Source organism: Sphingomonas sp. QA11 (genome assembly GCF_028473665.1).
GTDB lineage: Bacteria > Pseudomonadota > Alphaproteobacteria > Sphingomonadales > Sphingomonadaceae > Sphingomonas > Sphingomonas phytovorans.
Map to the genome: position 1 here is coordinate 1,077,247 of NZ_CP098774.1, position 55,525 is coordinate 1,132,771.

General features: G+C 64.8%; 57 protein-coding genes and 1 riboswitch (2 of these 58 running past the window's edge). Of the genes, 30 read left to right on the top strand and 27 right to left on the bottom strand.

The features are described 5' to 3' along the window. Both NDN01_RS05090 and NDN01_RS05095 read left to right on the top strand, forming a co-directional pair. Positions 1–648, top strand: partial view of an NAD(P)/FAD-dependent oxidoreductase gene (locus NDN01_RS05090; protein ID WP_272626283.1) — the 3' portion only. Its footprint begins 447 nt before the window's first position; only the last 648 of its 1,095 coding nucleotides appear in the window; its start codon lies beyond the left edge, outside the window; the stop codon is at positions 646–648. Positions 649–696: 48 nt separating this feature from the next. Continuing rightward, positions 697–867, top strand: coding sequence for a YegP family protein (locus NDN01_RS05095; RefSeq protein ID WP_272626284.1), 171 nt, complete (start codon positions 697–699; stop codon positions 865–867). Between the two features lie 1,492 nt (positions 868–2,359). On the opposite strand, the gene rnhA is transcribed toward NDN01_RS05095, so the two are convergent. From rnhA to ispH, 3 genes are read right to left on the bottom strand one after another with little or no spacing between them, the layout of a single operon-like run. Beyond that, entirely contained in the window at positions 2,360–2,809 is a 450-nt protein-coding gene (gene rnhA, locus NDN01_RS05100) for a ribonuclease HI (protein ID WP_272626285.1), read from the bottom strand. Next, on the bottom strand, positions 2,806–3,765 hold the full coding sequence (gene thrB / locus NDN01_RS05105; protein ID WP_272626286.1) for a homoserine kinase: 960 nt from the start codon (positions 3,763–3,765) through the stop codon (positions 2,806–2,808). The genes rnhA and thrB overlap by 4 nt, the downstream gene beginning before the upstream one ends. A gap of 5 nt (positions 3,766–3,770) precedes the next feature. After that, positions 3,771–4,727, bottom strand: coding sequence for a 4-hydroxy-3-methylbut-2-enyl diphosphate reductase (ispH, locus tag NDN01_RS05110; protein WP_272626287.1), 957 nt, complete (start codon positions 4,725–4,727; stop codon positions 3,771–3,773). Positions 4,728–4,883: 156 nt separating this feature from the next. On the opposite strand from ispH, the gene NDN01_RS05115 reads away from it, so the two are divergent. From NDN01_RS05115 to NDN01_RS05145, 7 genes are all read left to right on the top strand, one after another. Further along, positions 4,884–5,489, top strand: a complete 606-nt coding sequence (locus NDN01_RS05115) for a hypothetical protein (protein ID WP_272628033.1) — start codon at positions 4,884–4,886, stop codon at positions 5,487–5,489. Further along, positions 5,486–6,148: an MOSC domain-containing protein gene (locus NDN01_RS05120; RefSeq protein ID WP_272626288.1), complete on the top strand. Its 663-nt coding sequence runs from the start codon at positions 5,486–5,488 to the stop codon at positions 6,146–6,148. The genes NDN01_RS05115 and NDN01_RS05120 overlap by 4 nt, the downstream gene beginning before the upstream one ends. A gap of 79 nt (positions 6,149–6,227) precedes the next feature. Next, positions 6,228–6,359: riboswitch (glycine riboswitch) on the top strand. A 171-nt stretch (positions 6,360–6,530) separates the two neighbouring features. Next, a complete protein-coding gene (gcvT, locus tag NDN01_RS05125) occupies positions 6,531–7,658 on the top strand; it encodes a glycine cleavage system aminomethyltransferase GcvT (protein WP_272626289.1) in 1,128 nt (375 codons plus the stop codon). A 275-nt stretch (positions 7,659–7,933) separates the two neighbouring features. Further along, complete coding sequence (gene gcvH, locus NDN01_RS05130) at positions 7,934–8,305, top strand: glycine cleavage system protein GcvH (RefSeq protein WP_272626290.1); 372 nt, start codon at positions 7,934–7,936, stop codon at positions 8,303–8,305. 132 nt (positions 8,306–8,437) lie between these two features. Then, positions 8,438–9,796 (top strand): aminomethyl-transferring glycine dehydrogenase subunit GcvPA, encoded by a 1,359-nt coding sequence (gene gcvPA, locus NDN01_RS05135; protein ID WP_272626291.1) that lies wholly within the window; start codon positions 8,438–8,440, stop codon positions 9,794–9,796. Beyond that, positions 9,793–11,376 carry an aminomethyl-transferring glycine dehydrogenase subunit GcvPB gene (gene gcvPB / locus NDN01_RS05140; RefSeq protein WP_272626292.1) on the top strand — a complete coding sequence of 528 codons (1,584 nt, stop codon included), beginning with the start codon at positions 9,793–9,795 and terminating at the stop codon, positions 11,374–11,376. Before gcvPA ends, gcvPB begins: the two co-directional genes overlap by 4 nt. Before the next feature lie 166 nt (positions 11,377–11,542). Beyond that, positions 11,543–12,058: a CcdC protein domain-containing protein gene (locus tag NDN01_RS05145; RefSeq protein ID WP_272626293.1), complete on the top strand. Its 516-nt coding sequence runs from the start codon at positions 11,543–11,545 to the stop codon at positions 12,056–12,058. Here NDN01_RS05145 and NDN01_RS05150 read toward each other — a convergent pair. Further along, on the bottom strand, positions 12,055–12,522 hold the full coding sequence (locus tag NDN01_RS05150; RefSeq protein WP_272626294.1) for a methyltransferase family protein: 468 nt from the start codon (positions 12,520–12,522) through the stop codon (positions 12,055–12,057). The two genes, NDN01_RS05145 and NDN01_RS05150, sit on opposite strands and share 4 nt — an antisense overlap. 55 nt (positions 12,523–12,577) lie before the next feature. Then, positions 12,578–13,474, bottom strand: a complete 897-nt coding sequence (locus NDN01_RS05155; RefSeq protein ID WP_272626295.1) for a DMT family transporter — start codon at positions 13,472–13,474, stop codon at positions 12,578–12,580. Positions 13,475–13,847: 373 nt separating this feature from the next. On the opposite strand from NDN01_RS05155, the gene NDN01_RS05160 reads away from it, so the two are divergent. The 3 genes from NDN01_RS05160 to proS all read left to right on the top strand — a co-directional run bounded on the left by NDN01_RS05160 (position 13,848) and on the right by proS (position 16,614). After that, positions 13,848–14,498 (top strand): PAS domain-containing protein, encoded by a 651-nt coding sequence (locus NDN01_RS05160; protein WP_272626296.1) that lies wholly within the window; start codon positions 13,848–13,850, stop codon positions 14,496–14,498. Between the two features lie 116 nt (positions 14,499–14,614). After that, entirely contained in the window at positions 14,615–14,992 is a 378-nt protein-coding gene (locus tag NDN01_RS05165; protein WP_272626297.1) for a hypothetical protein, read from the top strand. A gap of 86 nt (positions 14,993–15,078) precedes the next feature. Then, positions 15,079–16,614, top strand: a complete 1,536-nt coding sequence (proS, locus tag NDN01_RS05170) for a proline--tRNA ligase (protein WP_272626298.1) — start codon at positions 15,079–15,081, stop codon at positions 16,612–16,614. 135 nt (positions 16,615–16,749) lie between these two features. Here proS and hmgA read toward each other — a convergent pair whose 3' ends face one another. From hmgA to NDN01_RS05195, 5 genes are all read right to left on the bottom strand, one after another. Further along, a complete protein-coding gene (gene hmgA, locus NDN01_RS05175; RefSeq protein WP_272626299.1) occupies positions 16,750–18,033 on the bottom strand; it encodes a homogentisate 1,2-dioxygenase in 1,284 nt (427 codons plus the stop codon). A 175-nt stretch (positions 18,034–18,208) separates the two neighbouring features. Next, positions 18,209–19,282, bottom strand: a complete 1,074-nt coding sequence (gene hppD / locus NDN01_RS05180) for a 4-hydroxyphenylpyruvate dioxygenase (protein WP_272626300.1) — start codon at positions 19,280–19,282, stop codon at positions 18,209–18,211. Between the two features lie 90 nt (positions 19,283–19,372). Continuing rightward, entirely contained in the window at positions 19,373–19,753 is a 381-nt protein-coding gene (locus tag NDN01_RS05185) for a DUF427 domain-containing protein (RefSeq protein ID WP_272626301.1), read from the bottom strand. 51 nt (positions 19,754–19,804) lie between these two features. Beyond that, complete coding sequence (locus NDN01_RS05190; RefSeq protein WP_272626302.1) at positions 19,805–20,554, bottom strand: SDR family NAD(P)-dependent oxidoreductase; 750 nt, start codon at positions 20,552–20,554, stop codon at positions 19,805–19,807. A 259-nt stretch (positions 20,555–20,813) separates the two neighbouring features. Then, complete coding sequence (locus NDN01_RS05195) at positions 20,814–21,392, bottom strand: TetR/AcrR family transcriptional regulator (RefSeq protein WP_272626303.1); 579 nt, start codon at positions 21,390–21,392, stop codon at positions 20,814–20,816. An 82-nt stretch (positions 21,393–21,474) separates the two neighbouring features. On the opposite strand from NDN01_RS05195, the gene NDN01_RS05200 reads away from it, so the two are divergent. Together NDN01_RS05200 and NDN01_RS05205 are read left to right on the top strand one after the other, a co-directional pair. Next, positions 21,475–21,927, top strand: a complete 453-nt coding sequence (locus NDN01_RS05200; RefSeq protein WP_272626304.1) for a MarR family winged helix-turn-helix transcriptional regulator — start codon at positions 21,475–21,477, stop codon at positions 21,925–21,927. A gap of 70 nt (positions 21,928–21,997) precedes the next feature. Next, positions 21,998–24,085 (top strand): malate synthase G, encoded by a 2,088-nt coding sequence (locus tag NDN01_RS05205; RefSeq protein WP_272626305.1) that lies wholly within the window; start codon positions 21,998–22,000, stop codon positions 24,083–24,085. Between the two features lie 86 nt (positions 24,086–24,171). Here NDN01_RS05205 and NDN01_RS05210 read toward each other — a convergent pair whose 3' ends face one another. After that, positions 24,172–25,026, bottom strand: coding sequence for an AAA family ATPase (locus tag NDN01_RS05210; protein WP_272626306.1), 855 nt, complete (start codon positions 25,024–25,026; stop codon positions 24,172–24,174). 118 nt (positions 25,027–25,144) lie between these two features. Continuing rightward, a complete protein-coding gene (locus NDN01_RS05215; RefSeq protein WP_272626307.1) occupies positions 25,145–25,810 on the bottom strand; it encodes a DUF6975 family protein in 666 nt (221 codons plus the stop codon). Between the two features lie 531 nt (positions 25,811–26,341). Between NDN01_RS05215 and NDN01_RS05220 the strand changes: the two genes are divergently transcribed. Next, positions 26,342–27,094 (top strand): polysaccharide lyase family 7 protein, encoded by a 753-nt coding sequence (locus NDN01_RS05220; protein WP_272626308.1) that lies wholly within the window; start codon positions 26,342–26,344, stop codon positions 27,092–27,094. A 51-nt stretch (positions 27,095–27,145) separates the two neighbouring features. Here the strand turns inward: NDN01_RS05220 and rpoD are convergent, their stop codons facing one another. From rpoD to NDN01_RS05240, 4 genes are all read right to left on the bottom strand, one after another. Further along, positions 27,146–29,173, bottom strand: a complete 2,028-nt coding sequence (gene rpoD / locus NDN01_RS05225) for an RNA polymerase sigma factor RpoD (RefSeq protein ID WP_272626309.1) — start codon at positions 29,171–29,173, stop codon at positions 27,146–27,148. After that, entirely contained in the window at positions 29,173–31,047 is a 1,875-nt protein-coding gene (gene dnaG, locus NDN01_RS05230; RefSeq protein WP_272626310.1) for a DNA primase, read from the bottom strand. The genes rpoD and dnaG overlap by 1 nt, the downstream gene beginning before the upstream one ends. Then, positions 31,044–31,451, bottom strand: a complete 408-nt coding sequence (locus tag NDN01_RS05235; RefSeq protein WP_272626311.1) for an endonuclease domain-containing protein — start codon at positions 31,449–31,451, stop codon at positions 31,044–31,046. The genes dnaG and NDN01_RS05235 overlap by 4 nt, the downstream gene beginning before the upstream one ends. A 76-nt stretch (positions 31,452–31,527) precedes the next feature. After that, positions 31,528–31,980 carry a GatB/YqeY domain-containing protein gene (locus tag NDN01_RS05240; protein ID WP_272626312.1) on the bottom strand — a complete coding sequence of 151 codons (453 nt, stop codon included), beginning with the start codon at positions 31,978–31,980 and terminating at the stop codon, positions 31,528–31,530. Positions 31,981–32,108: 128 nt separating this feature from the next. Between NDN01_RS05240 and carA the strand changes: the two genes are divergently transcribed. From carA to NDN01_RS05265, 5 genes are all read left to right on the top strand, one after another. After that, a complete protein-coding gene (carA, locus tag NDN01_RS05245) occupies positions 32,109–33,389 on the top strand; it encodes a glutamine-hydrolyzing carbamoyl-phosphate synthase small subunit (protein WP_272626313.1) in 1,281 nt (426 codons plus the stop codon). Continuing rightward, positions 33,386–33,748 carry a ribonuclease E inhibitor RraB gene (locus tag NDN01_RS05250; protein WP_272626314.1) on the top strand — a complete coding sequence of 121 codons (363 nt, stop codon included), beginning with the start codon at positions 33,386–33,388 and terminating at the stop codon, positions 33,746–33,748. The genes carA and NDN01_RS05250 overlap by 4 nt, the downstream gene beginning before the upstream one ends. Further along, complete coding sequence (carB, locus tag NDN01_RS05255; RefSeq protein WP_272626315.1) at positions 33,748–37,083, top strand: carbamoyl-phosphate synthase large subunit; 3,336 nt, start codon at positions 33,748–33,750, stop codon at positions 37,081–37,083. Before NDN01_RS05250 ends, carB begins: the two co-directional genes overlap by 1 nt. A gap of 77 nt (positions 37,084–37,160) precedes the next feature. After that, entirely contained in the window at positions 37,161–37,637 is a 477-nt protein-coding gene (gene greA, locus NDN01_RS05260) for a transcription elongation factor GreA (RefSeq protein WP_272626316.1), read from the top strand. 104 nt (positions 37,638–37,741) lie between these two features. Further along, positions 37,742–38,272 carry a rhomboid family intramembrane serine protease gene (locus NDN01_RS05265; RefSeq protein WP_272626317.1) on the top strand — a complete coding sequence of 177 codons (531 nt, stop codon included), beginning with the start codon at positions 37,742–37,744 and terminating at the stop codon, positions 38,270–38,272. 190 nt (positions 38,273–38,462) lie between these two features. Here NDN01_RS05265 and NDN01_RS05270 read toward each other — a convergent pair whose 3' ends face one another. From NDN01_RS05270 to NDN01_RS05290, 5 genes are all read right to left on the bottom strand, one after another. After that, positions 38,463–38,693: a DUF4170 domain-containing protein gene (locus NDN01_RS05270; RefSeq protein ID WP_272626318.1), complete on the bottom strand. Its 231-nt coding sequence runs from the start codon at positions 38,691–38,693 to the stop codon at positions 38,463–38,465. Between the two features lie 82 nt (positions 38,694–38,775). Next, the gene (locus NDN01_RS05275) at positions 38,776–39,195 is read right to left on the bottom strand and encodes a hypothetical protein (RefSeq protein WP_272626319.1); all 420 of its coding nucleotides are present in this window, start codon (positions 39,193–39,195) and stop codon (positions 38,776–38,778) included. After that, a complete protein-coding gene (locus NDN01_RS05280) occupies positions 39,192–39,569 on the bottom strand; it encodes a DUF3618 domain-containing protein (RefSeq protein ID WP_272626320.1) in 378 nt (125 codons plus the stop codon). Before NDN01_RS05280 ends, NDN01_RS05275 begins: the two co-directional genes overlap by 4 nt. Beyond that, positions 39,566–39,925 carry a phage holin family protein gene (locus tag NDN01_RS05285; protein WP_272626321.1) on the bottom strand — a complete coding sequence of 120 codons (360 nt, stop codon included), beginning with the start codon at positions 39,923–39,925 and terminating at the stop codon, positions 39,566–39,568. The genes NDN01_RS05280 and NDN01_RS05285 overlap by 4 nt, the downstream gene beginning before the upstream one ends. A 22-nt stretch (positions 39,926–39,947) precedes the next feature. Next, positions 39,948–40,544 (bottom strand): hypothetical protein, encoded by a 597-nt coding sequence (locus NDN01_RS05290; protein WP_272626322.1) that lies wholly within the window; start codon positions 40,542–40,544, stop codon positions 39,948–39,950. A 143-nt stretch (positions 40,545–40,687) separates the two neighbouring features. Between NDN01_RS05290 and eno the strand changes: the two genes are divergently transcribed. From eno to NDN01_RS05305, 3 genes are all read left to right on the top strand, one after another. Next, positions 40,688–41,965 carry a phosphopyruvate hydratase gene (gene eno / locus NDN01_RS05295; protein ID WP_272626323.1) on the top strand — a complete coding sequence of 426 codons (1,278 nt, stop codon included), beginning with the start codon at positions 40,688–40,690 and terminating at the stop codon, positions 41,963–41,965. A 52-nt stretch (positions 41,966–42,017) separates the two neighbouring features. Then, the gene (locus NDN01_RS05300; RefSeq protein WP_272626324.1) at positions 42,018–42,332 is read left to right on the top strand and encodes an FtsB family cell division protein; all 315 of its coding nucleotides are present in this window, start codon (positions 42,018–42,020) and stop codon (positions 42,330–42,332) included. A 93-nt stretch (positions 42,333–42,425) separates the two neighbouring features. Then, entirely contained in the window at positions 42,426–44,156 is a 1,731-nt protein-coding gene (locus NDN01_RS05305) for a DUF885 domain-containing protein (protein WP_272626325.1), read from the top strand. A gap of 45 nt (positions 44,157–44,201) precedes the next feature. Here the strand turns inward: NDN01_RS05305 and NDN01_RS05310 are convergent, their stop codons facing one another. Further along, a complete protein-coding gene (locus NDN01_RS05310; RefSeq protein WP_272628035.1) occupies positions 44,202–45,551 on the bottom strand; it encodes an MFS transporter in 1,350 nt (449 codons plus the stop codon). 245 nt (positions 45,552–45,796) lie between these two features. Continuing rightward, positions 45,797–46,294 (bottom strand): pyridoxamine 5'-phosphate oxidase family protein, encoded by a 498-nt coding sequence (locus tag NDN01_RS05315; protein ID WP_272626326.1) that lies wholly within the window; start codon positions 46,292–46,294, stop codon positions 45,797–45,799. A 124-nt stretch (positions 46,295–46,418) separates the two neighbouring features. Here NDN01_RS05315 and NDN01_RS05320 point away from each other — a divergent pair, with 124 nt between their 5' ends. Continuing rightward, positions 46,419–46,757, top strand: coding sequence for a hypothetical protein (locus NDN01_RS05320; RefSeq protein ID WP_272626327.1), 339 nt, complete (start codon positions 46,419–46,421; stop codon positions 46,755–46,757). Between the two features lie 63 nt (positions 46,758–46,820). On the opposite strand, the gene NDN01_RS05325 is transcribed toward NDN01_RS05320, so the two are convergent. Both NDN01_RS05325 and NDN01_RS05330 read right to left on the bottom strand, forming a co-directional pair. Next, on the bottom strand, positions 46,821–48,032 hold the full coding sequence (locus NDN01_RS05325) for an alginate export family protein (RefSeq protein ID WP_272626328.1): 1,212 nt from the start codon (positions 48,030–48,032) through the stop codon (positions 46,821–46,823). A gap of 60 nt (positions 48,033–48,092) precedes the next feature. After that, complete coding sequence (locus NDN01_RS05330) at positions 48,093–49,469, bottom strand: cation:proton antiporter (protein WP_272626329.1); 1,377 nt, start codon at positions 49,467–49,469, stop codon at positions 48,093–48,095. A 226-nt stretch (positions 49,470–49,695) separates the two neighbouring features. Between NDN01_RS05330 and NDN01_RS05335 the strand changes: the two genes are divergently transcribed. The 6 genes from NDN01_RS05335 (at position 49,696) to NDN01_RS05360 (ending at position 54,537) form a co-directional block, all read left to right on the top strand. Next, positions 49,696–49,944: a type II toxin-antitoxin system Phd/YefM family antitoxin gene (locus tag NDN01_RS05335; protein ID WP_272626330.1), complete on the top strand. Its 249-nt coding sequence runs from the start codon at positions 49,696–49,698 to the stop codon at positions 49,942–49,944. After that, a complete protein-coding gene (locus NDN01_RS05340; RefSeq protein ID WP_272626331.1) occupies positions 49,944–50,441 on the top strand; it encodes a PIN domain-containing protein in 498 nt (165 codons plus the stop codon). Before NDN01_RS05335 ends, NDN01_RS05340 begins: the two co-directional genes overlap by 1 nt. A 17-nt stretch (positions 50,442–50,458) precedes the next feature. Then, positions 50,459–51,997: a tryptophan halogenase family protein gene (locus tag NDN01_RS05345; protein WP_336298348.1), complete on the top strand. Its 1,539-nt coding sequence runs from the start codon at positions 50,459–50,461 to the stop codon at positions 51,995–51,997. Positions 51,998–52,198: 201 nt separating this feature from the next. Further along, positions 52,199–52,780 carry a YfiR family protein gene (locus NDN01_RS05350; RefSeq protein ID WP_272626332.1) on the top strand — a complete coding sequence of 194 codons (582 nt, stop codon included), beginning with the start codon at positions 52,199–52,201 and terminating at the stop codon, positions 52,778–52,780. Then, the gene (locus NDN01_RS05355) at positions 52,780–54,003 is read left to right on the top strand and encodes a diguanylate cyclase domain-containing protein (RefSeq protein ID WP_272628039.1); all 1,224 of its coding nucleotides are present in this window, start codon (positions 52,780–52,782) and stop codon (positions 54,001–54,003) included. Before NDN01_RS05350 ends, NDN01_RS05355 begins: the two co-directional genes overlap by 1 nt. Positions 54,004–54,045: 42 nt before the next feature. Next, positions 54,046–54,537: an OmpA family protein gene (locus NDN01_RS05360; RefSeq protein ID WP_272626333.1), complete on the top strand. Its 492-nt coding sequence runs from the start codon at positions 54,046–54,048 to the stop codon at positions 54,535–54,537. Positions 54,538–54,597: 60 nt separating this feature from the next. Here the strand turns inward: NDN01_RS05360 and NDN01_RS05365 are convergent, their stop codons facing one another. Further along, on the bottom strand, positions 54,598–55,014 hold the full coding sequence (locus tag NDN01_RS05365) for a cupin domain-containing protein (protein WP_272626334.1): 417 nt from the start codon (positions 55,012–55,014) through the stop codon (positions 54,598–54,600). After that, positions 55,011–55,525: the 3' portion of an alpha/beta fold hydrolase gene (locus NDN01_RS05370; protein ID WP_272626335.1), read on the bottom strand. It continues 307 nt past the right edge of the window; 515 of the gene's 822 nt are visible here — the last part of the coding sequence; its start codon lies beyond the right edge, outside the window — the gene reads right to left on this strand; its stop codon occupies positions 55,011–55,013. Before NDN01_RS05370 ends, NDN01_RS05365 begins: the two co-directional genes overlap by 4 nt.

The following is a 55,525-nucleotide window of genomic DNA, read 5'->3' on the forward strand; positions in this document are numbered from 1 at the left end:
GCTGGAGCCGAGCTGATCGTTGACGCATCGCTTCGTGCCGCGACACGTATGGAGGGGCAGTGGCGGATCGAGACGAGCGCCGGCAACTTCTGCGCGACCGCCCTGGTCAACGCCGCGGGGGCATGGGCCGATACCGTCGCGCGGATCGCAGGGGCCGTGCCGATCGGCATCCAGCCCTATCGCCGTACCATGACCCAGTTGCGTACCGCCCCTGCCGCACCGGAGGGTTTGCCTCATGTCGGAGACATATCGGGGCAGTTCTATTTCAAGCCGGAGGCGGGCGGTCGCCTATGGCTCAGCCCGCATGACGAGACGCCGGTCGACCCGTGCGACGTCCAGCCCGAGGAACTCGACGTCGCCATCGCGATCGACCGGTTCGAGCGGGTCGTCGACTGGAAGGTCGAGGCGGTCGAGCGTCGCTGGGCAGGCCTCAGAAGCTTCGCGCCCGACCGGCTGCCAGTCTACGGGTTCGATCCCCGGCTGCCTGGTTTCTTCTGGTGCGCGGGGCAGGGGGGATTCGGCATCCAGACCGCACCAGCCGGGGCGGCACTGGCGGCGGCGCTGTTGCTGGGCCGGAGCCCCGATCCGATCGTGGCCGCGATCGATCCGGCGCAATATGCGCCCGATCGCTTTCGAACGCTGGCGTAACGGTTCGGGCGAGGCTAACCTGCATCAATCCACTCCGGGAGAGATGAGATGGCCCATAAATTCGTGATCGAGCAGAACAAGGCCGGCGAGTATGTCGCCAAGTTCAAGTACAACAGCGAAATCATGTTCTGGACCGAAGGCTATACGACCAAGGCCAGCGCGCAGAACGCGATCGATTCGATCAAGAAGAACGGCCCCCCGGCGCCCGTCGAGGATTGATTGTCCGGCGTAGGTCGTAGCACCCGCGCTCCATTCCGTATCCGTGACAGGGCCGCTGGTTCAGGCGGCTTGGGCGGCGCTTATCCTTCGGCGGATAGCAATGTCCGCCTTGGATGTTGCCCTCGTCGCTTCATGAGCATTCGACATCTGGCGTGGCAGATAGGCTACGTTTTGGTGCGTGGCGTTATTGCGACGTGCGACAGGATTCAAAGACGCTTTTGCATGGTGTTGCCGAGATCTTCCAAGAGGGAAGGGGGCAAAGCGGGTGCGTGATGTTGGATGATTTTGCCGCCGCCGCTGCGGGAGTCGCGTAGCGCAAGGTGCAGCGTCGCCAATTTTCCATTTGGGCTATCCTCAAGATTGAGTAGATCATTGATGCTCTTGCTGTTGTTATTTAATTTGGTTTAAATAATTTGAAGGATGAAATTCAATTGCGGTGAAACATTATTATAGAATTTGTATAAATGCATTTCACGTCCTGTGGCGGAGCTGATTTTGCACGATTTTAGAAATATTGATCTATATCAAGGTGGTGTTAATAGTGTCTAGAAATTTGCGATAATTCACCAAGTCAACTCATTTGAAATCTGTGAAGTGTATTGTGTCGGGAAGAATCCCGATATGTGACATATAGATTATGGTTAACGCGTTTTAATCATATGCCTTGTTCGGTAGCGTAATGCTGCGATTCAATATCCGGAATCGAAGCTGCGCGGGGAACGTATTCCATGTCAGTAAAAATGGCTCTGGCGAAGCTCTGTGCGTGTGCTTGCGGGGGCGCAATTGTTGGCGGTGGCGCGGTTCACGTAGCTGAACGGCCGAACGTCAGCCGAGTTCAAGTGACCAAGCATTTGAAATACAAGAAGCGCGCCGTGGCGATTCGCCGCGTGCGGCGTCAGGTCACGACAACCACGGTAAGATGCGCACCGGCAGAGGTGGCGGTCACGACGCAGGGCGTGCCGGTGCCGTACCCTCCGATGACCAATGCCGACGGATATGCTGGCGGCGGAGGTAACGTGCTCGCGTTTAGCGGCGGTTACTTCCAGGCGGTGAGCTATGGAACGCCCGGCATGACCTATCCGGGCACTCCGGGGACGCCCGGTACTCCGGGGACACCCGGTACCCCGGGAACACCCGGTACCCCGGGAACACCCGGTACCCCGGGAACACCTGGCACTCCGGGAACACCCGGCACCCCGGGAACGCCCGGTACTCCGGGAACACCCGGTACTCCGGGGACACCAACCCCAATCCCCGGACCGCCGATGACCTTGCTGTTCGGCATGAGCGTGGCCGCCTTGATATGGCGCGCGAAATGGAAGGGGCGGCGGCAAGGTGGGCTGGCGTGAACGTGTCGTCCAACTCTCAGCACCATCGCAATTAAGATGAAACTTGGCTCAACCCGAGGGAAGATTGAGCATTGCCTTGATTCAGCGAGTGACGGCGGGCGTGAGGATCTTCGTACGGGTTCCGCCCCCTCGGCAGCGTCTCCCTAACCCCGCCCTGCCGCCACCGCGGCATCGCTGGCCAGCCTGTCCGCGCGTTCATTGTCGGGGTGGCCGGCATGGCCCTTCACCCAGAGCCATTCGATGCGATGCGGCTTCGCGGCGGCGAGCAGGGCCTGCCACAGATCGGCGTTCTTGACCGGCTGCTTCGCGGCGGTTTTCCAGCCGTTCTTCTGCCAGCCTTTGATCCATTTGGTCAGGCCGTCCATCACGTAGCGGCTGTCGGTCGACAGGACGACATGGCAGGGGCGCTTCAGCGCGTTCAGCCCCTCGATCGCCGCCGTCAATTCCATGCGATTGTTGGTGGTCAGCTTCTCGCCGCCGGCCAGTTCGCGTTCGCTGGTGCCCGAACGGATGATCGCGCCCCAGCCGCCCGGCCCCGGATTGCCCTTGCAGGCGCCGTCAGTGGCGATCTCGACTTTGGTCAGTTCGGTCATGCGATGTCCAGCGGGGTGGTGCGCGCGTCATAGGCGTTGAGGCGGCGCAGATAGGCGAGGGGGTCCTTGCGCGTCACGAGCGCATCGGCGGGGGTGTTGAGCCAGTCCCAGGCGCGTGACAGCAGGAAGCGGATGCAGGCGCCCCTGGCGAGGGGGATCAGGGCTGCGCGCTCATACTGGTCGAGCGCGACGGATCGCGTGTAGCCTTCGATCAGCGCTCGTCCCACGGCCCAGTCGGCGGTCGTTCCGGTCGCATCGAAGGACCATGCGGTGTGCATCACCGCGAGGTCATAGGCGCGGATGTCGGTGCAGGCGAAATAGAAGTCGATCAGGCCGCTCACCGAGTCGCCGCGCATCAGCACATTGTCGGGGAACAGATCGGCGTGGATCGTACCGGTCGGCAGATGATCGGGCCAGGCGGAGAGAATATCGTCCAGCGCGAAGCCGACCTCGTCGTACAGCCCCGGCGCGATGCCATCGAGATCGCGGCCGCAGCGGTCGAACAACGGGCGCCAGCTCTCCACGCCCATCGAGTTCGGCCGGATGAGGGGGAAGCCGGCCAGTGCCTCGTGCATCTGCCCCATCGCGGCGCCGGCGGCGAACGCCTGGGCATTGGTCGGGTGCGAGACCGAGACGCCGGTGAGGAACTCGATCAGGCAGGCGGGCCTGCCTTCGAGTTTCTGGATCACCACGCCGTCGCGGTCGGGCAGGGCGCGCGGCACCGGCAGGCCGTGCGCGCCCAGATGATCGATCATCGAGAAGAAGAAGGGCAGGTCGTCGAGATGCACGCGCTTCTCGTAGAGCGTCAGGATGAAGCGGCCCCGAGTCGTGTCGACGAGATAGTTGCTGTTCTCGACGCCCTCGGCGATGCCCTTGGCGGACACCAGTTCGCCATGGTCGAAGCGCGACAGGAAGGCGGCCAGCGCCTCCGCCGAAACCTGGGTATAGACGGCCATGGAGTTTAAGCTGCGACTTCGAGGCCGCGGGGCAGCTTGAAGGAGATCGTCTCGCGGGTCGTCTCGACCTCATATTCGCTGATCTCGAATCGTTCGGCGAGTCTGGTGACGAGCTCGCGCACCAGGACTTCGGGTGCCGAGGCGCCGGCGGTGATGCCAAGCGTGCGGACGCCCTCGAGGAAGTCGAAATTCAGGTCGCTCGCGCGCTGGACGAGTTGCGCCGGCGTGCCTTCGCGCACCGCGACCTCGACCAGCCGGACCGAGTTGGAGGAATTGGGCGCGCCGATCACCAGCATCGCGTCACAGGCGGCGGCGATCTTCTTCACGGCGCCCTGGCGATTCGACGTGGCGTAGCAGATGTCCTCGCCGCGCGGCGCCTCGATCCCCGGAAAGCGGCGCTGCAACGCCTCGACGATATCGGCGGTGTCGTCGACGGAGAGGGTGGTCTGGGTAAGGAAGGCAAGGTTCGCGACGTCGAGCGGCTGGATCTTTTCCACATCCTCGATCGTCTCGACCAGCGACATGCTGCCCTCCGGCACCTGGCCGAAGGTGCCGATCACCTCGGGGTGCCCCCCATGTCCGATGAACAGGATATGCCGGCCCGCGGCGACGAGCCGCTCGGCCTGGCGATGGACCTTGGAGACGAGCGGGCAGGTGGCGTCGAGATAGGTGAGGCCGCGTTCGGCCGCCTTGTCCGGCACCGCCTTGGGCACGCCATGCGCCGAAAAGACCACCGGTACGCCGTCCGGCACCTCGTCCAGTTCCTCAACGAACACCGCACCCTTGATGCGCAGCGCGTCGACGACGAACCGGTTGTGGACGATCTCGTGCCGGACATAGACCGGGGCGCCATATTTCTCGATCGCCAATTCGACGATCTGGATCGCGCGGTCGACACCAGCGCAAAAGCCGCGGGGGGCAGCGATCAGCAGTTCAAGCGGCGGTTTCTGGGCATCGGTCATTACAACATGGCTCTACGCGATTGCTTGCGTGCGCGAAAGCCGGTTCCTATGGTGCGTGTCGTTCCGGGGCCGGGCGCGATGGCGCGAGGCCCCTTCCTGTGTGATAAGGTGCGTGTGCCCGTGACAGCCCGGAAATTAGCCGTTCCTGCCATCCTGATGCTGCTTGCGGGGGGATGCGCCACGACCGGCGACATCGACGAGACCGGCGGCATCTCTGCGATCCGTTCCGCGTGCCCGACGGTGGGCGTTCCCGCCGCGACCGGTGACATCACGCTGTTCGATCCGGCCGGCAGCACCGCATCCTCGGCGATCGACCTGACGGCGGTGATGACCAATGTCCGCTCCACCTGCGCCGACGCGACCGACGACATCGTGACCACGGTCACCTTCGACATCCAGGCCCGCCGCACCCGCACCGACGCGGCGCGCGACGTGAGCCTGCCCTATTTCATCACCGTGGTGCGCGGCGGCAGCGCCGTCATCGCCAAGCGCGTCGGCCATGTCTCGGTGCACTTCAACGCCGGGCAGGACCGCGCCGTAGCGAGCGGCCAGGCGTCAAGCACCATCGCGCGCGCCGCCGCGACGCTGTCGGACGAGGTCCGCAAGAAGCTGACCGAGAAGCGCAAGGCGGGCGGCAACGACGCCGCGGTCGATCCGCTGAGTCGCCCGGAAATCCGCCAGGCGGTGGTGCGCGCGACCTTCGAGGCGCTGGTCGGTTTCCAGCTGACCGACGACCAGCTGAAGTACAACGCGACGCGGTGACGGCGGTCCCGGTCTTTGCCCTGCTTGCAGGCAGGGCCCGGTACCTTGCGCGCGGCGAGGCAAGCGCGATCGCGAAATCCCCGGTCGCCGGGCCGGTGAAGATCGGTTTCCTGGGACTGGAAGGCGACGAGCAGGCCGATCTGAGCGTGCATGGTGGCCCCGACAAGGCGCTGCATCATTATCCGCACGATCATTACAGGCACTGGCATCATGCGCGCCGGGGCGAGGCGCGGGAGGATGAGCCTATACTGGCCGCCCCTGGCGCCTTTGGCGAGAATATCGCGACCCTGGGCCTCACTGAAGACCAGGTCTGCATCGGCGACCGTTTTCGTCTGGGGCGTGCGCTGATCGAGATCAGTCAGGGCCGCCAGCCTTGCTGGAAGCAGGGCGAGCGGCTGCAATGGCCGGCGCTGCCCGCGCTGATGGTGAAGGAACGCCGGAGCGGCTGGTATTACCGCGTGATCGAGGAAGGCACGGCCGAGCCGGGCGAGACCCTGGCGATGGTGGCGCGGCCCTTGCCCGACTGGACCGTCCGCCGCGTGTTCGGCCTGCTGATCGCGGGCGACCACCGCAAGGATCCAAGGGCGCTGGCCGAGTTGGCCGATATGGAATTGCTCTATGCCGGCTGGCGTCGCCGTGCCGTCAAATTGATGGCCTGAGCGAATAGCGTCGCCAAGCCCGATTGACTCGCATGCTGCGCCGCGTCACACCGGGCGCGTCGATGGGGGGCAACTTCCATGGGCACGCGCGGGAGAGACCCCGGACGTGGGACCTTGTCAAAGCAACTGCTTGGCGGGACATCCCTGATCCGGGGCGCCGAAGGAGCAACCGCCCCGGAATCTCTCAGGCACACCGGACCGCGCGGGCTATCGACACTCTGGAAAGCGGCTGGCGCGACGTTCGCCCGGCCCACCGAAGGGGTAAGCCATCCTGTTCAGGCAGGGGGGTGAAAGCTCTCAGGTTCCCGTGACAGAGGGGGCGGCGAAACCCGGCGCGTCATGCGCTGCGTAACGCCGTGACACCTTATGACGGAGACCGGCATTGAGCGACACCGAAGACCCCGAAATCGAGATTCAGACGCTGCCGCTCGACGCGTGGCACCGCGCGCGCGACGGCCGCATGGTCGAATTCGCCGGCTATCACATGCCAGTCCAGTATGAAGGCATCATGGCCGAGCATCTGTGGACCCGCGAGTCCGCCGGCCTGTTCGACGTCAGCCATATGGGTCAGTTGCTGTTCACCGGCGAGGGCGCCGACGCCGCGCTGGAGGCGCTGCTACCCGGCGACATCAAGGGCCTCGGCACCGCGAGGATGCGCTATTCGCTGCTGCTGGCGGAGAATGGCGGCATTCTCGACGACCTGATGGTCACCCGGCGCGAGGACGGCATCTACATGGTCGTCAACGGCGCGACCAAATATGACGACATCTCCTATCTCCTCGATCACCTGCCCGAGGACATCACGATCAACATCATGGACGACCAAGCGCTGCTCGCGCTGCAGGGGCCGAAGGCGGTCGACGTGCTGTCGCGGCTGGTGCCCGGCGTCGGGGCCCTGGTATTCATGACCGCCGGCGCGTTCGAGTGGAACGGCACGCCGCTTTGGATCAGCCGTTCGGGCTATACCGGCGAGGACGGGTTCGAGATTTCGGTGCCGGCCGAGGCGGCGGAAGCGCTCGCCGACGCGCTGACCGCCGAGGCCGAAGTGAAGCCGATCGGGCTGGGCGCGCGGGATTCGCTTCGGCTCGAGGCTGGCCTGCCGCTCTACGGCCATGATCTCGATCCAGAAACGACGCCGGTAATGGCCGATCTCGGCTTCGCCCTGTCGAAGCGCCGCCGCGAGGAAGGCAATTTCATGGGCGCCGGGCGCATCCTGCTCGAACGCGAGCAGGGCCCGGTCGTCAAGCGTGTTGGCCTGGTCGTCGAAGGGCGCCAGCCGGTCCGCGAGGGCGCGGCGGTGGTCGATGCGGACGGTTCAGACGTCGGCAAGGTCACCAGCGGCGGCTTCGCGCCTAGTTTCGGCGCGCCGATCGCCATGGCTTATGTGCCTGCCGCGATGGCCGCCATCGGCACCGTCATCCAGATCACGCAGCGCGGCAAGGTCCATCAGGCGACCGTCACCGCGATGCCGCTAATTCCCCACCGCTACGTCCGTCGGGGTGAGAATTGATGGCCGGCAATGACCTGGATCGTTCGCAGAAGGGCACCGGCGGCGTCACGCCGCTTGCGCGGGCCGATAGGCCCGCGACTGCGCGACCTTCCTTGCCGGCGCCCTTCTGCGAACGACCGCGGAGCGGCAGGGTGTCTTTTGGCCCACGGCTGCGTCACTCGTCGGTCGCGATGCGATCTGCATCGCTTCCTTCTCGATCCTATCCGTGGACCAAAACTCACCCTGTCCAGGCCGTTGCCGGCCACCAATTCTCACCCCAAGGAGGCAAGTGAGCCATGAGCCGTTATTTCACCGAAGATCATGAATGGGTCGATGTCGACGGCGACGTCGGCACCGTGGGCATCAGCACCTACGCCCAGGAGCAGCTTGGCGACATCGTGTTCGTCGACGTCCCCGAAGCCGGCAAGAAGCTGGCCAAGGGCGACGAGGCGGCAGTGGTGGAATCGGTCAAGGCGGCCTCGGACGTTTATTCGCCGGTGTCGGGCAGCGTGATCGAGGGCAATGCCGAACTCGGCGACAATCCCGGCCTCGTCAACGAGGACCCCGAAACCGAAGGCTGGTTCTTCAAGCTGACGCTCAGCGATCCGGAAGAACTGAAGGGCCTGATGGACGAGGCCGCGTACGCCGCTTTCGTCGCCAAGCTTTGAACTGACTTGCTCCCCTCCCGCTTGCGGGAGGGGTTGGGGGTGGGCTCGCGCTCTCCTCCAACGCTTCGCCCGAAATTGATCGGGCGCCCACCCCCGACCCCTCCCGCAGGCGGGAGGGGGGAGATTGCGTGAATGCGTTACCTGCCCCTTACCGACACTGATCGCCAGGCGATGCTCGCCACGATCGGCGCCAAGTCGATCGACGACCTGTTCGTCGATGTTCCCGCGATTGCCCAACTGGATGGCCCGATCCACGGCTTGCCCGGTCATGCCAGCGAACTGGCGGTCGAACGCCATATGTCGGCGCTGGCACGCAAGAACCTGGCGGCGGGCGATGCGCCCTTCTTTCTCGGTTGCGGCGCCTACAGGCATCATGTGCCGGCAAGCGTGGATCACCTGATCCAGCGCGGCGAGTATCTGACGGCATACACGCCCTATCAGCCCGAGATCGCTCAGGGCACGCTGCAGATGCTGTTCGAGTTCCAGACCCAGGTCGCGCGGCTGCTCGGCACCGACGTGGCGAACGCGTCGATGTATGACGGCTCTACCGCCTGCTGGGAAGCGATCGGCATGGCGCGGCGGGTGACGAAGCGCGCGAAGGCGATCCTGTCGACCGGGTTGCACCCGCACTATGTCTCGGTCGCGAAGACCATGGCGAAGTTCACCGGCGACGTGCTTGAGACGGGCACGCCGTCGCTGTCGGCCGGGACCGATATCGGCGCGCTGATTGCCGCGATCGACAATGATACTTCCTGCGTCGTCGTCCAGTATCCCGATATCCTTGGCCGCATCGAGGACCTATCCGAATTGGCCGCCGCCTGCCACGCGAAGAAGGCACTGCTGATTGCGGTCGTGACCGAGCCGGTGGCGCTGGGCGCGATCAGGTCGCCGGGCGAGATGGATGCCGATATCGTCGTCGGCGAGGGCCAGTCGATCGGCGTCGGCCTCCAGTTCGGCGGTCCCTATGTCGGGCTGTTCGGCTGCAAGGAAAAATACCTTCGGCAGATGCCCGGCCGGCTCTGCGGCGAGACGCTTGACGCCGATGGGCGCCGCGGCTTCGTGCTGACGCTGTCGACCCGCGAGCAGCATATCCGCCGCGAAAAGGCGACGTCGAACATCTGCACCAATTCCGGCTTGTGTGCGCTCGCCTTTTCGATTCACATGACCCTGCTTGGCGAGGCCGGATTGCGGGCGCTGGCCGAGACCAACCATGCCGGCGCGGTCGCCGCGGCGGAGCGGCTGGCGCAGGTGCCCGGCGTCGAGTTGGTCAACACCGCCTTCTTCAACGAATTCACCCTCAAGCTGCCGGTCGAGGCTCGCCCCGTGGTCCGTACGCTGGCCGATCGCGGCATCCTGGCCGGCGTATCGCTCGGACGGCTCTATCCCGGCGAGGCGACGCTTGCGAATGGCCTGGTCGTCGCCGTGACCGAGACGACCACCATGGAGGATGTCGAGACACTTGCCTCCGCGCTTCAGGAGGTGCTGGCATGACGATCAACGCAAGCGGCTGGCGCCCGGAGCGCCCCGAGGCTGGCACCACGACGGCGTCGACCGTCACCGGCAACACCTTTACCGGAAATAGGGCGCTGATGCTTGAAGAGGCGCTGATCTTCGAGATCGGGTCGACTGAAACCACCGGTGTCGAGGTCGCTGCACCGGCCAAGGTCGCTTCCCGCCTTGGCAGCCTGGGCCGGTCCGCGCCGATCGGGCTTCCGGGCCTGTCCGAGCCCGAGGCGGTGCGTCATTACACGCGCCTGTCGCGCCAGAATTATGCGATCGATCTCGGCTTGTTCCCGCTGGGATCGTGCACGATGAAGCATAACCCGCGCCTCAACGAGAAGATGGCGCGGCTGCCCGGTTTCGCCGACATCCACCCGCTTGCGCCGGTCGATACGGTACAGGGCGCGCTTGAGGTGATCCACCAGCTCGCGCACTGGCTGGTCACGCTCACGGGCATGCATTCGGTAGCGATGAGCCCCAAGGCGGGCGCGCATGGCGAACTGTGCGGCATCCTCGCGATTCGCGCCGCGCTCGAAGCGCGCGGCGAGGGGCACCGCAAGGTGATCCTCGTGCCGGAGAGCGCGCATGGCACCAACCCCGCGACGGCCGCTTTTGCCGGCTATTCAGTCGAGGACATCCCCGCAACGAGCGAAGGCCGGGTCGATCTGGCTGCGCTGACCGCGCGGCTCGGACCTGACGTGGCCGGGGTGATGATCACCAACCCCAATACGTGCGGCCTGTTCGAACGCGATATGCGTGCGATCTCCGATGCGGTGCATGCGGCGGGTGGACTCGTCTATTGCGATGGCGCGAACTTCAACGCGATCGTCGGGCGTGTCCGTCCGGGCGATCTCGGCATCGATGCAATGCACATCAACCTGCACAAGACCTTCTCCACCCCGCATGGCGGCGGCGGGCCCGGTTCGGGCCCGGTGGTGTTTTCGGAAGCGCTCGCGCCGTACGCGCCATTGCCTTTCGTCGAACAGACGGCCGACGGTTTCCGCCTTGTCGAGGAAGAGACCGCCGAGGAGCATCATGCCGGCAGCTTCGGTCGCATGGTCGCCTTTCAGGGCCAGATGGGCATGTTCACGCGCGCCCTCACCTACATCCTCAGTCATGGCGCTGACGGCCTGCGCCAGGTCGCCGAGGATGCCGTGCTCAATGCCAACTATATCCTGCGTTCGCTGGACGGTACGCTCGACGCACCGTTCGGGGCGTCGGGGCCGTGCATGCATGAGGCGTTGTTCTCCGATTCGAACCTGGCGGAGGGTTTCTCGACGATCGATGTCGCCAAGGGGCTGATCGACGAGGGCTATCATCCGATGACGATGTATTTCCCGCTCGTCGTGCATGGCGCGATGCTGGTCGAGCCGACCGAGACCGAGAGCAAGGCGGCGCTCGACCAGTTCATCGGCGCGCTGCGTTCGGTGGCGGAGCGGGCCAAGGCGGGCGATGTCGCGCTGAAATCCGCGCCGCATTTCGCACCGCGCAGCCGGCTCGACGAAACGCTGGCCGCGCGCAAGCCGGTGCTGGTGTGGAAGGATCCGGCCGTCGCGCTGGCGGCGGAATAAGGGCAGGGCGACAGGAGCCGGACAGGCGCAATGCGCTCTGGCCCGGCTGGCTGCATGCCGGTATGAACGAATCCAGCGGTGCGTGGTCGCGAACCCGCCACAGTGGCGGTGCATCGGTGCGGTCGCCACGGTGACACGACGGGGATCAATCGGGGGATAGAAGCCGATGCAGGTTCATACCGGCCAGCCGCAGGGGTGGCTCCAATATGCGATCCCGACCGCGATCTTTCTCCTTGTCTTCGCCCTTCGCGCGCGACGCCTGACTCAGATTCGGCCGCTTCGGATCGAGCGGCTATGGATATTCCCGACGATCTACCTGGTCGTCTGCGCCTGGATGCTGGTGCAGTTCCCGCCGACACCGGCCGGATGGGGATTGTGCGCGATCGGGCTGGCGGTTGGCGCGGCGCTGGGGTGGCAGCGCGGTAAGACGATGCGGATCACGGTCGATCCCGAAACGCATCAATTGAACCAGAAGGCTTCGCTGGCCGGAATCGCCTTCCTGTTTGCGATCGTGGGCCTGCGCGTTGCCGCCCGGGCGGGAAGCAGCGCGTTGCACCTGAACGTCGCGATGCTGACCGATATCCTCGTGGTCCTCGCGCTCGGCCTGTTCGCGGTCCAGCGGGTGGAGATGTATCTGCGCGCGAAGCGTCTGCTCGACGAGGCGCGCGCGGCGAGGGCCTAGAACCAGCGGGGCACGCTCTTCTTGTAGGCGACATAGTCCTCGCCGAACTTGCCAAGCAGATAGCGTTCCTCCCGCGCGATCACCTGGGTGCGGATGATGAGGATCACCACGGGCAGCAGCAGGAGCGCGGTGAAGCTGTTGAAGACGATGGCAAGGCCGGCATGGATCGATGCCATGCCGAGATACATCGGGTTGCGCGTGAAGCGATAGATGCCGGTCGTCACCAGGCTGCTGGACGAACGCCAGGGCTTCGGGTCGGTGTGGGCCCGGCGAAACAATTCAGTGCCAGAGATGATGACCAGCGCGCCCAGCGCGACGAACACCCCGCCCGTCACGATGGAGATCATGCCGACCGGACCCAGTCTGCCCGTAAGTCCCGTCCAGGCGAAGCCGATCAGCAACGTGCCGAGATAGATCAAGGGCGGCGGAAAGCCGACCTTCGCGCTGTCCTGATCAACTTGCATTGCCCACTCCCGGTCGTGCCCGGCCATCATGCAGGGACGGGCGGGGAAGGCAAGGCTAGACGATCGCCTGCTCTGTCTCCGTGCGTCGCCGGACATGCTCGCGCCACACGATGTACAGGCCGCTGCCGATGACGATCGGCGCGCCGATCCAGGTCGGAAGACCGGGCAGGGCGCCGAACAGCAGCCAGCCATAGAGCGTTGCCCAGAGCAGCGAGGAATAGTCCATCGGCACGACGATCGAGACCGGTCCAAGCTTGAGCGCCGAGGTGAGCGCGATCTGCCCGAGATTGCCGGCCACGCCGATGCTGATCAACAACAGCCAGACGCGGAGCGAATGGGTCTGGTGATCGAAGGCGTAAACGACGCTGAGCGGCACCGTTGAGAGTGTCGCGAACCAGAAGACGGTGGTGTACGGGCTTTCGGTCCGTCCGATCCGGCGTAGCTGGATCGAGACGACGGCGGTAAGGAAGCCTGCGGCCAGCCCGGCGACCGTACCCCATAAGGCGAAATGTCCGCTGCCCGGACGGGCGACGATCAGCACGCCGATGAAACCCGCCACAACGGCGAGCCAGCGGTGCCAGCCGGTGGGTTCCCGCAATAGCAGCGCGCCGAGGATCGTGGCGAAGATCGGCACGGTGAATTGCAGCGTGGTCGATTCGGCGAGCGGAAGCAGCGTCACCGCGCTGAACAGGCAGGTCATGCTGGTCAGACCGACCGCGGCGCGCATGACATGGGCGCCGAGCTGGCCGGTGCGGATCGTGGCCAGGCCGGGGCCGATGGCGATCACCGTCGCCACCAGCGGAACGCCCACCACCTGGCGAAAGAACAGGATCTCCGACAGATGCGCGCCGGCCATCTCGGCCAGCTTGATCAGCGCCGCCATGGTGGCGAGGCACACGACCGACACGAGGCGCAGGGCGATGGCCGGGAAGATGCGGTCTGCACTCGTCATTCCCGTAGTGTCGATATCCCCCTCGCCGCAATGCGCATGGGCGTGCTCATGCGCGACGGTGGAACGGGGAACAAGTCCGCACGGCGCGGTTATTTGGCCGGCGCCGGGGCGAGTGTCACGCCGGGATGCCACCCCAATCCTGAATCCGACCGTCGCCCAGCATGACAGCAAGCGGACGCGCGGCTGAACCTTTGTTAACTTGCCCGCTGCCCCGGGAAGCCTAGGAATCGGTCCAGGATACAGGTGAGACATGAAGGCAGCTGGAAGTGATGGGCAGGGCGGGGTGCAAGATCCCGGCAAGACGTCGCCGACATTACTCCCGCAGCGATTCAACGCGTTCGGGTTCGAACGACTGTATCTTTCGTTCAAGGCCTTGGGCGGCGGGCTGTGGGACTATGATATCGATACGGATACCCTGATCTGCAACGATCGATGGTATGAAATACTGGGGCTCGATCCACGCAAGGCCGACATCGGCTCGATCCCCGATTTCAAACCCCACATCCACCCCGACGATGTGGCGGTCGCGACCGAAGTCGATCCTGAAATCGTTGCCATGCTGATCACGAACGACGAACCCTATCATGTCGAGTTTCGGATTGTCCGGCCCGGCGGCGAAATCCGGTGGCTCAGATCGGTGGCGAGCGTCATCCGCGATGACGATACGCAGCATCTGCGCGCGGTGGGATGCATCACCGACATAACCGAATTCCGCGCCGGCGACCGTGCGGCGGCGATATTCGGTGTAGAAGCGCCATCCGATCTGGCCAGCCCGGCGGAGCCGCCGGAAAGGGCGGCTGAAGATATCCATGTCGATATGGAAGAGAGCGAAGGTTCCCTGAGCCAGCGGGAGCGGGAATGTCTTTTGTGGGTGAGTGTGGGCAAGACAGCGCAGGAGACCGCGACGATCATCGGGCGAAGCCGCCGCACGGTTGAGTTCCACCTGAACAACGCAGTCCGCAAGCTCCAGGCCGCGAACAAGGTACATGCCACTGCCATCGCCATCCGCAGGGGGCTGTTGTGACCACGCCGTCACAGACAGCTTGCCTGCCCGCCTTGGTACAGGGCCCGGTAATTTTACGAGTTACGGCTGTCCGTCGAACGACATAATCAGGGGTACCGGCCGAGAAAGTATGCACCATGATGAGACTGCATTGCCCCCCGGAAGCCTGCCGCGAAGCCGATGAGCTGGTGGCGGAACATGGCCATCGCGCCACGCAGATTCTGGTCGATCGCGCGATTGCGCTGATCAGGGCTGGCGGGTCCGACGAGGAATTGCGCGAGATGGAGATACTGATCTCCGCGGCAACCTCGCGACTGAATGCGCTCACGATCCATCATGATGAAACCCGGTCCGGCGCCGACGGCGCGGCGCCCTCGCTGGTGAAGCTCGAGGAGTTGATCACCCAGGCCTTGTGCATGGCGGATTCGCTTGGCCAGGGAATGGCGGCAATCGCCCTGAACGAAGCGCTGATCCGCGTTACCGGAATGGGCATGGCGCCACCGTCCAAGGACTGATGAACTGGTGCGGATGAAATGAGGCCGCCGCATACCGCAGCAAGTCCGGGGTGACGAACTGGTCGCGAGCCGCTATCCGCCCGTCCATGATCAAGCACGCTCTCCCCGTCACCCGCGAGGCCGATTTCTCGGCCTGGTACCAGTCAGTCATTTCGGAAGCCGATCTTGCCGAGGAATCCGGCGTGCGCGGCTGCATGGTCATCCGGCCATGGGGCTATGGCATCTGGGAGCGCATCCAGCGTCTGCTCGACGACCGGATCAAGGCGACCGGCCATGAGAATTGCTATTTCCCGCTGTTCATCCCGCTCTCCTATTTCGAGAAGGAAGCTGAGCATGTCGAAGGATTCGCCAAGGAAATGGCGGTCGTCACGCATCACCGGCTGGTGAGCGACGGCAAGGGCGGACTGATGCCCGATCCGACCGCGAAGCTCGAAGAACCGCTGGTCGTGCGCCCCACCTCGGAGACAGTGATCGGCACCGCCTTCGCCCGCTGGGTGCAGTCATGGCGCGACCTGCCGGTGCTGATCAACCAATGGGCGAACGTGGTCCGCTGGGAGATGCGCACGCGCATGTTTTTGCGCACCAGCGAGTTCCTCTGGCAGGAGGGGCATACCGCCCACGCCTCCGTCGAAGAGGCGCGCGAAGAGACGTTGAAGATGCTCGAAGTCTATCGCAGCTTCGCCGAGGATTGCCTTGCGCTGCCCGTCGTCGCGGGCGAGAAGCCCGAGAATGAGCGCTTCCCCGGTGCCGTCGCGACCTATTCGATCGAGGCGATGATGCAGGACGGCAAGGCGCTCCAGGCGGGCACCAGCCATTTCCTCGGCACCAATTTCGCCAGCGCGCAGAATATCCGTTTCCAGAACGCGGCCGGGGAGCTTGAGCTGGCCAACACGACAAGCTGGGGCGTTTCCACCCGGATGATCGGTGGCGTCATCATGGTGCATGGCGATGACGACGGCCTGCGGGTGCCGCCCCGGATCGCGCCGTGGCAGATCGTGATCGTGCCGATGCTGCGCGACACGGAAGAGGACGCTGCGATCGTCGATTACTGCAAGGCGCTACAGGCAGATCTGGCGAAGCAGTCCGCGTTGGGCGAGCCGGTGCGGGCATTGCTCGATCTCAAGCCGGCCAAGGCAGCGACCAAGCGCTGGGGCTGGGTGAAGAAGGGCGCGCCGATCGTGATCGAGGTCGGCGGCCGCGACGTGGCGGGCGGGAATGTGTCGGTGATCCGCCGCGACCGGCTCTATCGCGAGGACGGCAAGCTCGACAGCAAGGTGGTGCCGCAAGGCGATTTCCTCAGCGAAGCGACCGCGACGCTGGAGAGCATCCAGTCGAGCCTGCATGCCGAGGCGCGCGCGCGGCTCGACGCGAATATCGTGCGGGACGTGACTGATTTTGCCGGGATCGAGCGGGTGTTCGCCGAAAGCGCGAAGAACCCCGGCTGGGTCGAGGTGCAATGGTCGAAGCCGACCGGCGCCGCGCTCGACAAGGTGGTCGAGCGGCTGAAGGCCCTCAAGCTGACGATCCGTAATGCGCCGATGGATGCGGCGGCGGTCGATGGCGTGTGCCTGTTCACGGGCGAACCGGCGGCCGAGCGGGTGCTGGTGGGGCGATCTTACTGAGCCTCGCAATCTGGCCGTCATGCCGGAGTTGTTCCGGGGCCCACCGTGCCGCGCATTCGCCGGCCACCAGTTTGCGGCCCGGTGGGCCCCGGAACAAGTCCGGGGTGACGGAACCGTATCGGTCGAAGCCTCGGCTTACTCCGGCAGTTCCGCCTTCGGAAACCCCGTCCACACCTGGTCGTAATCCTCGTCGAGCGCGCTCGTCTCCAGCGCGTAATCGGTCGGCTGGAACACCCAGCGGCTCTCGATCATGAAGGCCATGGTGCCGTCGATCTTGTGCGGCTTCAACTCGGCCTCGCTCGCGCCCTTCCAGCTCGCGACATCGGGGCCGTGGCCGCTCATCTGGTTGTGCAGCGACAGCGCGCCCGGGTTGAACCCGTCGGCCTTGGCGTCATAGGCGCCCGAGATCAGGCCCATGCATTCGCTCATGGTGTTGCGGTGGAACCAGGGCGGGCGGAAGGTATTCTCCGCGACCATCCACCGCGGTGGGAAGATCACGAAATCGACATTCGCGGTGCCCGGCACGTCGCTGGGCGAGGTGAGCACAGTGAAGATCGAGGGATCGGGATGGTCGAAGCTGACCGAGCCGATCGTGTTGAAGCGCGCGAGATCGTATTTCCACGGCGCGTAATTGCCGTGCCATGCCACGACATCCATTGGCGAGCGGCCGAGATTGGTCGTCCACAGCGCGCCGAGGAATTTCTGCACCAGCTCGAAATCGCCTTCGCGGTCCTCGAACCAGGCGACCGGCGTCTCGAAATCGCGCGGATTGGCGAGGCCGTTCGATCCGATCGGGCCGAGATCGGGCAGGCGGAAGGGCATGCCGTGATTCTCCGCGACGTAACCGCGCGCCTTGCCCTCTGGCAGGACCACGCGGAAGCGCACGCCGCGCGGGATCAGCGCGATCTCGCCGGGCTTCACGTCGATCCGGCCGAGCTCGGTATAGAGGGTGAGGGCGCCCATTTCCGGCAGGATCAGCAACTCGCCGTCAGCCGAGACGAAGGCCCGCTCGACCATGTCCTTCGAGGCGCAGTAGAGGTGCATGGCGACGCCGGCCTGGCTTTTCGGGCCGTCGCCCGCGACGACCATCGTCGTCAGGCTGTCGAGCCAGTCGGCATCCTCGATATCGAGGGCGGCCCAGCGCAGGCGGTTGGGGGCAAGGACTTCCTTGCTGATGCCCGGGGCGAAGCGCCTTGCTCCGGTGTAGCGCGTGAAGGCGGGATGCGCTGCGGAGGGGCGCAGGCGGTAGAGCCAGGAGCGGCGATTCTCGTGGCGCGGCGCGGTGAAGGCGCTGCCGCTCAGCTGTTCGGCATAGAGGCCGAACGGGGGTTTCTGAGGAGAGTTGCGATCGACGGGCAGGGCGCCGGGGATTGCCTCGGTCGCGAAGTGGTTACCGAAGCCTGTCATGTAATCGGACATCGCCGCGTTCCTTCTTTCTCTCTCCCCCTTTGGGAGAGGGAGGGGCCCGCTGCCAAAGGCAGTGGGAGGGTGAGGGGGACGCTCGATCGTCTCGAGCCTCATCCCCTCATCCAACTTCGACTAACTCGCTTCGCTCGTAAGTCTTCATATCCTTCTCCCACGGGAGAGAAGTAAGTCAGGCCTCAACCGCCCCGGGCACCACGCCCCTGCGGATCTGGTCGAGCTCGATGCTCTCGAACAACGCCTTGAAATTGCCCTCGCCGAAGCCGTCATTGCCCTTGCGCTGGATGATCTCGAAGAAGATCGGGCCGACCATGTTCTCGGTGAAGATCTGCAGCAGCAGGCCGCCGCCGGTCTCCGGCGCGCCGTCGATCAGGATGTCGCGCTTGCGCATCTCGGCGACGTCGTGGCCGTGGCCGGGCAGGCGCTTGTCGATCAGGTCGAAATAGGTCTGCGGCGTGGTCTGGAAACGGATGCCGTTGGCGCGCAGCGCATCGACCGTGGCGAAGATGTCGTCGGTCGACAGCGCAAGATGCTGGATGCCTTCGCCCTTATAGTCCTTGATGAACTCCTCGATCTGCGAATGCTCGTCCTGGCTTTCGTTCAGCGGGATGCGGATCTTGTCGTCGGGCGCGGTCATCGCCTTGGAGAACAGGCCGGTCGCCTGGCCCTCGATGTCGAAATAGCGGATCTGGCGGAAATTGAAGATGCGCGAATAATAATCCGCCCAATAATCCATCCGCCCGCGCTGCAGATTGTGCGTGAGGTGATCGAGCGTGTGCAGGCCGACCGAATGCTGGTCGGGCGAGGTGCCTTCGACCGGCTCGAAATCGATGTCGTAGATCGTGGCCGCGCCGCGGCGGTCGACCAGATAGAGGTTCGCGCCGCCAATGCCTTCGATCGCCGGGATGTTGAGCTCGGCCGGACCGACCTTGCCCTCGACCGCCACCGCGCCGCGCTCCACCGCCAGCTTCAGCGCCTTCGCCGCATCGGCGACGCGGAACGCCATGGCGTTGGCGGAGGGGCCGTGCTGCTCGCGGAAATTCGCGACCTGTCCGGCCGCATCCATGTTGAGCAGGAAGTTGATGTCGCCCTGAGCGTAGCGGCGGACATTCTTCGACCGATGCGTGCCGACATGAGTGAAGCCCATCTTCACGAACAGGTCAGCCAGCGCATCGGGATCGGGGCCGGTGAACTCGACGAACTCGAAGCCGTCCAGGCCCATGGGATTGTCGTGCGGGTCGGTCATCGCGAATCTCCGAGGAGCAAAGTGGTAACAGATGAAACTACATAGGGCGGTTCCATCTGTTCGTCCACCTCTCAACGCAGCGATGTGCGATCAGGATGCCGGCAGTTCCTCGATCGTGACGCGGTCCGTGTAGAAGGCGAGATGATCGCGGATCCGGGCCACTGCCTCATAGGGCGCCTCGTAAGTCCAGATCGCGTTCTCCGCCTTGTCGATGCCGGCGGGCAGCGAGAAATAGGAGGCGTCGCCCTTGTACGGGCAATAGCTATGATGGTCGGTGCGCGAGAGGAGCGCCATGTCCGCGTCCTTGCGTGGAATGTAGAAGACCGCCGGATAGCTCGCTTCGCGCAGCACGAGGGATTCCGTCGTGTCGGCAATCACTCGTCCGCCCGCCGTCACTCTCACGCGGGCGGCGTTCGGTTCGATCGTGATCGGGTGATCGGGGCCCGGGATGCGGATCGGCTTGTCAGTCATGGCGACACCTCGCAAAAAAGGGCGGCCCCGAAGGACCGCCCGGCTGATATATCAGAGGGCAGCGCGCTTCCCGCCATCGACGTTCACGACATGGCCGGTAATGAACGACGCCTTGTCCGAGCCGAGGAACAGAACCGCCTGGGCGATCTCGCCCGGCGCGCCGGTGCGGGCCAGCGGGAGCGTCGAGGCCAGGCCTGCCTTCCCCTCTTCCCCGCCGGTGAAACGGTCGAGCATCGGTGTCTCGACCGGTCCCGGCGCGACGGCGTTGACTCGAACGCCGAACGGCGCGGCTTCCAGCGCCGCCGCCTTGGTCAGGCCCTCCACGGCATGTTTGCTGGCGGTATAGAGCGCCGCATTGGCGAACGCCGCCTGGCCAAGCACCGAAGAAATGTTGACGATCGACCCCGAGCCCTGCGCCTGCAGCACGCGGAGTTCATGCTTCATGCTGAGCAGCACACCCAGCACGTTCGTATCGAACATCGCGGCGTAGCTTTCCGGGGTCTGATCCGTCACCGGACCGAACTGGCCCTCGGTGCCGGCATTGTTGATGGCGATGTCGAGGCGACCGAAACGCGCGACGGTGCCGTCGACCAGCGCGCGGAGATCCTCCTCATGACGGACATCGGCGCGGATGAAATGGACCTCGGCGCCGAGGTTCCGCAGATCGGCGGCGACCGCTTCGCCGGCTTCGGCATTGCGGCCGGAAATGACGACCTTCGCGCCTTCACGGGCAAAAGCTTCTGCGGTGGCGCGGCCGATGCCGGTGAGGGCGCCGGTGACGAGGACGACGGATGCTGTCATTTTAGTGATCCCTGATGAACTCTGGCAGGGCGTGATGCGCTGCGGACCATCAAATATGTACGTACGTATTTTGTGCAAGGGGTGCACTATGTCCGTACGTATTAAATTTTATAGAGATTTGATATAACGTGATTTATTTCTCTGTACATGCCGCGAAGCGCGGAAAGGCGACCCACAGTCGCACCAGATATCGAGCAGCTGCCACGCGCCGCATCTTCCCGTTCACACGGGGATACAAACGCGGGCCGGGCCTGCTGTTTCAGCGCTGCAGGATATCGAGGGCGATCCGTTTGAGTCGCTTCATCGGCTCTGCGCTCCGCTCGACCTTGGCGAGGAGATTCGCGCCCTGGAGCGAGGCGACGAGGAACGCGGCGACATCGTCGCAATCGAGATCGGCGCGCACTTCGCCCGCCGCGACCGCCGCCTTGAGGCAGGACGCGATCGCGTCACGCACCGCGTCGAAAATCTCGACGAGATGCGGCCTGATTGCGTCGCTTCCGCTGGTCTCCGCGGCGAAATTGCCGATCATGCACCCGTTGCACAGGTTCTCGCCCGAGGCGCGTTCGATATTGGCGTCGAGAAAGGCGCCGAACCGCTCGAGCGGGGGACGGGCATCGTTGCGTAGCGTTTCGGCGAACATGGCCACGCTTTGCTGGAAATAGATGTCCAGCACCTCGAGGCCGAAGGCTTCCTTCGAGACGAAATGATTGGTGAAGGAGCCCTGCGGCACGCCCGCCGCCTGGACGATATCCCGCACGCTGGCGCCACCGAAGCCGCGCTCATGCACCACCCGCACCCCTGCGGTGAGGATCTTCTCGCGATTGGAGATTTTTGCCATGGAAGCAATATGGCCGTCCATATTATTATGTCAAGGATGACAGCGGGGTGACGGGGAGCCAGCGTCGCGCTAGCGAAGGCATATGACCCGCCTGAAGCTCGACCAGTTCCTGCCCTATCGCCTGTCGATCGCGTCGAATCGCGTGTCGTCGGCGATTGCGACGGCCTATCAATCGCTGTTCGGGCTTCGCGTCCCCGAATGGAGGCTGATCGCGGTGATCGCGGAGAGCGACGGGTTGACCCAGCAGGCATTGGGCGTGGCGACGCGGATGGACAAGGTGACGGTGAGCCGCGCCGCCATCGCGCTGGTCGATCGCGGGCTGGTACAGCGGCGGCCCAATCCGGACGACCAGCGATCGCACCTGTTGTCGCTGACCAAGGCAGGGCAGGCGCTGTACGAGAGCGTCGCGCCCAAGGCGCTTGAACTGGAAGCGCGGGTTTTTGCGGGATTTTCCGTCGAGGAAATCGCGGCGTTTCGCGCGATGCTCGACCGTATCGAGGCTTCGGCGGCACCGCTCGACCCCGAACAGGCTTGATAGCCGGCCCCGGCCTGTCCTAAGCGCGGTCAGCCCTCCCCAGGCATGTGCGACTTTTCCAGGAGGCCCAATGTCCGAAATGCTCGATCGTGCCGGTTTGTCCGTTGCCCCCCAGCTTGCGTCGTTCGTCGAGGAGCAGGTGTTGCCGCCGCTCGGCATCGATCCCGTACTGTGGTGGCAGGGTGTGGCGGGGGTCTTCGCATCGCTTGCCCCCGAGAATCGGGCGCTGCTCGCGAGGCGTGACGTGCTGCAGGATCAGATCGACTCACGCTACGTCGCGGGCGAAGCAGCCGACGAATCGTTCCTGCGCGAGATCGGTTATCTCGTGCCCGAGCCGGCGCCTTTCACGATCGGTACCGAAAAGGTCGATCCCGAGATCGCGACGATGGCGGGGCCGCAGCTCGTCGTTCCGGTGCTCAACGCGCGTTTCGTCCTGAACGCGGCCAATGCGCGCTGGGGCAGCCTGTACGACGCGCTCTACGGCACCGATGCGCTGCCCGGCATGGCGGTGCCCGGTGGGTATGATCCGGTGCGCGGCGCGCAGGTGATCGACTATGCCAAGGCGTTCCTCGACCAGGCGGTGCCGCTGGCGAGCGAAAGCTGGGCTGCCTATTGCGGTGGTACGCCCGATCTGGCCGATCCGGCGCAGCTTGTCGGTCGCAACGGCGAATCGCTGCTGTTGCGGCACAACGGCCTGCACATCGAGATCGTCATCGACCGGGAATCAGTGATCGGCGGTGGCGATCCGGGCGGCATCGCAGACGTGATCCTCGAATCCGCGATCACCACGATCGTTGACCTGGAGGATTCGATCGCCGCGGTGGATGCCGAGGACAAGGTCGCTGCCTATGCCAACTGGCTTGGGCTGATGCGCGGCGATCTGGCTGAAAGCTTCGACAAGGGTGGCAGGACGGTCACGCGAAGGCTCAATGCCGATCGCAGCTATGAAGCGGTCGACGGCGGCACGCTGACCCTGCCGGGCCGCAGCCTGTTGTTCGTGCGCAACGTCGGCCATCTGATGACCAGTCCGGCGATAATGCTGGCCGATGGTGCCGAGGCGCCCGAAGGAATCCTCGACGCGATCATGACGGCGACGATCGCGCTTCACGATCTTCGCGGGCTGGGAGCATATCGCAACAGCCGGGCCGGGTCCTTCTACGTCGTAAAGCCGAAGATGCACGGTCCGGAAGAGGTCGGCTTCACCAACCGCCTGTTCGATGCGGTCGAGGACCTGCTTGGTCTCGATCGCCATACGATCAAGGTCGGGGTGATGGACGAGGAACGGCGCACCTCGGCCAATCTCGCCGCCTGCATCGAAGCGGTGAAGGACCGAATCGTGTTCATCAACACCGGTTTCCTCGATCGCACCGGCGACGAGATGCATACCGCGATGCGGGCGGGGCCGATGATCCCCAAGGCCGAGATGAAGTCGAGCGACTGGATCAAGGCCTATGAGGATCGCAATGTCCGCATCGGGCTGGCGCACGGCTTTTCGGGCAAGGCGCAGATCGGCAAGGGCATGTGGGCCGCACCGGACCGCATGGCCGACATGATGGAGCAGAAGATCGGCCACCCCCGGTCCGGCGCGAACACGGCCTGGGTGCCGAGCCCCACGGCGGCGACGCTCCATGCGATTCACTATCACCAGGTCGACGTGTTCGAACGGCGCGTGGAGATTGCGTGCGAAGCCATTCCGGGCCTGAGCCACCTGCTCACCGTGCCGGTCGCCAAGGGCCGCAACTGGACGCCGGACGAGGTGCGTGCCGAACTCGACAACAATGCCCAGGGCATCCTCGGCTATGTCGTTCGCTGGATCGATCAGGGCGTTGGCTGCTCCAAGGTGCCCGACATCCACGACATCGGCCTGATGGAAGACCGCGCGACGCTGCGCATCTCCTCGCAGCACATGGCTAACTGGCTGCTCCACGGCGTCGCGACCGAGTCGGATATCGACGCTGCCTTTGCGCGCATGGCGGCAAAGGTCGACGTGCAGAATGCAGGCGATCCCCTGTACAGGCCGATGTCCGGGCATGAGGCAACGAGCCTTGCCTATCAGGCGGCGCGGGCGCTGGTGTTCGAGGGGCTGACCCAGCCGAACGGCTATACCGAGCCGCTGCTGCACGCCTATCGCGCGCGGGCCAAGGCGGAAACGCGTTAGGCTGTCTTCTTCCCCCGGCGAAAGCCGGGGGTCGGAGAATGGAATCGAGAAAGCGGAACGCGTCTAAAGTGCGTCGGAGCTAAATCTCAGGCCTTGTTCGCCTGCCTCTTCGCCATGAAGGCGAGGCGCTCGAACAGCATCACGTCCTGCTCGTTCTTGAGCAGCGCGCCGTGGAGCGGGGGGATCGCCTTGGTAGGGTCGCGGTTCTGCAGCACATCGAGGGGCATTTCCTCGTGCAGGAGCAGCTTGAGCCAGTCGAGCAGTTCGCTGGTCGAGGGCTTCTTCTTCAGGCCGGGCACGTCGCGGACGTCGTAGAAGATGTCCATCGCCTTCGACACCAGCAGCCTCTGGATGCCGGGGAAATGCACATCGACGATTGCCTGCATCGTCTCCCGGTCGGGGAATTTGATGTAGTGGAAGAAGCACCGGCGCAGGAACGCGTCGGGCAGTTCCTTTTCGTTGTTCGAGGTGATGACGACGATCGGGCGTTCGACCGCGCGGACCGTTTCCTTGGTCTCGTAGACATGGAACTCCATGCGATCGAGCTCCTGGAGAAGGTCGTTCGGGAATTCGATATCGGCCTTGTCGATCTCGTCGATCAGCAGGACGGGCACCTCGGGGGCGGTGAAGGCCTCCCACAATTTGCCGCGGCGGATGTAGTTGGAGATGTCGTGTACCCGCTCGTCGCCGAGCTGGCCGTCGCGCAACCGGGCGACCGCGTCATATTCATACAGGCCCTGTTGCGCCTTGGTGGTCGATTTGACATTCCATTCGATCAGCGGCGCACCGACCGCCTTGGCGATTTCATAGGCGAGGACAGTCTTGCCGGTGCCGGGTTCGCCCTTGACGAGCAGGGGGCGGCGCAGGGTGACGGCGGCGTTGACCGCGACCTTCAAATCGTCGGTCGCGACATAGCTTTGCGTGCCCTCGAAGCGCTTCATGCAGTCGTCCAATCCCGTTTCGAATATCGGGTTTGGGGATAGAAGGATTGTGCCGCCCGGCGCAAGCCGGTTTACTGCCCTCGGCAGGACCCGGCTTACTGCTCCGGCGGGAGCCGGCTTACTGGTGGTTGCGAGCGCTCGCGCGGGCTTCGAGCAGGTCCCACAGGCCGCGATGCTGGGCGAGGATCTGCTGTGCGCCGAATGCCATGGCCCGCTCGATCGCGGGCGTTTCGGCGAGCGCTGAGACCAGGGAGGCGGTTTCCATCTCGTCGGGGAGGCTTGAGACTGGCGGCGTGATGCCGAAGCGACGGGCCGCGGCATCGAGCATGACACGGACGGCCGCCCAATCAAGTACCAGGGCGATCGCGGCGCCGGTCGCGCAGCCGGTACGATCCGACTGGGCAAGCATGTCCAGCGCGTGGCGCTGGCCGGCGACGGCTGCCTCCGACTCGGCCTGGCCCGGGGTCGAGGGCAGGGGGCCGGCGGCGGCGGTGAGCCGCGCGAGATACGTCCGCTCCTCGATGAAAGCAGCGGCAGCGCTTTCCAGCCAGTCATGCGCCGTGGGCTGGTGACTATGGACGACGGCGTGATCGATCACGCCGGGATGGCGGCCATGGAGCCAGCACAGGGCATGGACCGCATCGGTCAGGTCGCGCACGGCGACGGTCGGGCCCGACAGCGCGCGCGGCATCGGATGAGTCGCGGTCCCGTCGACCGACGCGAGCGTGGCAATGGTGCCCCAGCTGCCGCCGATGCGTTGACCAAGTGCCGAATCGAAAGCCATGACCCCCCGGGTTTCTCTTTGAACGCGCCGGCCAATCCGGGCGCGGTTTCACCAATGAAGCCATGTATTATACCGAAGGGCGTAAAGACCTGGTTTAGAGGCGATTAAGTCTGTCTCAACCACGATAGCTCACGGGCTCCGACGGGCATCGTCCCGCCGCGTATTCGCGTCGGTTCATCCTGCTTCAAGGCTGGGCACCGCCTCCATTGTCCATTGCAAGGGGCTCGCGAGTGTTCGGGTGTCTTGCGATAGAAAGAACCGGTTCCGAAGCTACCTGGTGGCTCAGGTGCCGACAGGTCGACAAAGCCTAGCGGGCGGCGTGACTCCCTCTTGCCCGGCGCCAGACGATTTCGACCTTGGCACAGTGACGTCGTTCCGGTGCCGCTTGCGAGAAAGAGCCTGGCAGTTGGACAGTTTATCCGAACCGAAATTGGGCATATCGAATTGATACCGGTGTCAGTTGTATGATAACTTTTCATTCTCCGGGCACGGCTCGCACGGGCGCCGGTGAACAGAAGAATGGAGAGGATCATGAACATCGGCACTCTGCGCGTCGGACTCGCGGTATTTGGATGTTCGTTGGGGCTGGCGGCGACGCCGGCTCTGGCGTTCGGCTGCAACACCACGACCGACACGACCAACTCGCCTTATTCGGCCAGCAAGTACAAGACCGTCATCGACAACAGCCAGGCGTTGCAGGTGCAATCGACAAGCACCTGCCTGACGACGGCTGACATGCAGTCCTTCAAGATCGATATCGATAACTGGCGCCTGGATAGCGGCAACATGTTGTTCGCCTTCACCGGCGGCAACAAGAGCGACCGCGTCGAGCTGCGCGGCAAATCGTTCAGCGGGTCGGCAACTGGCAAGACATGGTCGGGCAAGATCAAGCTGCAGAACGGCGGGAGTTACTCCGACGAATTCACTGTCGGCCAGATTTTCGGCGAGTCGACGCAGGACCCGATCCTGCGTCTCGAATTCTATGCCAGCCGGTCAGGTGTCAGCAATCACATCTGGGCAGTCTATCGTACCGGGACCGGCAGCGCCGCGGTCGAATATTTCGATCTCGGCCCCGCGACCACATCCAGCTATACGCAGGCTACGATGGAATATGGCAGCAATAACCGTATCCAGGTGACCTATGGTAGTACGGTCCACGACTTCACGACCAATTTCGGCTATTGGGACAATTCGAGCAAGAGTGTCTATTTCAAGGCTGGCTGCTACCTGCAGGATGCGGGGAATTGTAGCGTGACATTTTCCAGCCTTACCTTCAGCAGTTGAGATCTGGGATGCGGCAGGCCCGTATCGCCGGGCCTGCCGCATCGCTCCCGCCTATTGGTCGAGGAAGCTGCGCATCTTGCGTGACCGCGACGGATGCTTGAGCTTGCGGAGCGCCTTGGCCTCGATCTGGCGGATACGCTCGCGCGTGACCGAGAATTGCTGGCCGACTTCTTCCAGCGTGTGATCGGTGTTCATGCCGATGCCGAAGCGCATGCGCAGCACGCGTTCCTCGCGCGGGGTGAGCGAGGCAAGGACCCGGGTGACCGTTTCCTTGAGGTTCGCCTGGATCGCCGCGTCGACCGGGATGATGGCGTTCTTGTCCTCGATGAAATCGCCGAGATGCGAATCCTCCTCGTCGCCGATCGGCGTTTCGAGGGAGATCGGCTCCTTGGCGATCTTCATCACCTTGCGGACCTTTTCGAGCGGCATCGACAGGCGCTCGGCCATTTCCTCGGGCGTTGGCTCGCGGCCCTGCTCGTGGAGGAACTGGCGGCTGGTCCGCACCAGCTTGTTGATCGTCTCGATCATATGGACAGGGATGCGGATCGTGCGGGCCTGGTCGGCGATCGAGCGGGTGATCGCCTGGCGGATCCACCAGGTGGCGTACGTGCTGAACTTGTAGCCGCGGCGATATTCGAACTTATCGACTGCCTTCATCAGGCCGATATTGCCCTCCTGGATGAGATCCAGGAACTGAAGGCCGCGGTTCGTATATTTCTTCGCGATCGAGATCACGAGGCGCAGGTTCGCCTCGACCATTTCCTTCTTGGCGATACGCGCCTCGCGCTCGCCCTTCTGGACCATGTTGACGATGCGGCGAAACTCGCCGAGCGACATGCCGGTCGCCTGGCTGATCTCCGAAATCTCGATGCGGATTCGATCGGCCCCCTCGCTCTCGTTCGCGACGAAGGCGATCCATTTCTTGTCGAGCTTCGACACGCTCGGCAGGAACTGCTCGTCGAGCTCATGGCCGATATAGCGGTCGAGGAAGTCCTTGCGCGGCACCTTGTGGCGCTCGGCAAGGCGCAGCATCTGGCCGCCAAGCGCGGTCAGGCGCCGGTTGAAGGCATAGAGCTGATCGACGAGATATTCGATCTTCGCGTTGTGGAACTGGACGCTCTCGACCTCTGCGGTGAGGTCCTCGCGCAGCTTCTGGTATTTGCGCTCCTCGGCTGCCGACAGTTCTCCGCCCGCCGCCATCGCCTCGAGGCGCTGCTGCTGCATCCGGGAGAATTTCTTGTAGATCGCCGTGATGTTGGCGAACCGCTCGAGCGCCTGCGGCTTGAGCTGTTCCTCCATCTGGGCGAGGCTGAGGGTGTTGTCCTCCTCCTCGTCGTCCGACGGCCGCGGCGTGCGCCGCTCGGTCATCGAATCCTCGTCCTCGTCGGCGGCCGCCTCTTCAGGCTCTTCCTCTTCCTTGAACGAGGGGCCGGCGGTCTTTTCGGAGATTTCGCCCGAGCCATCCTCTTCGTCGGTAAGCGATTCGGGCGCGGGATCCTTCGACAGCATCGCGTCGAGATCCAGGATCTCGCGCAGCTGCATCGTGCCTTCATTGAGGGCGGTCGACCAGTCGATGATCGCGTTGAAGGTGATCGGGCTCTCGCACAGGCCCAGGATCATCGTGTCCCGGCCGGCTTCGATCCGCTTGGCGATGGCGATCTCGCCCTCGCGGCTGAGCAGTTCGACCGCGCCCATCTCGCGCAGGTACATGCGCACCGGATCGTCGGTGCGGTCGATGACCTCTTTCTTCTTGGTCTCGAGCGCGGGCGCGCTTTCCTCGGACGAATCGACCGATTCGACCTCTTCCTCCTGCTGGTCGGCCTCTTCGCCGTCCTCTCCGGCTTCATCGTTCTCGACGATGTTGATGCCCATCTCGTTCAGCGCCGACATCACGTCTTCGAGCTGGTCGGACGACATCTGATCCTGCGGCAGCGCCTCGTTGAGCTGCTCATAGGTGATGTAGCCACGCTTTTTCGCGCGGGCGACCAGCTTCTTGATCGACGCGTCGTTGAGATCGATCAGCGGCGCATCGCTGTTCTCGGTCGTGTCAGCGACGTCCGCCATTTCCGTCTTCGCCATTAATTGCCCTCGGTACCTAAAGCTCTGGCGTCTTCGTTCGCTTGCACCAGATTTGCAAGTCGTGCGTCGAGCGCCTGTTGTTCCTTCACCAGCGAAACCTGCCGTTCAAAGGCTTCGTCCGAATAACGCGCCTTGAGCGCCACCGTTGCTTCCGCCAGCGCCGCGTCCACTTCAGGCCGCGCCACAAGGATGGCGATGGCCTCGTCCAGGTCCTCCCTCGCTCTCGCGGGTTCGGCACCTTTCTGCGTGAACGAACACGATAATTGGTCGGCCCGTAGCAGATCACTTGCGATGTTATCGAATCCTGATTTTGCCAATATGGTGAGCAAGCCCTCGCTATCAAGCGCCTGATCTTCGACGGCCAGGTCGACGACCGCCTCGAATAGCCGCCCGAGTGCCCCGTCGGCGAGCTTCAGCGATCCGAGAACTTCCATGTGACGGGCAATCTCGGCCGGGTGGCGGATCAGGCCGGCGAGTACCGCTTTTGCCAGGATTCGGTCGATTCCGGTGGCACGGACGCCCTTGGCGATGTCGGAAACGGGCGGGTCGGGCGCCTTCCATTTCTGGCCGGGCTTGCGTTTGGCGGCCGGCTGGAACGGGCGGAACGGCTCGCGCACCTTGGCATAGAGATTTTCGAAGCGGCGTCGGAATTCGGCCTGATATTCGATGCTGACATTCTTGTCGGTGATCGAATGGGCGTGCTCATTGAGGCGCATCTTCAGGCCCGCCTTCTGTTCGGGCGTGACGAGAGGCTCGGCAGCGAGCTCGTAGGCCCAAAGGCGGTCGACCAGCGGCTCGGGCGTGCGGAGCAGATCCTCGAACGCCGCAGGCCCCTTGGCGCGGACCAGATCGTCCGGGTCGACGCCCTCGGGCAGGGTGACGAAAGCGAGGCTGCGGCCGGGTGCGAGCATCGGCAACGCGCGCAGGGCGGCGCGCATCGCTGCCTTCTGCCCGGCCGAATCGCCGTCGAAGCAGAGGATCGGCACGTCGTTGAGGCGCCAGAGCCGTTCGAGCTGCGCCTCGGTCAGTGCGGTGCCGAGCGGTGCGACCGCTTCGCCGAAACCGGCCTGGGCGAGGGCGATCACGTCCATATAGCCCTCGACCACCAGCACGCGGCCGCTCTTGCGGCTGGCCGGAGCGGCGCGATCGAGATTGTAGAGGGTGCGGCCCTTGTCGAAGAGCGGTGTCTCGGGCGAGTTGAGATATTTGGGCTCGCCGTCGCCGATGATCCGCCCGCCGAACGCAATCGGCCGGCCGCGCGGGTCGCGGATCGGGATCATCAGGCGGCCGCGAAACCGGTCGTACGGCTCCTTGCCCTCGACCGAGATCAGCAGGCCGGTCTCGACCAGCATCGGATCGCCATAGTCCTTGAGCGCATCCTTCAGCTTGCCGCGCGAATCGGGGGCGAAGCCGAGGCCGAACTCCCTTGCTGTATCGGCGCGGATGCCACGGCGTTCGAGGATGCCACGCGCTTCGGCACCGGCGATGCCGTTGAGCTGGTCGGTGAACCAGGCGGCGGCGTCGGCGCAGGCCTCGTGCAGCCCCTTCGCCCGTTCGGCGCGCTCGGCCGACTGGCGGTCCATCGCCGGCATCTCCATGCCGGCTGCCTGGGCGAGTTCCTTCACCGCATCCATGAAGGGCAGGCCGCGCTGATCGGTCATCCAGCGGATCGCGTCGCCATGCGCGCCGCAGCCGAAGCAATGGTAGAACGCCTTGTCGTCGTTGACGTAGAAGCTGGGCGATTTCTCGTTGTGGAACGGGCAGCAGGCACGGAACTCGCGGCCGGCCTTTTGCAGCTTGGTGGTGCGGCCGATCAGCGACGACAGAAGGGTGCGTGCGCGAAGCTCATCGAGGAACTGGGGTGAGAGACTCATTTTCTGCCCCCCTCCCGCTTGCGGGAGGGGCTAGGGGTGGGCTCCCGGCCCGCCAAATCCGCAGCGTTGGCGATAGTCTCCAGTACTCCGTCCATATTCAATGTCAGATCGTTGTTCCAGAAACGGAGAACGCGATAACCGGCTGCCTCGATCAGCCGCGTACGCTTCTCATCATATTCCTGATTCTCGCCATGTTGATGGCCATCAAGCTCCACCACCAGCCTTTGTGACCGGCAGACGAAGTCTGGAAAGAAATCCGCCACCGGCATTTGTCGGCTGAATTTCAGCCCTTGGAGACGAGAACCCTTCAAATGCTGCCATAACAGCTTCTCGTGGAGTGTCGGTTCTTTGCGAAGCTCGCGTGCTCTCTCGGTCGGCCTGCCCAGCCGAAACCGGGCGCCCACCCCTCGGTCCCCTCCCGCAGGCGGGAGGGGAGACGCAGAGTCACTGCTGTCGTGATCTGCGCCCAGGTTTTCCACTTTACGCCAAAGCCGCCTTCACCAGCCCGCTCGCCTTGCTCATGTCCAGGCTCTGCGCGTGGCGAGCCTTCAGTTCCGCCATCACCCGGCCCATGTCCTTCATGCCGCTGGCGCCGAGTTCAGCCTTGATCGCCTCGATCGCGGCTGACGTCTCCGCCTCGCTCATCTGCTGCGGCAGGAAGCGCTCGATCACCGCGACCTCGGCGGATTCGGCGTCGGCCAGTTCCTGGCGGCCGCCCTTCACGAACATCTCGATCGATTCGCGGCGCTGCTTGACCATTTTCTGCAGCACTTCGACCACCAGCGTGTCGTCGTCCTCGGGCGCCTTGCCGGTGCGTGCCTCGATATCGCGGTTCTTGATCGCCGACTGGATCAGGCGGAGGGCGGCGGTGCCTGGCTTGTCTCCGCCCTTCATGGCGGTGACGAGCGCGGCCTTGATGTCGTCGCGAATCATTGTCGGTCCTTTTCGGTAATCCGTACAGATAGCGCGGCCGCCGTATCTTTAACAGATTGACGCTCCGGCCCGCGAGGCTTAGCGACCGCCGCTTAGCGACATCGAAACCCGAAGGAGTGCCCGCCACGATGGCCGACGCCAAACCCGTAACTGCGCCCGAAGGAGCGACGGGAGTCCTCGTCCTCGCCAATGGGGACATTGCGTGGGGGCGCGGATTCGGCGCCGAGGGCGAGGCCGTCGGCGAGGTGTGCTTCCACACCGCGATGACTGGCTATCAAGAGGTGATGACCGATCCTTCCTTCGCTGGGCAGATCATCACCTTCACTTTCCCGCATATCGGCAATGTCGGCGCCAATCCCGATGACGTGGAGGCGAACGACCCGCACGCGCTCGGCATCATCGTTCGCGAGGATGTGACCGCGCCGTCCAACTTCCGCTCGGTCGAACGGCTCGACGACTGGATGAAGCGGCACGACCGAATCGGCCTTTCCGGCATCGATACCCGCGCGCTTACCCGGCGCATCCGCACCGGCGGCGCGCCGAACGGGGTGATCTCGCATCGCGCTGACGGCAAGTTCGACATTCCGCTGCTGCTTGAGATGGCGAAGGCGTGGCCGGGGCTAGAGGGCATGGACCTCGCCATCTCGGTCACCACCGAGACTCATTATGGCTGGGAAGGCGGCATCTGGCGGCTCGGTTTCGGTTATGACGACACTTCTTCCCCCCTCCCGCCTGCGGGAGGGGCCGGGCGTGGGCTCCCGGCTTCAACAGGCGATATCGAAGACGGTGAGCGCGAGCCCACCCCTCAATCCCCTCCCGCAAGCGGGAGGGGAGGAAGAAGGCCCCATGTCGTCGCGATCGACTACGGCGCCAAGCGCAACATCTACCGCAACCTGGTCAAGGCCGGCGCCAAGGTCAGCGTGCTGCCGGCGACCGCCACGTTCGACCAGGTCATGGCGCTGAAGCCCGACGGCATCTTCCTCTCGAACGGCCCGGGCGACCCCGCCGCAACCGGCGACTATGCGGTGCCTGTGATCCAGGCGCTGCTGGAGACCCGTATCCCGCTGTTCGGCATCTGCCTTGGTCACCAGCTTCTCGGCCTTGCGGTCGGGGCCGAGACGACGAAGATGTTCCAGGGCCATCGCGGCGCGAACCATCCGGTCAAGCGGCTGAGCGACGGCGCGGTCGAGATCACCAGCATGAACCACGGCTTCGCGGTGCTGAGCGAAACGCTGCCGGCGACGGCGCGCGAGACTCATGTGTCGCTGTTCGACGGCTCCAATGCCGGGTTCGAGTTGACCGACCGGCCCGCCTTCAGCGTGCAATACCACCCCGAGGCGAGCCCGGGCCCGCAGGACAGCTTCTATCTGTTCGAGAAGTTCGTCGGCTCGCTGGAGAAAGCGGCATGACGCTCCCCGAGGTGGATCAGACCAGGTTCGAGCAGGAATGGCTCGGCGACCAGGATGTGCTTGCGAGCCTTGCGAAGAATGGCGACAGGCCGGACATTCCCCGGGCGGTCGATGTGAGCTTCAGCGGTGACGAAGAGGCGCTGGACCGCCTTGCCGAGAATGCCGGGGAACTTGGCTTCGCGGTGATCGACCGCGAGGAGAATGAGGAAGGCGGCATATCGCTCTTCCTGGCGCGGGAGCAGAAGGCGGACGCTGCTTCGATCAAGGCGCTGACGCTTCAATGCCTGCAGATCGAGATACTTTACGACGTGGAATATGAAGGTTGGGGCTGCATGGCCGAAACGGGATCGAGCCACTAATGCCAAAACGCACTGACATCTCCTCCATCCTCGTCATTGGCGCTGGTCCGATCGTGATCGGCCAGGCGTGCGAGTTCGATTATTCCGGCACGCAGGCGATCAAGGCGCTGCGCGAGGAGGGCTATCGCATCGTCCTGGTCAATTCGAACCCGGCGACGATCATGACCGACCCCGAACTGGCCGATGCGACCTATGTCGAGCCGATCACGCCGGAGATCGTCGCCAAGATCATCGAGAAGGAGCGGCCTGACGCCGTCCTGCCGACGATGGGCGGGCAGACGGCGCTCAATACCGCGCTCGCGCTGTTCAACGACGGCACGCTGGCGAAATTCGGCGTGCAGATGATCGGCGCCGATGCCGAAGCGATCGACAAGGCCGAGGACCGGCTGAAGTTCCGCGACGCGATGGACAAGATCGGGCTCGAATCCGCCCGTTCGGCCATCGCGCACACGCTGGAAGAGGCGTTGGCCGGGCTTGAGACGACCGGCCTGCCGGCGATCATCCGCCCAAGCTTCACCATGGGCGGATCGGGCGGGGGCATTGCCTATAACCGCGCCGAGTTCGAGGAGATCGTGCGCAAGGGGCTCGATGCGTCGCCCACCACCGAGGTGCTGATCGAGGAATCGCTGCTCGGCTGGAAAGAATATGAGATGGAGGTCGTGCGCGATCGCAACGACAATTGCATCATCATCTGTTCGATCGAGAATGTCGATCCGATGGGCGTCCATACGGGCGATTCCATCACCGTCGCGCCGGCGCTGACGCTGACCGACAAGGAATATCAGATCATGCGCAACGCGAGCATCGCGGTGCTGCGTGAAATCGGCGTGGAAACAGGTGGTTCGAACGTTCAGTTCGCGGTGAATCCGAAGGATGGCCGCCTGGTCGTGATCGAGATGAACCCCCGCGTGTCGCGCTCGTCCGCGCTCGCCTCCAAGGCGACCGGCTTCCCGATCGCCAAGGTCGCCGCCAAGCTGGCGGTCGGCTACACGCTCGACGAGATCATCAACGACATCACCGGGGCGACGCCGGCATCGTTCGAGCCGACGATCGACTATGTCGTCACCAAGATCCCGCGTTTCGCCTTCGAGAAGTTCAAGGGTGCGGAGCCGATCCTGTCGACCGCGATGAAGTCGGTCGGCGAGGTGATGGCGATCGGCCGCAACATCCACGAATCGATGCAGAAGGCACTGCGCGGCCTGGAAACGGGCCTGAGCGGCTTCAACCAGGTCGATGCGCTGGTCGGCGCGCCGCGCGACGAGATCGAGGCGGCGCTGGCCCGTGCCACGCCCGACAGGCTGCTCGTCGCGGCGCAGGCGCTGCGCGAAGGCTTCACCGTCGCCGAGGTGCATGGAATCGCGAAGTACGATCCCTGGTTCCTCGAGCGGATCGCCGAGATCATCGAGGCCGAGGAGGAGGTTTGCCGGGGCGGCCTGCCACAGGACGCAGCCGGCATGCGGCGGCTGAAGTCGATGGGCTTCAGCGACAAAAGGCTTGCCTGGCTCGCGCTCAAATCGGCCAATCTTCATGGCGGCATGGACCGCAGCATCGCGCGTTCGTCAGGTCTGATCCATGAGGCGGTCGCGGCGATGACCGGCGGCGTGACCGAGCAGGAGGTGCGCAAGCATCGCCACAAGCTCGGCGTGCGGCCCGTGTTCAAGCGCATCGACACCTGCGCGGCCGAGTTCGAGGCGAAGACGCCGTACATGTACTCGTCCTACGAGGCGCCGAGCTTCGGCGAGCCCGAGAACGAGGCTATGCCGTCGGACCGCAGGAAGATCGTCATCCTCGGTGGCGGTCCGAACCGGATCGGGCAAGGGATCGAGTTCGACTATTGCTGCTGTCATGCCTGCTTCGCGCTGGCCGATGCCGGCTATGAAACGATCATGGTCAACTGCAATCCGGAGACGGTGTCGACCGACTACGACACCTCCGACCGGCTCTATTTCGAGCCGCTGACCGCCGAGGACGTGCTCGAGATCCTGCATGTCGAGCAGCAGAACGGCACGCTGGTGGGTGTGATCGTCCAGTTCGGCGGGCAGACACCGCTGAACCTCGCCAATGCGCTTGAGCAGGCGGGGATTCCGATCCTCGGCACCAGCCCCGACGCGATCGACCTGGCCGAGGACCGTGAGCGCTTCGCCGCGCTGGTCACCAAACTCGGCCTGCACCAGCCGGCCAACGGCATCGCGCGGAGCCGCGATGAGGCGATCAAGGTCGCCGAGCGGATCGGCTATCCCGTGCTGATGCGCCCGAGCTATGTGCTGGGCGGCCGCGCGATGGAGATTGTCGACGGGCCGGCGCAACTCGACGACTATATCCAGACGGCGGTGCAGGTTTCGGGCGATTCGCCCGTGCTGATCGACCAGTATCTGCGCGATGCGATCGAGGTCGATGTCGACGCGATTTCGGACGGCGTCGACGTGACGGTGGCCGGCGTGCTTCAGCATATCGAGGAAGCCGGCGTTCATTCGGGCGACAGCGCCTGCTCGATCCCGCCCTACAGCCTGCCCGATGAGATCATCGCCGAGATCGAGCGCCAGACCACGGCGCTGGCCGGGGCGCTGTCGGTCGTCGGTCTGATGAACATCCAGTTCGCGGTGAAGGACGGCCTGGTCTATCTGATCGAGGTCAATCCGCGCGCCAGCCGGACCGTGCCGTTCGTCGCGAAGGCGATCGGCGCGCCGGTCGCCAAGATCGCCGCGCGGGTGATGGCGGGAGAAAAGCTCGCCGACCTGCCCAGGATCGACCGCGCGATCGATTATGTCGCGGTGAAGGAGGCGGTGTTCCCGTTCAACCGCTTCCCGGGGATCGATCCGGTGCTTTCACCGGAAATGAAGTCCACTGGCGAAGTGATGGGGATCGATCGCGATTTCGTCACCGCCTTTGCCAAGTCACAGCTTGGTGCCGGCAATGTGCTGCCGAAATCGGGCAGCCTGTTCGTCAGCGTGAAGGACAGCGACAAGCTGGTGGTCCTGCCTGGTGTGAAGCTGCTTGCCGACCATGGTTTCGCCATCGTCGCGACCGGCGGGACGGCGGATTATCTGTCGGCGCACGGTGTTGAGGTCCAGCGGGTCAACAAGGTGGCGCAGGGAAGGCCGCATATCGTGGACCTGATCAAGGACGGCGGAATCGACCTGATCTTCAACACGACGGAAGGGTGGCAGTCGCTGAAGGACTCACAACCGATCCGCGCATCGGCGCTGAATCAGAAGATTCCGTACTTCACCACTGCCCCCGCCAGCGTTGCCGCGGCACAGGCGATCGTGGCGCTTGCGACACGCAGCCTTGAAGTACGGCCCCTGCAATCCTATTATTCGCACTCGCACAAATAATTTCCCACATGAGAAGACGTGCGGGCGGGTCCGTGAGGGCCGGCTTTAAGTGAATTTTTGACGAAGGACCTAAAGGGATGGCGACCGTCGACAAGATGCCGATGCTGCAGGAGGGCTATGAAAAGCTCAATGCGGACCTGAAGCGCCTTAAAGCGGAGCGCCCGACCATCGTCGACGCGATCGAGGAAGCGCGCGCGCATGGCGACCTTTCCGAAAATGCGGAATATCATGCCGCGAAGGAGCGGCAGGGCCAGATCGAGGCATCGATCTCCGATATCGAGGACAAGCTGTCGCGTGCGCAGGTGATCGATCCGCGCGACCTGTCGGGCGACAAGGTGGTGTTCGGCGCGACCGTCACCTTGCTTGACGAGGACGACAAGCCGATCCGCTACCAGATCGTCGGCCAGACCGAGGCCGACGCCAAGGGCGGGCGGATCTCGTACAACTCGCCGCTGGGCCGCGCGCTGATCGGGCGCAAGGTCGAGGACGAGGTCGAGGTGACGGTGCCGTCGGGCGACCGTTATTATGTCGTCTCGAAGATCGAGTTCATCTGAACGCAATCAATCTTCCGCGGGGCCGATTCACCGACGCGCTCGTTGCGCTGTCGGCGTTCGCGCTGCTGTTCGTCACCGCCGCGATCGGGCTCGATCGGGCGGCGTTGCTCTATGGCTTCATCCCGGTCGATTTCCTGGGTGGTGCTTGGCGTGACGATGCGCTGCGCTCCTGGCTCTCGCCGCTCGCCTCTGCCTTCCTCTCGCGCGATTTCATTTCGGCGATCTTCAACATGGTCTTCCTGCTGATCGCGGGGCGTTATGTCGAAAAGGCGATCCGCCCGGTGGGGCTTGGCGTGGTCTTCGTGGCCGGTGCCTATGCCGGTGCGCTGGCGCGGCTGATCCTGACGTCCGGTTCGCCGATCCCAAGCGCCGGGCTCGACGCGGCGGTGTTCGCGGTGATCGGCGCCTATTTCATGCTCTATGGCGTGCCGGCCGCGATTCCGGTCGCGCGGCACCATAGCCGGACGGCGCAGATCGCCATCCTCGCCGGCATATGGCTGGCGATCCAGATCGCCTTCGCGATCGTGGCGCAGAACTTCGCCGTATCGGTAACCATCGTCGAGCCGATCGGCGGCCTGATCGCTGGCGTGGCATTGGCTAGGCCGCTGCTCGCCTGGGTTTACCGTAAGGCCTGAGCCGGCGGGTCGAAGCGCTTGTATTTATTGAAATCTTCGCCCCGTTCGTCCTGAGTAGCCATTGAGCTTGTCGAAATGGCGTATCGAAGGACACGCGGCACGCGCAACAGCAGTCCTTCGATACGGGCCTTCGACAAGCTCAGTCCCTACTCAGGATGAACGGGGAGACCGGAGGACCCGGTCCTTCAATTCAACCCTTGGGCATATCCAGCACGTCGGGTTGGAGCAGGCGGTGCAGGTGCACCACCACGAACTTCATCTCGGCATCGTCGACGGTGCGCTGGGCGGCGGAGCGCCATGCCTTCTCGGCGCTCGCATAGTCGGGATAGATGCCGACGACCTCGATTGAATCGAGATCGTCGAAATCGAGATGCTGCGGGTCGCTGACGCGGCCGCCGAAGACGAGGTGGAGCTTGCTCATGGATCGGGCTTCCAAAGGGGAGGAGTCGCCTCGTCCTTAAAGCGGGATTCGGGCAAGGTGAACCGCCAAGCGCGGCTTTTTGTTACTTGTTCGAGGCCTTGGCCGTGGCGGCGGCACCGGCGCTGGACAGCGCCTTGACCACGCCGTCGATCAGCTTGCCGACCTGGTCCCGTGCGGCGTCGCGGTTGAGACCCAGCGCATCGAGCTCCGCCTTGCCGGCGTCCCGCGCGGCCTGGGCCGCGCCGGTGGCGGTGTCGTTAAGCCGCTTGCCCACGGGGCCGAGCAGCTTGCCTTCCTGTTCGGTGCGCGGAATGACCGCACCGGCGAGCACCCCGATCGCCACGCCGCCGATCAGGACGGCGAGCGGGTTGGCCTCGATTCCCTCGGCGGTGCGGCGGGCCGCCTCGCGCGCGGTGTCCCGCGTCGTCTCGATCGCCTTTTCGGCGGCGGCGCGGGCCGTCGGCTTCGCTGCGGAGGACTTGTCGGTGGAGGGGGCGTTCATTCGGAGGGTCCTTTCCGTCGGGCACGCGCCCGTTTGGGTTTCAAACTCGCAGGCGGCTCGGGAGTTTCATCGAGACCGGCCTCGATGAGATGCCTGAGCGGCCCGCGTGCGACGAACAGGCCGACCGCCGCGGCGGCGCCGGCCAGCGCGAGAGGATGGCGCTTCAGGCCTTCCAGGCCCTCGCGGGCGATTTCCTGCGCTGCTTCCTTCAATTCTCCCACGGCCTCGCGGGCAAGGGCCTTGGGGTTGAGCCGGGCCTGGATGTCGACAAGAGTGCTGGCCAGCCGCGCCCGGGCATCTTCGGCGCGGCGTTTCGCCAGGGCGAGGTCGGCGGCATCGTCGATCGCCTCAGGCAGATTCAGGCGCGCACTCATTCGGGTTTGTCCCTGATCTCGGTGATCTTGCGCACCTTGGCGATAGCAGCCCGCACTAGCAGCGCGGCGGCACCGAGCGAAAGGACGACCACGAGGATCGTCGCCCCGACCTCGCCCAGCGGACGCCGAAGAATGAGCAGCAGCCCGAGCACCGTCGCGATCATCGCCGACTGGGCAAGCAGCAACGCCACCACGCCGAGGATGATCGCCGTCCGCGCCTCGCCGACACGGCTGAGGAACTGGGCGCGATAAAGCCTGATCTCGGCACGCACGAAGCGTTCGGCATCGTCGATCAGCCGCGAGAACAATGCCGCGATGCTGTTGCTGTCATGCTCTTCCGGCGGTCGCTCGGCCATGTTCCCCCCGGGGCGCGATGGATCAGGCGTCGTCGCGGTCGGCGGCGTCGATGCCCGACTTGATCAGGCGCACCAGCACGAAGCCGATCGCGGCGGCAGTGCCGATGGCAATCGCCGGGCTCTTCTTCACGAAGCCGCGCGCGTCCTCGATCAGATCATCGAGATTCTTCTGCTTGATCGAGTCGGAGAAGCCGGAGACGGCATCAGCCGCGCTTCGGGCATATTGGCCATATTGCGGGCCGACCTTCTCGTCGACGGTGCCGGCGGCATCGGTCATCATCTTGGCGAGCTCGTCCAGGACGCCGCCCGCACGGGCCTTGCCGTCTTCGGCATAGGCGCGGGCCTTGTCGCCTGCTTCCTTGCCCAGCTTCGATGCGCTATCCTTCAACGTCTGCGTCGCTGCGCGCGCCTCGGTCTTGAAGCGGGGGGTGGCGGTGTCAGTCGTGGTTTCCACGGTCGGGCCTTTCTTCGGCTTGGCCGGTTTTGGGGCCGGTTTCGGGGTCTTGGCGGCGGGCGAATCCTTGGATGCTGCGGTGGCCGCCTTGCGCGGTGTCGCGGTGGTGGCAGCCTTTTTCACCGGCTTGGCCGGCCTGGGAGCCTTCGGAGTTTCGTCAGCCATGCTGTCGCCCTTTCTCGCGTGTCCACATCAACCGGCCAGCGCAGCCCCCGGTTCCATCGGCCGAGACGATTTGCCGCCGCCGATGATAGCCGATAGAGGCTCGCCCGTCTGCCTGGGGCCTCAATCGTTAGAAGGATCATGAAGTGACCGCAATCATCGACATCCACGCGCGCCAAATCCTCGACAGCCGGGGCAACCCGACGGTCGAAGTCGACGTGTTGCTCGATGACGGCTCCTTTGGTCGCGCCGCCGTTCCCTCGGGCGCGTCGACCGGCGCGCATGAGGCGGTCGAGAAGCGTGACGGCGACAAGAGCCGCTGGCTGGGCAAGGGCGTCCAGCAGGCGGTCGATGCCGTCAACACTGAGATCGCCGACGCGGTGCTTGGCCTCGAAGCCGAGGACCAGGCCGATGTCGACCGGGTAATGATCGATCTGGACGGTACGGAGAACAAGGGGCGGCTTGGCGCGAACGCGATCCTCGGCGTCAGCCTGGCGGTGGCCAAGGCGGCCGCCGATGCGCGCGGCTTGCCGCTCTATCGCTATGTCGGCGGGGTTTCCGCGCATGTGCTGCCGGTGCCGATGATGAACATCATCAATGGTGGCGAGCATGCCGACAATCCGATCGATTTCCAGGAATTCATGATCGTGCCGGTCGGCGCTGACTCGATCATCGAGGCGGTGCGCTGCGGCTCGGAGATTTTCCACACGTTGAAGAAGGGCCTGCATGACAAGGGCCTGGCGACGTCGGTCGGTGACGAGGGCGGTTTCGCGCCCAACATCGCCTCGACCACCGACGCGCTCGACTTCATCATGAGCTCGATCGAAAAGGCCGGCTACAAGCCGGGCGACGACGTCATGGTGGCGCTCGATTGCGCCGCGACCGAGTTCTTCAAGAACGGCAAGTACGACATCTCAGGCGAGAACAGGATCCTTTCAAGCCACGAGATGGCTGAATATCTCGCCGACCTGACTCGCCGCTATCCGATCTTCTCGATCGAGGACGGCATGGCCGAGGACGATTTCACTGGCTGGAAGGCGCTGACCGACCTGATCGGCGACAAGGTCCAGCTGGTCGGCGACGATCTGTTCGTGACCAACCCGAAGCGGCTGAAGCAGGGCATCAAGGATGGCCTCGCCAACTCGCTGCTGGTGAAGGTCAACCAGATCGGCACGCTGACCGAGACGCTCGAGGCGGTGTCGCTGGCGCAGCGCAGCGCCTATACCGCCGTCATGTCGCATCGCTCGGGCGAGACCGAGGACGCGACGATCGCCGATCTCGCCGTCGCGACCAATTGCGGGCAGATCAAGACGGGCAGCCTCGCGCGCTCCGACCGGCTCGCCAAGTACAACCAGCTCATCCGGATCGAGGAGGAACTCGACGAGTCGGCCGTCTATGCCGGCCGGTCGATTCTTCGCGCTTGAATAGGTAAAATTCCCGCTTGATCCACGAGTCGCATGGTGCGAGAATCGTGGAATGGCAAAGCGCTCCACCTTCCGCACCCTGCTTCGTCGTGCCGGTCCGCCGGCCGCGTTGCTGATCGTGGGCGCGTTTTTCGGCGGCTATGCCATCATGGGGCCGAATGGCGCGCTCGCTTATGGCGATATCCAGCGCCAGCTGAACAAGCGCGAGGGCGACCTGGCGGCGCTGGAGAAGCGCCGCGCCGAGTTGAAGAACCGGGTCGCGCTGCTCGATCCGCGCCATGCCGATCCGGACATGGTCGACGAACTGGCGCGCAGGAAGCTCAACGTGGTGCATCCCGACGACATGATCGTCGATCTGGGCAAATAGCCTCTCCAGGCTGCAGGCGGCCTTCCGCCCGGGCTGGCGCAGGAAGCGCCAAGCTGCCAGCATTCCCCGATAAACGAATCAAAGGGAGCGGGTATGCGCAGGATATTGCTTGCCGGAATCGCCTTGCTGGCGGTGACGGCATGCGGGCCGTCGGAAACGAAGCCCATGTCGAACGATGCCGAACTGGCACTGCCGACCGGCAGCTGGGCGACCTTTCGCGACGCCTTTATCGAAGGATGGTTCAAGCTCGATCCGGCCAATGCGGTCTATCAGGGACGGCATGATTTCGACGGCGGGCTCGGCGACTGGAGCGAGGCGGGACTGAAGCGGCAGGCCGATTTCCTGCGCGCCTCGATCGTGAAGGCATCGGCGTTCGATGCCGGCAAGATGAGCAAGCAGGACGCGTTCGAGCGCGATTATCTGGTGCAGGTCGCCGAAGGAAAGCTGTTCTGGCTGACCGATGCCGATCAGCCCCACACCAATCCTGCCTGGTATATCGGCGCGGGCCTTGACCCGAACGTCTATGTCGCCCGCAATTATGCCGATGCGCCGACCCGGATGAAGGCGATGATCAAGTTCCTGCGCAAGGTGCCGGGCGCCGCGGCGAACATCCGCGCGAACCTGAAGACGCCGATGCCGCTGAGCTTCATCAATTACAGCGTCGCCGGCTTCAACGGGTTCGCCGATTATTACACCGGCGACGCGAAAAAGGCTTTTGCCGGCGTGCAGAGCCCGGTGCTGCAGGACGAGTTCAACCAGGTCTCGGCCGCGGCGGCGAAATCGATGCACGATCTGGCCGCCTATGTCGAAAGCCAGCGGGGCACGGCGACTCAGGGTTTCGCGCTGGGCGCCGATAAATTCGCGCGTATGATCAAGATGACCGAGGGCGTCGACGTGTCGCTCGACCAGCTCGAAGCGGCGGGCAGGGCGGATATGAAGCGCAACCAGGACGCGCTGAAGGCTGCGTGCGCTCAATTCACGCCGGGGGCGACCATCCCGGCCTGCATGGCGAAAATGAACGCCAACAAGCCTGTCGGCGGTCCGGTCGCCGAGGCGCGGCGGCAGATTCCCGAACTCAGGGCCTTCGTGATCGCGAAGGACATCGTTTCGATCCCCGATGCCGAGCAAGCGCTGGTCGAGGAGAGCCCACCCTATAACCGGCAGAACTCCGCCTATATCGATCCGCCGGGGCCGTTCGAGAAGGGCATTCCGTCGATCTACTATATCTCGCCGCCTGATCCGGCCTGGACGCCGGCCGAGCAGGCGGGGTTCATCCCCGGTAAGATGGATTTGCTGTTCACCTCGGTCCATGAGGTGATGCCGGGGCATTTCCTGCAATTCCGCCACGCCAACCACTCGCCCTCGCTCTTCGGGCGGCTGTTCGTCGGCTATGCCTATGCCGAGGGCTGGGCACATTATGCCGAGGAGATGATGTGGGATGCCGGGCTCAACAATGGCGACCCGGAGACGCATGTAGGGCAGCTTTCCAACGCCTTGCTGCGCAACTGCCGCTATCTGTCGGCGATCGGCCTGCATGCGCGCGGCATGACTCAGGAGCAGTCGCGCAAGATGTTCGTCGACGAATGCTATCAGGACGAGGGCAGCGCTAAGCAGCAATCGGCGCGCGGCACCTATGATCCGGCCTATCTCAACTACACGATGGGCAAGCTGATGATCCGCAAGCTGCGCGACGACTGGACCGCGACTCATGGCGGGCGAAAGGGGTGGAAGGCATTCCACGATCAGTTCCTCAGCTATGGCGGTCCGCCGATCCCGCTGGTGCGCAAGGCGATGATGGGCGACGACGGCAAGGCTGTGTTCTGATCGATCGGGCCGACCCGCATATGGCGGGTAGGCCAGGTCCTGCCTCTATTGTTGCCGGCTCACCGCTTCGGGCTGGGCGTGCTCCGCCTCTTCGGGACGTGGATTGCGGATCGAGGGGCGGAGGCGCGCGACGCTGCATAGCCCGGCGATCACCGCGAGGCTGGCCGAGACCATCGGCGGAATACGCCCGTCGCCGACGCCGAGCGCCAGCAGCGCGGCGACGAGGGTCGCGCCGGTGGTCTGTCCTGACAGGCGGACCGTCGAGACCAGTCCTCCCGCGGCGGCGGCCCGCTCGCGCGGTGCCGATCCGACCAGCAGCCGGGCATTGGGGGGCAGGTAGAGGCCGAAGCCAGACCCGCACAGCGCCATCCGCCAGGCGATGTCGAACAGGGTCGGGTCAGCTGGCATGAAGGCGATGAGCAACAGGGCGACGACGGAAACGGCCATGCCGATGCCGCCCAGGATGCCAGCAGGCACGCGATCCGACAGGAAGCCCGCCGCCGGCGCCACGATCATGTTGGTCAGGGGCCAGGGGGCGATGGCGGCGCCGATCGCCGCGGCGCTGAAGCCAAGCGCGTGGAGGCGGAAGGGCGTCGAGATGAGCAGGGTCATCGACGCGGTGAAGGCGATGAAGCCGCCGATCGCGGAGAGCGCCAGCACCGGGCGCACCAGCAGGTCGATCGGCAGGATCGGATTGGGCTCGCCGCGCTCGCGCCGGACGAAATAGATGCCGATGATGATGCCGACCAGAACGATCGCGGCGGAGACGACCGGGCTGTCGCCATGGACCATGCTCTCCAGCCCGCCGATCACCAGGCCGAACATCGAGGCGCAGAGCACGGCGCCGTACACGTCGAAGGTGGCGTGGCGCGCGCGCGGGTTGGGGATCGCGCGGCCCAGCGCGAGGCTGGCAAGCGCGAAGGGTACCGCGCTGGCGAACACCCAGGGCCAGGGCGCCACTGACAGGATCAGGCCGCCGATGGTCGGTGCGATCGCCGCCGAACTGGTCACCACCACCGAATTGATGCCGAGCCCGCGACCGAGCTGGTTGGAGGGATAGATCTGGCGGATCAGGGCCGAGGATACGCTGAGCACCCCGGCGGCGCCGATCGCCTGCGCGGCGCGCACGATCAGGAGGAAGGGCAGGCTCTTGGCGAAAAAGCACAGGATGGTCGCGACGGTGAAGATCGCCTGGCCCGCCTGATAGGCGTTCTTGAGCCCGATCCGCTCTCCCAGCCCGGCAAAGGGCAGGAGCAGCATCACGAGCATCACCTGATAGACCGTGACCACGGAGACGACCGCGCTTTGCTGGACACCGAGATCGCGCGCGATGGTCGGCAATGCGACATTGGCGACGCCGCCGTCGATGATGACCAGCGCTGATCCGAAGGACATGGCGGCGATGGCGACGTAGCGGCGCGGGAGGGGAAGTCCGTCGCCCGCATTGTGCTTGTCCGGTTCCTGCCCGCGGCCGAGAAACCCGAGCGCGAAGCCTTGCGCGCCCGACGTGCCTGCGGCGCCGGTATCCGCGGGAAAGGAGGGCGGAGTCGTCACTCACCGCCTATGCGACAAAAAAACCGACTTTGGGAAATATTTCGAAGGGCCGGAGCGGTGCTTCGACCGCCCCGGAGGTAGTACGATCAGGTGAGCGAAACTTCGGCGACCTTGTCCCTGTAATCCTGCTTCGGATCGACGCCGAGCAATGTCTTCACGCCGGCGAGCAGGCTTGAGCCGTTGAGCCAGATCTGCGCGCGTTCGGGATCGAGGCGGAGCAGCTGAAGCTTGGGGTCGTCCTTGCCGCCTTCGAACCAGGCTGCGACGAAGGGATTCCACAACCGGTCGATCACCGCGCGGTCGTCGGACAGCGACAGCGTGCCATGGATGCTGGCGAACAGGTCATGTCCCTTCGAGGCGAAATGGGCGAGCGCCCGGCTGGCCTGGCCTTCGCGCAGCTCCCTGGCGAGATCGGTCTCTTTCGAGGTGAAGAACCAGATCGGACCGCGATCTTCGTCGCCGTCGATCTGGGCGGTCATCGGCTGGGCACGGCCGTCCTCGACTCCGTCGAGCCCAAGCATCACGGTCATGTCGGAGCGGAGTGATTTCCAGAATTTGGCGGTGATGTCCTGCGTGTCTGGCATGGCGATATCCTTCATGTTGCCCGGTCCGAACGGGCGGGCGATTGCGCAAGTTCCCCCAAATCGGGCACTCGGTTCGTCGATCCCCACTTGCTGCGATGCAGCATATTATTGTATGCGTTCACGCATGAAACTAGCGATCGAGAGCGACAAGGCTGTGCCGCAGGGTCCGGTTCCGACCATTTTCGAGGCGATCGTGCGCAAGCGCTGCGTGGTCGCGACCTATAACCGCGTCACCATGACGCTGGCGCCGCACGTGATCTATACGAAGCATGGCGACCTGTTCATCGATGCCGTTGCGATCGAGAAGGACGGCAAGCCGCCCCGCGAGGAGAAGATCGGCACGTTCAAGCTGGCCGGGCTCAATGAGCTGCAGCTGACCGAGCGTGAATTCCCCGCGAGCGCGCTGTTCCACGCCAACGATGCGAAATATGTCGAGGCGTTGATCGCGGTCGAGGCGGCCTAGGGCGCTGCCCGTAATCCCCGATCCGTTCGGGCTAATGGTTGGCCGGGTTTCGGCCGTGATTTCCTAAAGAACCCATTCCACCGACAGGAAGCCCTTGGTCGTATCGGTCTGGAACCAGTCTGCCTTGTAGCGCGCCAGCCGTGCGGCGACCGTGAATCGGTGGAGTTTCGCCTGGGCGAGCAGGTCGATCTCGTCCCCATAATGCTGCGACAGGCGGTCGCTCTCGAAATGATGCCAGGTCGCGACGAACCCGATGCCGCTGATCGGCCCCTTCATCTTCCAGTTCGCGCCAAGCGTCCCGTAGAGATCGCGAATGCCGTTGGGCGGCGTGGTACCGAACTTGCCGGCCCAGCCCTGGAACCGGAAGAGTGAGGCGAGCGGCGTCTGGAAGCTGGTGAGTGCGGTGCCATGATCGGCGCCGAGCACTTCGTACCCGGCGGTCGCGGCGAGGACTTTGCCGGTGAGACTTGCCTCGGCGAGATAATAGTTCGCCGCATAACGGTTCGGGTTGCGGCGATAGTCGCTCTGGCGCGCCGCGCTGGCGATATAGCCTAGCTTCCACCCCGGGGCGACGGGCTGGCTCCCGGCGAAGCGCACGCCATAGCTCTGGCTCGACAGGCGATACCCCTGCAAGGCAGCCAGGTCCTGATCGACCAGATAGGCGAAGCCGGTGAGCGTGCCGATCGGCGCGGCATAGCTGACCAGGCCGAACCAGTTGCTGCCTGGCACCGCGGTCGGGCGGGCGCCGGTGCCGTCGATGCCGTTCACGGTGCGGACGCTCCAGACATAGCTCGCATCGATGGTCAGGCGGGGAATGCCCGCCCAGGCCACGCGCACCGCGTCGAAGGTCTGCTCGTTCTGGCGCCAGGGCGCCGGGCCAACGAAGCGCTGGTCAGCGAGATCGAGCACCTGCCGCCCCACGGTGACGCTGGTCTTGTGCGCTGCGTACCGGATCTGCGCCCGATTGAGCTCGATATTCTGCGGATCGAGGACCAGCGGCAGCGGCCTGCCGTTGAACCCGTCATTATAATGGTTGCCGATCCCGATCGTCGCCTCGCTCTCGACCAGCGCCGTCCAGGGACCGGTGCTTGCCTGCACGCCACTGCGGATTCGCAAGGTCACTGCATCGGCCTTGTCGGCAATGCCGTCCTGATCGACATGCTCGTAGCGGAGGCGCGCATCGGCCAGCGGCTTCAGCGTCACGTCCTGCGCCGTGGCGGACTGTGCATATCCCAGCGCCGCGAGCCCAAGGGCCCGCGCCATCGTCCTGCTCATGGGAAATCCTTCAGGAAAGGGAAGCGGGCGGCGCTTGGCCGTCCGCTCCGGGGGGAGCCTTCAGGCCGGTTCGGCGGCAAGCCCGCCGTCGATCGCGCCGAGCTCGCCCGAGGCGCGCGCGTCGCGGCCATAGACCAGCTCGAACAGGGGGCCGGCCATCATCGTCGTGACGATCGCCATCAGCACCAGCATCGAGAAGAGCGTCGGGCCGATGATGCCCTTTTGCAGGCCGATATTGATGATGATCAGCTCCATCAGCCCGCGCGAGTTCATCAGCGCGCCAATGCCGAGCGCCGTGCGGTTGTCCTCGCCCGCGATCCGCGCCGCGAGATAGCAGGCGCCGCCCTTGGCGAGGATCGATGCCGCCAGGATGCCGAGCGCGATCAGCAGCAGCATGGGAGAGTTGACCATGTCCAGCCGGGTGTTGAGTCCTGAATAAGTGAAGAACATCGGCAGCAGCAGGACGACCGCGAGCGGCTCGATCTTCTTCTTGAGCTGCTCGGCGAACAGGCCGCGCGGCATCACGACGCCCAGGATGAAGCCGCCGAAGATGGCATGGATGCCGACCGCATCCATCAGGAAGGCGGACATGCAGAACAGCATCAAGGTAATGGCGAGCACGGTGACGCTCATTTCCCCGGCGCGCTCGACCGCCCGGCCGAGGGGCGCGAGCAAGCGCTGGCCGAAGAGGACGATGAACGCCGCATACGCGAGGCCGCCGCCAATCGCGAGCACCGCGACGCCGGGTCCCCCGCCGAAGGTCGCCAGCACTACCGCCAGCACGCACCAGGAAACGGCATCGTCGAAGGCCCCGGCCGTCAGCGACAGCGTGCCGAGCGACGTGTCGGCAAGGCCGCGCTCGTTGATGATCCGGGCGAGCATCGGGAACGCGGTCAGCGCGATGCAGGCGCCCATGAACAGGGTGGCGTTGGCGGGCGAGATATCCTTCGCGAACAGGCCCGGCACGCCAAGCAGGAAGGGCGTGATCAGGAAGGCGATCAGGAAGGGCGCGGCGATCCCGGCGAAGGAGACGCTCATCGCGCTCTTCGCCTTCGACTTGAACTTGTCGAGCTGAAGCGTGGTGCCGACCAGGAACATGTAAAGCCCGACGCCGAGCTGCGATCCGGCATAGAGGACGCTGCGAGTCTCCTTGGGGAAGATCGCCCCTTGCAGGCCCGGGAAAAGCAGGCCGAGCAGCGACGGCCCCAGGATGACGCCGGCGATCATCTCGCCGACCACCTGGGGCTGGCCGAGGAATTTCTTGCCGGCCCAGCCGACCACCCGGCAGGCCAGCAGGATCACCGCGAGCTGGAGGAAGAAATGGACGCTGAAGTCGCCCGGCGTATAGCTTGCGGCCGCGGCCGGCGCTGCCGGACCATGGGCTGACAGCACGCCGCCGACCGTTGACCAGATGCTGTCGATGACCCCTTCGGCCATATGATTCCTCCCCCGTTTCGGTTTTTCCCCGCGGCAATCCAGGTCACCGCAGTCATGAAGGGGAAGAAATCGGGCGGGCGGCGCAACTGGAAAATGCAGCCCGGGTGCCGCTCGTTGTCATTTTTCCGGCTCGAGCCTCCCGGCTGTTGCGACGCGGCCACATAGTAGTAATGTACCTACAAGTTAGCGCGAACATTACAGGCATATGGATTGGGGAATCGGCGCGATGAAGCTCGTCTCAAGTCGTGATTTCAACCAGGATGTGACCGCTGCGAAACGCGCCGCGCGACTCGAGCCTGTCTTCGTCACCGATCGCGGCAAGCCGACTCATGTGCTGATGAGCATCGACTCGTTCCGCCAGCTTACCGGCCAGACCGAGACGATCGTCGACCTGCTCGCGATGCCGGGCCTGCCGGAGATCGACCTGTTGGGCGACGCCGGCACTGCCTGGAGCCGGCACGGGGCGGCGGGTTGATGTACCTGCTTGATACCGGCGTCGTCTTCGAACTCCGCAATGCGCGCGCCGGGCAGACCGATCCGCGCTTTTCGGGCTGGGCCGCCGGCCTTGTCAGGCAGAACCTGTTCATCTCGGCGCTGAGCCTGCTCGAGTTGGATAGCGGCGCGGCGCGGACGGCGCAGCGGGACAAGGCAGGGGGCCTCGCGCTGCGCCAGTGGATCGACGACCAGGTGGTACCCGCGTTCGAGGGGAGGATCCTGCCGGTCGACACCGCCATAGTGCTGCGGCGTGGTCAGCTTTCCTATGCCGATGCGCGGGACGGCTTGCTCGCCGCGACCGCGCTCGAGCACGGGCTGACGCTCGCCACCCGTCATCCCGGTGCGTTCAAAACGGGGCGGGTCAAGCTGCTCAATCCCTGGGCCTATACGCCCGACGCGGTCGAGGAGGATGGCGACTGGCGCCAGGCCGCCAAGGCCGGGCCGCTCTGGCTCAAGAATCTGTTCGTCAGGGCGTGACGATAGGGCATGAAGGCATGATGAGCCGGAAACGCAGCATCCTGATCGTCGGCGGCGGCACGGCCGGCTGGATGACGGCTGCCTATCTCGCCAAGTTCCTTGAACTGTCAGGCAATGAACGGCTTGAGATCAGGCTGCTCGAATCGCCCGAGATCGGCATCATCGGGGTGGGCGAGGGCACTTTCCCGACGATCCGGAACACGCTCCAGTTCATCGGCATCGACGAGAGCCGCTTCATCCGCGCGACAGCGGCGACATTCAAGCAAGGTATCCGCTTCGTCGACTGGGTGCGGACGCCGGAAGAGGGCGGGCACAGCCATTTCTTCCATCCGTTCGAGGCGCCCTTCCATGCCGAGGGCGTGAGCCTGGTGCCCTATTGGCTGCTTCAGGACGAGAAGACGCGGCGGCCCTTCGCCGAGGCGATGACGATCCAGAACCGCGTGGCCGAGGCGCAGCGCGGGCCAAAGGGGCCGGGCGAGGGCGATTTTTCGGGTCCGCTAAGCTACGCCTATCATTTCGACGCGACGATGCTCGCGCAGATCCTGGCCGAGCGCGCCCGCGAGCTTGGCGTGGCGCATCTCCAGGGCCTGCTCAACCATGTCGAGATCGACGGGACCGGGGCGATCGACCATGTCGTCACGGCGGAGCAGGGCCGGCTCGATGCCGACCTGTATATCGACTGCACCGGTTTCCGGGCGGAACTGATCGGCCGGGCGCTGAAGGTGCCGTTCAAATCCGTCCGCTCGATCCTGTTCACCGACCGGGCGCTTGCCTGCAAGATACCCTATGAACGGCCCGACGCGCCGATCGAGAGCTATACCATCGCCGCCGCGCACGAGGCCGGGTGGACCTGGGACATCGGGTTGAATGGCGCGCGGGGGATTGGCTGCGTCTATTCGAGCGACCACATCTCCGACGATCGCGCCGCCGAGATTCTGCGCGCCTATGTCGGGCCGGGCATGCAGGATATCACGCCGCGCCATATCCTGTTCGAGCCCGGCTATCGCGAACGGCAATGGGTGAAGAATTGCGTCGCGGTCGGCCTGTCGGGCGGGTTCCTGGAGCCGCTCGAATCGACCGGGGTGCTGGTGATCGAGGCGGCGATCGGCATGATCGCCGAGATGTTCCCGCACAACGGCCCGGTCGATGCGCCCGCGCGCCGGTTCAACGAACTGATCGCGGCGCGGTACGACAATATCGTCAATTTCCTGAAGCTGCATTATTGCCTCAGCCAGCGCCGCGAGCCCTTCTGGCGCGACAATGCCGACCCGGCCTCGATCCCGGATCGCCTGGCCGACCTGCTCGACCAGTGGCGGCACCGGCCGCCGGGGCGCTTCGACTTCACGCTCGACCTCGAATCCTTCGCCTTCTTCAACTACCAGTACATCCTCTACGGCATGGGGTTCAGGACCGACCTGGCGCCCAGCCGAAGCGACTTCCCCAATGTCGGCGCAGCGGAGAAGACCTTCGCGCGCATCCGCAATTTCGGGGAACGCGCCACGCTCGACCTGCCGTCGCATCGTGCCCTGATCCAGCAGATCAACCGGACGGGCTGAGCCCGGCATCGGGCGATTGCCGCGGCAATCCGCTGCATACGGTTTCGTCGCATCGTTGAAGGGGACAGGCGGGATGCGCTTGCCAGCCTTTGAGCGGCGCCTGTAAGGCTGTGACGGTATCGTAACCGTCAGTGTAACCAAGTCATCCAGCCTGTTGATTAACCAAGCCAGCCCTTTTTCGCGATCAGCGAGCCCTCGGCAATGGGCGATCGTGCGCGCGACGGGGGTCTTGCGGCGATGATGGTCCCGTTCGCTCTGGCCTGGTCGCTCCTGGCGACACTGCCGACCAATGTCGGTTTCCCCCTGCGGACCCGGGTGACGCCGGGGCCGGACCAGCCGGCGCGCGCGGTGGCGCGCATGGTGGGCGGCATCATCAGCTATACGCGCTGGCCGGGGGATGCCGCCGCCGCGATGCGCCTTTGCGTGATCGGCAAGACACGCTTCGCCGACCGCCTGGGCGAGGCGAGCCCAGTCGCGGGACGGCCCATCTCGGTCAATCGGCTGGCGACGGGCAATCCGACGATCGGGCAATCCTGCGACATTCTCTATCTTGGCGACCTGCCTGCCGGCCAGGGCCCGCGGACGATCGCCGGGATTCGCGGCCGGGCCATCTTGTCGATCGCCGAGTCAGATCCGGCGTGCCGCGGCGGAACGATGTTCTGCCTCGACATCAAGCCGCTTGAGATATCGTTCCAGCTCAGCCTCGATGCGATCTCGCGCGGGACGGTGCGGGTCGACCCTCGTGTCCTTCGCCTGTCCGACGCCGATGGGGATGCGTCGTGATGCCGCCGGCAAGGCCGCTTCCCACGCTTCGCGCGGTGCTGGCGCGGGTGCATTTCCGCGTCACGCTGTTCGCCGTCGGCATTGCCGGGCTGACCGTGCTGCTCGCGGGCTTCGCCACGATCGTCGACTATGCCCAGCAGAACCTTCATCTGGTGGCCCAGTCGGCCAGCTATACGGTCGCACCGGCGATCATTTTCGACGACCCGGAGGCTGCGCGCGAGAGCATCGCACCGCTTGCCGCGGCAGAAGGCGTTGCGGAGATCGCCGTCGTCGCCTTGCGTGGCGGACGCGAACTGGTCCGGCTGGGCCATCCGGAAGAGCATGACGACCTGTTCGGCATCGACTGGCTGACCGCGCGGCTGGTCTTCCCGGACATCGTTGCCGCGCCGGTGGTGCATCGCGGCGTCACGATAGGCGAGGTGCGGGTGCGCGGCGATCCCGCGGTCGTCGGAGGGTATATCCGTCGCGGCCTGGCCAGCGCGCTCGCGTGCCTGCTCATCACCGCCATCGCGACTCATTTCCTTGCCAGCCGGCTTCAGCAAGGCGTGATCCGCTCGCTGAACGCGATCGCTGCGGTCGCGCACAATGTGCGGGAGGAACGGGCGTTCGGTCGCCGAGCGCCACCGGCCGGGATCGCCGAGATCGATGCGCTTGGGCGCGATTTCAACGCGCTGCTCGACGAGCTGGACGAGTGGCACGTGCATTTGCGGCGCGAGCGGGAGGAACTGAGCCATCAGGCGCGGCACGACACGCTGACCAACCTGCCGAACCGGGTCGATTTCGAACATCACCTGGCCATTGCGCTCGACCAGGCGCGCGACGGCGGCGAATCCTTCGCGATCCTTTATCTCGACGGCGACGGCTTCAAGGCGGTGAACGACCGATATGGCCATGCCACGGGCGATCATGTGCTGATCGAGATCGCGGCCCGGCTGCGGGCGTCGATCCGCGCCCAGGATATTGCGGCGCGCCTTGGCGGAGATGAATTCGCGGTTCTGCTGCCCGCGCCAAGCGGCATGGACGCCGTCGCCCGGGTGCGCCAAAGCCTGGCCGAACGCATGGCCGAGCCGATCGCGCTGTCGTCCGGCGAGACACTGGCCATGAAGCTCAGCGTCGGCGCGGCGGTGTTCCCCCAGGATGGCGCCGATATCGCCACGCTGCTGAACGTCGCGGATGCCGGAATGTACGCCAGCAAGCAGGCACTGCGCGAAGAGCGATCATAAGCGGTTTTTTTGGGTTTTTGGCAAAGGAAAGACGGTTCGAATATGATGTCCCGACTGTTTCCCAAGGCGATCCTCGGCGTTGGCCTGTTCCTGCTGGCCGCTTGCCAGACCATGGCCGATCATGGCGGCTGGACCAGGGCCCAGGTCGCCGCGCTCCGTGCCAACGGCTTCGCGAAGACAGAGCGAGGCTGGGAGTTCGGCATGCAGGACCGGCTGTTGTTCGCGACCGACGAAAGCGAAATCCGGCCTCGGCAGGTCATCGTCATCCGGGACATTGCGAGCAAGCTGGTCGCGGTCGATATCCGCCGCGCCCAGGTCGAGGGCCATACCGACCGCACCGGGACCGCGCGGCACAATGATGCGCTTTCGGTACGCCGCGCCGCCGCGGTTGCCGACGCGCTGGCGGGTGGCGGGATACCGTTGGCCAATATCCGGGTCGAGGGGCTGGGCGCGCGCTATCCGATCGATACCAATGCCACCAAGGCGGGACGGCAGGAAAACCGCCGTGTCGTGATCCTGATCGCGGCTCCCTAGAGTCGTTTTCAGGGTCGCTGGGCTGGCATCGCCACCATTTCAGCTTTGCTGAAACGGACTCTAACGCGGCGACCAGCCGGGTGGGGCAAGCTCGAAGCCGGCGAATTCGAAAGCGGGGGTGACAACGCAGCTGACCAGGCCCCAGCCGAGTTGCGCCTCCGTGGCCTGCCACGCGCCAGCCGGAACGATTGCCTGGGGCAATTGTCCCGCCAGCACGTTGCCGCCGAGCAGGTGTTCCTGCGGCGCGCCATCGTCGACCAGCAGCCGCAACGGGCTGCCGGCATGCCACAGCCACATCTCCGCCGCGTCGACGCGATGCCAGCGCGAGCTCTGGCCGAGTTCGAGCAGGAACAGGATGGCGGTCGCCAGGCCGCGACCGGTGCCGGGTGCGGGTTGGCGGAACGTCTCGCGATACCAGCCGCCCTCCGGATGGGGCGTGAGCTCCAGCCTGGCGATGAGGGCGGCGGCGTCGCTCATGCCTTGATGAAGGCCAGGATGTCGACGTTCAATACGTCCGGATGAGTCGTGCACATACCGTGCGGATAGCCCGGATAGATTTTCAGCGTCGGTTTCTGGACCAACTCCGCCGACAGCAGGGCAGCATCCTTGTAGGGCACGATCTGGTCGTCGTCGCCGTGGAGGATCAGGCAGGGCACATCGATCTTTTTCAGATCGTCGGTGAAGTCGGTTTCCGAAAAGGCCTTGATGCAGTCGTAATGCGCTTGGGCCGATCCCATCATGCCCTGAAGCCACCAGTGATCCATGATCCCCTGCGAGATCGTCGCGCCCTCGCGGTTATAGCCGTAGAAGGGTAAGGGCACGTCCTTGTAGAGCTGGGCACGGTTGGCGGCGAGCTGCGTGCGGAAGCCGTCGAACACCTCGATCGGCGTGCCGCCCGGATTGCTGTCGCTCTTGACCATGATCGGCGGCACCGCGCCGATCAGCACTGCCTTGGCGACGCGCGCCGTGCCGTGCCGTCCGAGATAGC

Excerpts from the sequence above, each read along its gene's own strand:
- NDN01_RS05095 (WP_272626284.1), top strand. The coding sequence starts at position 697 with ATGGCCCATAAATTCGTGATCGAGCAGAACAAGGCCGGCGAGTATGTC.
- rnhA (WP_272626285.1), bottom strand. The coding sequence starts at position 2,809 with ATGACCGAACTGACCAAAGTCGAGATCGCCACTGACGGCGCCTGCAAG.
- thrB (WP_272626286.1), bottom strand. The coding sequence starts at position 3,765 with ATGGCCGTCTATACCCAGGTTTCGGCGGAGGCGCTGGCCGCCTTCCTG.
- ispH (WP_272626287.1), bottom strand. The coding sequence starts at position 4,727 with ATGACCGATGCCCAGAAACCGCCGCTTGAACTGCTGATCGCTGCCCCC.
- NDN01_RS05115 (WP_272628033.1), top strand. The coding sequence starts at position 4,884 with ATGCTGCTTGCGGGGGGATGCGCCACGACCGGCGACATCGACGAGACC.
- gcvH (WP_272626290.1), top strand. The coding sequence starts at position 7,934 with ATGAGCCGTTATTTCACCGAAGATCATGAATGGGTCGATGTCGACGGC.
- gcvPA (WP_272626291.1), top strand. The coding sequence starts at position 8,438 with ATGCGTTACCTGCCCCTTACCGACACTGATCGCCAGGCGATGCTCGCC.
- gcvPB (WP_272626292.1), top strand. The coding sequence starts at position 9,793 with ATGACGATCAACGCAAGCGGCTGGCGCCCGGAGCGCCCCGAGGCTGGC.
- NDN01_RS05145 (WP_272626293.1), top strand. The coding sequence starts at position 11,543 with ATGCAGGTTCATACCGGCCAGCCGCAGGGGTGGCTCCAATATGCGATC.
- NDN01_RS05150 (WP_272626294.1), bottom strand. The coding sequence starts at position 12,522 with ATGCAAGTTGATCAGGACAGCGCGAAGGTCGGCTTTCCGCCGCCCTTG.
- NDN01_RS05155 (WP_272626295.1), bottom strand. The coding sequence starts at position 13,474 with ATGACGAGTGCAGACCGCATCTTCCCGGCCATCGCCCTGCGCCTCGTG.
- NDN01_RS05165 (WP_272626297.1), top strand. The coding sequence starts at position 14,615 with ATGATGAGACTGCATTGCCCCCCGGAAGCCTGCCGCGAAGCCGATGAG.
- proS (WP_272626298.1), top strand. The coding sequence starts at position 15,079 with ATGATCAAGCACGCTCTCCCCGTCACCCGCGAGGCCGATTTCTCGGCC.
- hmgA (WP_272626299.1), bottom strand. The coding sequence starts at position 18,033 with ATGTCCGATTACATGACAGGCTTCGGTAACCACTTCGCGACCGAGGCA.
- hppD (WP_272626300.1), bottom strand. The coding sequence starts at position 19,282 with ATGACCGACCCGCACGACAATCCCATGGGCCTGGACGGCTTCGAGTTC.
- NDN01_RS05185 (WP_272626301.1), bottom strand. The coding sequence starts at position 19,753 with ATGACTGACAAGCCGATCCGCATCCCGGGCCCCGATCACCCGATCACG.
- NDN01_RS05190 (WP_272626302.1), bottom strand. The coding sequence starts at position 20,554 with ATGACAGCATCCGTCGTCCTCGTCACCGGCGCCCTCACCGGCATCGGC.
- NDN01_RS05195 (WP_272626303.1), bottom strand. The coding sequence starts at position 21,392 with ATGGCAAAAATCTCCAATCGCGAGAAGATCCTCACCGCAGGGGTGCGG.
- NDN01_RS05200 (WP_272626304.1), top strand. The coding sequence starts at position 21,475 with ATGACCCGCCTGAAGCTCGACCAGTTCCTGCCCTATCGCCTGTCGATC.
- NDN01_RS05205 (WP_272626305.1), top strand. The coding sequence starts at position 21,998 with ATGTCCGAAATGCTCGATCGTGCCGGTTTGTCCGTTGCCCCCCAGCTT.
- NDN01_RS05210 (WP_272626306.1), bottom strand. The coding sequence starts at position 25,026 with ATGAAGCGCTTCGAGGGCACGCAAAGCTATGTCGCGACCGACGATTTG.
- NDN01_RS05215 (WP_272626307.1), bottom strand. The coding sequence starts at position 25,810 with ATGGCTTTCGATTCGGCACTTGGTCAACGCATCGGCGGCAGCTGGGGC.
- NDN01_RS05220 (WP_272626308.1), top strand. The coding sequence starts at position 26,342 with ATGAACATCGGCACTCTGCGCGTCGGACTCGCGGTATTTGGATGTTCG.
- rpoD (WP_272626309.1), bottom strand. The coding sequence starts at position 29,173 with ATGGCGAAGACGGAAATGGCGGACGTCGCTGACACGACCGAGAACAGC.
- dnaG (WP_272626310.1), bottom strand. The coding sequence starts at position 31,047 with ATGAGTCTCTCACCCCAGTTCCTCGATGAGCTTCGCGCACGCACCCTT.
- NDN01_RS05240 (WP_272626312.1), bottom strand. The coding sequence starts at position 31,980 with ATGATTCGCGACGACATCAAGGCCGCGCTCGTCACCGCCATGAAGGGC.
- carA (WP_272626313.1), top strand. The coding sequence starts at position 32,109 with ATGGCCGACGCCAAACCCGTAACTGCGCCCGAAGGAGCGACGGGAGTC.
- NDN01_RS05250 (WP_272626314.1), top strand. The coding sequence starts at position 33,386 with ATGACGCTCCCCGAGGTGGATCAGACCAGGTTCGAGCAGGAATGGCTC.
- carB (WP_272626315.1), top strand. The coding sequence starts at position 33,748 with ATGCCAAAACGCACTGACATCTCCTCCATCCTCGTCATTGGCGCTGGT.
- greA (WP_272626316.1), top strand. The coding sequence starts at position 37,161 with ATGGCGACCGTCGACAAGATGCCGATGCTGCAGGAGGGCTATGAAAAG.
- NDN01_RS05270 (WP_272626318.1), bottom strand. The coding sequence starts at position 38,693 with ATGAGCAAGCTCCACCTCGTCTTCGGCGGCCGCGTCAGCGACCCGCAG.
- NDN01_RS05275 (WP_272626319.1), bottom strand. The coding sequence starts at position 39,195 with ATGAACGCCCCCTCCACCGACAAGTCCTCCGCAGCGAAGCCGACGGCC.
- NDN01_RS05280 (WP_272626320.1), bottom strand. The coding sequence starts at position 39,569 with ATGAGTGCGCGCCTGAATCTGCCTGAGGCGATCGACGATGCCGCCGAC.
- NDN01_RS05285 (WP_272626321.1), bottom strand. The coding sequence starts at position 39,925 with ATGGCCGAGCGACCGCCGGAAGAGCATGACAGCAACAGCATCGCGGCA.
- NDN01_RS05290 (WP_272626322.1), bottom strand. The coding sequence starts at position 40,544 with ATGGCTGACGAAACTCCGAAGGCTCCCAGGCCGGCCAAGCCGGTGAAA.
- NDN01_RS05300 (WP_272626324.1), top strand. The coding sequence starts at position 42,018 with ATGGCAAAGCGCTCCACCTTCCGCACCCTGCTTCGTCGTGCCGGTCCG.
- NDN01_RS05305 (WP_272626325.1), top strand. The coding sequence starts at position 42,426 with ATGCGCAGGATATTGCTTGCCGGAATCGCCTTGCTGGCGGTGACGGCA.
- NDN01_RS05310 (WP_272628035.1), bottom strand. The coding sequence starts at position 45,551 with ATGTCCTTCGGATCAGCGCTGGTCATCATCGACGGCGGCGTCGCCAAT.
- NDN01_RS05315 (WP_272626326.1), bottom strand. The coding sequence starts at position 46,294 with ATGCCAGACACGCAGGACATCACCGCCAAATTCTGGAAATCACTCCGC.
- NDN01_RS05320 (WP_272626327.1), top strand. The coding sequence starts at position 46,419 with ATGAAACTAGCGATCGAGAGCGACAAGGCTGTGCCGCAGGGTCCGGTT.
- NDN01_RS05325 (WP_272626328.1), bottom strand. The coding sequence starts at position 48,032 with ATGAGCAGGACGATGGCGCGGGCCCTTGGGCTCGCGGCGCTGGGATAT.
- NDN01_RS05330 (WP_272626329.1), bottom strand. The coding sequence starts at position 49,469 with ATGGCCGAAGGGGTCATCGACAGCATCTGGTCAACGGTCGGCGGCGTG.
- NDN01_RS05335 (WP_272626330.1), top strand. The coding sequence starts at position 49,696 with ATGAAGCTCGTCTCAAGTCGTGATTTCAACCAGGATGTGACCGCTGCG.
- NDN01_RS05340 (WP_272626331.1), top strand. The coding sequence starts at position 49,944 with ATGTACCTGCTTGATACCGGCGTCGTCTTCGAACTCCGCAATGCGCGC.
- NDN01_RS05345 (WP_336298348.1), top strand. The coding sequence starts at position 50,459 with ATGATGAGCCGGAAACGCAGCATCCTGATCGTCGGCGGCGGCACGGCC.
- NDN01_RS05350 (WP_272626332.1), top strand. The coding sequence starts at position 52,199 with ATGGGCGATCGTGCGCGCGACGGGGGTCTTGCGGCGATGATGGTCCCG.
- NDN01_RS05355 (WP_272628039.1), top strand. The coding sequence starts at position 52,780 with ATGCCGCCGGCAAGGCCGCTTCCCACGCTTCGCGCGGTGCTGGCGCGG.
- NDN01_RS05360 (WP_272626333.1), top strand. The coding sequence starts at position 54,046 with ATGATGTCCCGACTGTTTCCCAAGGCGATCCTCGGCGTTGGCCTGTTC.
- NDN01_RS05365 (WP_272626334.1), bottom strand. The coding sequence starts at position 55,014 with ATGAGCGACGCCGCCGCCCTCATCGCCAGGCTGGAGCTCACGCCCCAT.